Annotated in this window: 48 protein-coding genes (1 of these 48 cut by a window edge); 20 read left to right on the top strand and 28 right to left on the bottom strand. The window is 71.3% G+C overall.

All coding sequences use genetic code 11. The features are described 5' to 3' along the window. Positions 1–281: 281 nt before the first annotated feature. Positions 282–1,829: an MFS transporter gene (locus ACFYY8_RS30865; RefSeq protein ID WP_390046992.1), complete on the bottom strand. Its 1,548-nt coding sequence runs from the start codon at positions 1,827–1,829 to the stop codon at positions 282–284. A 219-nt stretch (positions 1,830–2,048) separates the two neighbouring features. Here ACFYY8_RS30865 and ACFYY8_RS30870 point away from each other — a divergent pair, with 219 nt between their 5' ends. The 7 genes from ACFYY8_RS30870 (at position 2,049) to ACFYY8_RS30900 (ending at position 13,701) form a co-directional block, all read left to right on the top strand. Next, the gene (locus ACFYY8_RS30870) at positions 2,049–3,932 is read left to right on the top strand and encodes a tetratricopeptide repeat protein (RefSeq protein WP_390046995.1); all 1,884 of its coding nucleotides are present in this window, start codon (positions 2,049–2,051) and stop codon (positions 3,930–3,932) included. 238 nt (positions 3,933–4,170) lie between these two features. Beyond that, on the top strand, positions 4,171–6,510 hold the full coding sequence (locus ACFYY8_RS30875) for an AAA family ATPase (protein WP_390046997.1): 2,340 nt from the start codon (positions 4,171–4,173) through the stop codon (positions 6,508–6,510). Positions 6,511–6,706: 196 nt separating this feature from the next. Then, positions 6,707–7,690: an ABC transporter permease gene (locus tag ACFYY8_RS30880; RefSeq protein WP_390046999.1), complete on the top strand. Its 984-nt coding sequence runs from the start codon at positions 6,707–6,709 to the stop codon at positions 7,688–7,690. 9 nt (positions 7,691–7,699) lie between these two features. Beyond that, positions 7,700–8,626: an ABC transporter permease gene (locus ACFYY8_RS30885; RefSeq protein ID WP_390047001.1), complete on the top strand. Its 927-nt coding sequence runs from the start codon at positions 7,700–7,702 to the stop codon at positions 8,624–8,626. 71 nt (positions 8,627–8,697) lie between these two features. After that, positions 8,698–10,827: a dipeptide ABC transporter ATP-binding protein gene (locus tag ACFYY8_RS30890; protein WP_390047386.1), complete on the top strand. Its 2,130-nt coding sequence runs from the start codon at positions 8,698–8,700 to the stop codon at positions 10,825–10,827. A gap of 13 nt (positions 10,828–10,840) precedes the next feature. Beyond that, entirely contained in the window at positions 10,841–12,565 is a 1,725-nt protein-coding gene (locus ACFYY8_RS30895) for an ABC transporter family substrate-binding protein (RefSeq protein ID WP_390047003.1), read from the top strand. A gap of 47 nt (positions 12,566–12,612) precedes the next feature. Further along, complete coding sequence (locus ACFYY8_RS30900) at positions 12,613–13,701, top strand: winged helix DNA-binding domain-containing protein (protein WP_390047005.1); 1,089 nt, start codon at positions 12,613–12,615, stop codon at positions 13,699–13,701. Between the two features lie 4 nt (positions 13,702–13,705). Here the strand turns inward: ACFYY8_RS30900 and ACFYY8_RS30905 are convergent, their stop codons facing one another. From ACFYY8_RS30905 to ACFYY8_RS30925, 5 genes are all read right to left on the bottom strand, one after another. Then, positions 13,706–14,581, bottom strand: coding sequence for a biotin-dependent carboxyltransferase family protein (locus ACFYY8_RS30905; protein ID WP_390047007.1), 876 nt, complete (start codon positions 14,579–14,581; stop codon positions 13,706–13,708). Then, complete coding sequence (locus ACFYY8_RS30910; RefSeq protein ID WP_390047009.1) at positions 14,578–15,222, bottom strand: allophanate hydrolase subunit 1; 645 nt, start codon at positions 15,220–15,222, stop codon at positions 14,578–14,580. The genes ACFYY8_RS30905 and ACFYY8_RS30910 overlap by 4 nt, the downstream gene beginning before the upstream one ends. Further along, entirely contained in the window at positions 15,219–15,974 is a 756-nt protein-coding gene (locus ACFYY8_RS30915) for a LamB/YcsF family protein (protein ID WP_390047011.1), read from the bottom strand. The genes ACFYY8_RS30910 and ACFYY8_RS30915 overlap by 4 nt, the downstream gene beginning before the upstream one ends. Before the next feature lie 7 nt (positions 15,975–15,981). Continuing rightward, positions 15,982–17,493, bottom strand: a complete 1,512-nt coding sequence (locus tag ACFYY8_RS30920) for a hypothetical protein (RefSeq protein ID WP_390047388.1) — start codon at positions 17,491–17,493, stop codon at positions 15,982–15,984. 194 nt (positions 17,494–17,687) lie between these two features. Further along, on the bottom strand, positions 17,688–17,927 hold the full coding sequence (locus ACFYY8_RS30925) for a hypothetical protein (RefSeq protein WP_352015882.1): 240 nt from the start codon (positions 17,925–17,927) through the stop codon (positions 17,688–17,690). A 631-nt stretch (positions 17,928–18,558) separates the two neighbouring features. On the opposite strand from ACFYY8_RS30925, the gene ACFYY8_RS30930 reads away from it, so the two are divergent. Both ACFYY8_RS30930 and ACFYY8_RS30935 read left to right on the top strand, forming a co-directional pair. Next, positions 18,559–20,652 carry a SpoIIE family protein phosphatase gene (locus ACFYY8_RS30930; protein WP_390047013.1) on the top strand — a complete coding sequence of 698 codons (2,094 nt, stop codon included), beginning with the start codon at positions 18,559–18,561 and terminating at the stop codon, positions 20,650–20,652. Positions 20,653–20,893: 241 nt separating this feature from the next. After that, entirely contained in the window at positions 20,894–22,525 is a 1,632-nt protein-coding gene (locus tag ACFYY8_RS30935; protein WP_390047015.1) for an RNA polymerase sigma factor, read from the top strand. Positions 22,526–22,586: 61 nt separating this feature from the next. On the opposite strand, the gene ACFYY8_RS30940 is transcribed toward ACFYY8_RS30935, so the two are convergent. After that, positions 22,587–23,327, bottom strand: coding sequence for a YaaA family protein (locus tag ACFYY8_RS30940; protein ID WP_390047017.1), 741 nt, complete (start codon positions 23,325–23,327; stop codon positions 22,587–22,589). A gap of 219 nt (positions 23,328–23,546) precedes the next feature. Beyond that, positions 23,547–23,777 carry a hypothetical protein gene (locus ACFYY8_RS30945; RefSeq protein WP_390047019.1) on the bottom strand — a complete coding sequence of 77 codons (231 nt, stop codon included), beginning with the start codon at positions 23,775–23,777 and terminating at the stop codon, positions 23,547–23,549. 240 nt (positions 23,778–24,017) lie between these two features. On the opposite strand from ACFYY8_RS30945, the gene ACFYY8_RS30950 reads away from it, so the two are divergent. Further along, positions 24,018–26,090, top strand: a complete 2,073-nt coding sequence (locus ACFYY8_RS30950; RefSeq protein ID WP_390047021.1) for a type IIA DNA topoisomerase subunit B — start codon at positions 24,018–24,020, stop codon at positions 26,088–26,090. Positions 26,091–26,155: 65 nt separating this feature from the next. Here the strand turns inward: ACFYY8_RS30950 and ACFYY8_RS30955 are convergent, their stop codons facing one another. Further along, entirely contained in the window at positions 26,156–26,650 is a 495-nt protein-coding gene (locus ACFYY8_RS30955; protein ID WP_352015876.1) for a carbonic anhydrase, read from the bottom strand. Between the two features lie 165 nt (positions 26,651–26,815). Here ACFYY8_RS30955 and ACFYY8_RS30960 point away from each other — a divergent pair, with 165 nt between their 5' ends. Together ACFYY8_RS30960 and ACFYY8_RS30965 are read left to right on the top strand one after the other, a co-directional pair. Then, positions 26,816–27,133, top strand: a complete 318-nt coding sequence (locus tag ACFYY8_RS30960) for a hypothetical protein (RefSeq protein WP_390047023.1) — start codon at positions 26,816–26,818, stop codon at positions 27,131–27,133. Positions 27,134–27,307: 174 nt separating this feature from the next. Continuing rightward, the gene (locus tag ACFYY8_RS30965; RefSeq protein WP_390047025.1) at positions 27,308–27,688 is read left to right on the top strand and encodes a VOC family protein; all 381 of its coding nucleotides are present in this window, start codon (positions 27,308–27,310) and stop codon (positions 27,686–27,688) included. A gap of 201 nt (positions 27,689–27,889) precedes the next feature. On the opposite strand, the gene ACFYY8_RS30970 is transcribed toward ACFYY8_RS30965, so the two are convergent. Continuing rightward, positions 27,890–30,376 (bottom strand): DNA topoisomerase (ATP-hydrolyzing) subunit A, encoded by a 2,487-nt coding sequence (locus tag ACFYY8_RS30970; RefSeq protein WP_390047027.1) that lies wholly within the window; start codon positions 30,374–30,376, stop codon positions 27,890–27,892. A 315-nt stretch (positions 30,377–30,691) separates the two neighbouring features. After that, entirely contained in the window at positions 30,692–31,315 is a 624-nt protein-coding gene (locus ACFYY8_RS30975; protein ID WP_390047028.1) for a GNAT family N-acetyltransferase, read from the bottom strand. Positions 31,316–31,489: 174 nt separating this feature from the next. Between ACFYY8_RS30975 and ACFYY8_RS30980 the strand changes: the two genes are divergently transcribed. Beyond that, positions 31,490–33,580, top strand: coding sequence for a RecQ family ATP-dependent DNA helicase (locus ACFYY8_RS30980; RefSeq protein WP_390047390.1), 2,091 nt, complete (start codon positions 31,490–31,492; stop codon positions 33,578–33,580). Between the two features lie 48 nt (positions 33,581–33,628). Here ACFYY8_RS30980 and ACFYY8_RS30985 read toward each other — a convergent pair whose 3' ends face one another. Continuing rightward, positions 33,629–34,522 (bottom strand): sugar kinase, encoded by an 894-nt coding sequence (locus ACFYY8_RS30985; protein ID WP_352016367.1) that lies wholly within the window; start codon positions 34,520–34,522, stop codon positions 33,629–33,631. 185 nt (positions 34,523–34,707) lie between these two features. Between ACFYY8_RS30985 and ACFYY8_RS30990 the strand changes: the two genes are divergently transcribed. The 4 genes from ACFYY8_RS30990 to ACFYY8_RS31005 all read left to right on the top strand — a co-directional run bounded on the left by ACFYY8_RS30990 (position 34,708) and on the right by ACFYY8_RS31005 (position 40,063). Next, positions 34,708–37,368: a GNAT family N-acetyltransferase gene (locus ACFYY8_RS30990; RefSeq protein ID WP_390047030.1), complete on the top strand. Its 2,661-nt coding sequence runs from the start codon at positions 34,708–34,710 to the stop codon at positions 37,366–37,368. Between the two features lie 165 nt (positions 37,369–37,533). Further along, the gene (locus ACFYY8_RS30995; protein WP_390047032.1) at positions 37,534–38,124 is read left to right on the top strand and encodes a DUF5998 family protein; all 591 of its coding nucleotides are present in this window, start codon (positions 37,534–37,536) and stop codon (positions 38,122–38,124) included. Further along, entirely contained in the window at positions 38,121–39,254 is a 1,134-nt protein-coding gene (locus tag ACFYY8_RS31000) for an alkaline phosphatase family protein (protein ID WP_390047035.1), read from the top strand. The genes ACFYY8_RS30995 and ACFYY8_RS31000 overlap by 4 nt, the downstream gene beginning before the upstream one ends. Further along, positions 39,251–40,063, top strand: a complete 813-nt coding sequence (locus tag ACFYY8_RS31005; protein WP_390047037.1) for a sulfurtransferase — start codon at positions 39,251–39,253, stop codon at positions 40,061–40,063. The genes ACFYY8_RS31000 and ACFYY8_RS31005 overlap by 4 nt, the downstream gene beginning before the upstream one ends. Here ACFYY8_RS31005 and ACFYY8_RS31010 read toward each other — a convergent pair. The 4 genes from ACFYY8_RS31010 to ACFYY8_RS31025 all read right to left on the bottom strand — a co-directional run bounded on the left by ACFYY8_RS31010 (position 40,003) and on the right by ACFYY8_RS31025 (position 44,580). Next, a complete protein-coding gene (locus ACFYY8_RS31010; RefSeq protein ID WP_390047038.1) occupies positions 40,003–42,423 on the bottom strand; it encodes a CHAT domain-containing protein in 2,421 nt (806 codons plus the stop codon). The two genes, ACFYY8_RS31005 and ACFYY8_RS31010, sit on opposite strands and share 61 nt — an antisense overlap. Positions 42,424–42,426: 3 nt before the next feature. Beyond that, the gene (locus ACFYY8_RS31015) at positions 42,427–42,894 is read right to left on the bottom strand and encodes a hypothetical protein (RefSeq protein WP_390047040.1); all 468 of its coding nucleotides are present in this window, start codon (positions 42,892–42,894) and stop codon (positions 42,427–42,429) included. Next, positions 42,891–43,466, bottom strand: coding sequence for an RNA polymerase sigma factor (locus tag ACFYY8_RS31020; protein WP_390047042.1), 576 nt, complete (start codon positions 43,464–43,466; stop codon positions 42,891–42,893). Before ACFYY8_RS31020 ends, ACFYY8_RS31015 begins: the two co-directional genes overlap by 4 nt. 61 nt (positions 43,467–43,527) lie before the next feature. Further along, on the bottom strand, positions 43,528–44,580 hold the full coding sequence (locus tag ACFYY8_RS31025) for a S8 family serine peptidase (protein WP_390047044.1): 1,053 nt from the start codon (positions 44,578–44,580) through the stop codon (positions 43,528–43,530). Between the two features lie 201 nt (positions 44,581–44,781). Between ACFYY8_RS31025 and ACFYY8_RS31030 the strand changes: the two genes are divergently transcribed. Continuing rightward, the gene (locus tag ACFYY8_RS31030) at positions 44,782–45,276 is read left to right on the top strand and encodes a DUF3145 domain-containing protein (RefSeq protein WP_352016376.1); all 495 of its coding nucleotides are present in this window, start codon (positions 44,782–44,784) and stop codon (positions 45,274–45,276) included. 253 nt (positions 45,277–45,529) lie between these two features. Here ACFYY8_RS31030 and ACFYY8_RS31035 read toward each other — a convergent pair whose 3' ends face one another. From ACFYY8_RS31035 to ACFYY8_RS31075, 9 genes are all read right to left on the bottom strand, one after another. Then, positions 45,530–46,951, bottom strand: coding sequence for an acyl-CoA carboxylase subunit beta (locus ACFYY8_RS31035; RefSeq protein ID WP_390047046.1), 1,422 nt, complete (start codon positions 46,949–46,951; stop codon positions 45,530–45,532). A gap of 12 nt (positions 46,952–46,963) precedes the next feature. Next, on the bottom strand, positions 46,964–48,196 hold the full coding sequence (gene fabF, locus ACFYY8_RS31040) for a beta-ketoacyl-ACP synthase II (protein ID WP_390047048.1): 1,233 nt from the start codon (positions 48,194–48,196) through the stop codon (positions 46,964–46,966). Between the two features lie 57 nt (positions 48,197–48,253). Next, a complete protein-coding gene (locus tag ACFYY8_RS31045; protein ID WP_352016379.1) occupies positions 48,254–48,493 on the bottom strand; it encodes an acyl carrier protein in 240 nt (79 codons plus the stop codon). A gap of 75 nt (positions 48,494–48,568) precedes the next feature. Further along, positions 48,569–49,525 (bottom strand): beta-ketoacyl-ACP synthase III, encoded by a 957-nt coding sequence (locus ACFYY8_RS31050; protein WP_390047051.1) that lies wholly within the window; start codon positions 49,523–49,525, stop codon positions 48,569–48,571. Continuing rightward, positions 49,522–50,418 (bottom strand): ACP S-malonyltransferase, encoded by an 897-nt coding sequence (locus ACFYY8_RS31055; protein ID WP_390047053.1) that lies wholly within the window; start codon positions 50,416–50,418, stop codon positions 49,522–49,524. Before ACFYY8_RS31055 ends, ACFYY8_RS31050 begins: the two co-directional genes overlap by 4 nt. 117 nt (positions 50,419–50,535) lie before the next feature. Continuing rightward, positions 50,536–51,645 (bottom strand): PucR family transcriptional regulator, encoded by a 1,110-nt coding sequence (locus ACFYY8_RS31060; protein ID WP_390047392.1) that lies wholly within the window; start codon positions 51,643–51,645, stop codon positions 50,536–50,538. A 189-nt stretch (positions 51,646–51,834) separates the two neighbouring features. Continuing rightward, positions 51,835–52,311, bottom strand: a complete 477-nt coding sequence (locus ACFYY8_RS31065) for a DUF350 domain-containing protein (protein ID WP_390047055.1) — start codon at positions 52,309–52,311, stop codon at positions 51,835–51,837. Positions 52,312–52,362: 51 nt separating this feature from the next. After that, the gene (locus ACFYY8_RS31070) at positions 52,363–53,523 is read right to left on the bottom strand and encodes a glutathionylspermidine synthase family protein (RefSeq protein ID WP_390047058.1); all 1,161 of its coding nucleotides are present in this window, start codon (positions 53,521–53,523) and stop codon (positions 52,363–52,365) included. Positions 53,524–53,532: 9 nt separating this feature from the next. After that, positions 53,533–53,967, bottom strand: coding sequence for a hypothetical protein (locus tag ACFYY8_RS31075; protein WP_390047060.1), 435 nt, complete (start codon positions 53,965–53,967; stop codon positions 53,533–53,535). A 114-nt stretch (positions 53,968–54,081) separates the two neighbouring features. Here ACFYY8_RS31075 and ACFYY8_RS31080 point away from each other — a divergent pair, with 114 nt between their 5' ends. Next, positions 54,082–54,747, top strand: coding sequence for a helix-turn-helix transcriptional regulator (locus ACFYY8_RS31080; protein WP_390047062.1), 666 nt, complete (start codon positions 54,082–54,084; stop codon positions 54,745–54,747). On the opposite strand, the gene ACFYY8_RS31085 is transcribed toward ACFYY8_RS31080, so the two are convergent. After that, positions 54,733–55,266 carry a MarR family winged helix-turn-helix transcriptional regulator gene (locus ACFYY8_RS31085; protein WP_390047064.1) on the bottom strand — a complete coding sequence of 178 codons (534 nt, stop codon included), beginning with the start codon at positions 55,264–55,266 and terminating at the stop codon, positions 54,733–54,735. The genes ACFYY8_RS31080 and ACFYY8_RS31085 overlap by 15 nt on opposite strands. A 76-nt stretch (positions 55,267–55,342) precedes the next feature. Between ACFYY8_RS31085 and ACFYY8_RS31090 the strand changes: the two genes are divergently transcribed. Next, on the top strand, positions 55,343–56,605 hold the full coding sequence (locus tag ACFYY8_RS31090; RefSeq protein ID WP_390047066.1) for an amidohydrolase family protein: 1,263 nt from the start codon (positions 55,343–55,345) through the stop codon (positions 56,603–56,605). A 40-nt stretch (positions 56,606–56,645) separates the two neighbouring features. Here ACFYY8_RS31090 and ACFYY8_RS31095 read toward each other — a convergent pair whose 3' ends face one another. Both ACFYY8_RS31095 and ACFYY8_RS31100 read right to left on the bottom strand, forming a co-directional pair. Next, the gene (locus ACFYY8_RS31095; RefSeq protein ID WP_390047068.1) at positions 56,646–56,954 is read right to left on the bottom strand and encodes an ArsR/SmtB family transcription factor; all 309 of its coding nucleotides are present in this window, start codon (positions 56,952–56,954) and stop codon (positions 56,646–56,648) included. Positions 56,955–57,088: 134 nt separating this feature from the next. After that, positions 57,089–57,347, bottom strand: the final stretch of a protein-coding gene (locus ACFYY8_RS31100) for an alpha/beta hydrolase (RefSeq protein WP_390047070.1). Its footprint extends 1,328 nt past the window's final position; the window shows 259 of its 1,587 coding nt (coding positions 1,329–1,587); its start codon lies beyond the right edge, outside the window; the stop codon is at positions 57,089–57,091.

Below are 57,347 nucleotides of genomic sequence, written 5' to 3' on the forward strand. Positions count from 1 at the left end.
GCCGACAGAGCAGGGGTGATCTGGACGGTCAGGCCGTCACACGACGCCCCGTATGCCAGGTGTGGCGGTGCGATCTGGAGGGTGAGCGCCGCCACACCTCGGACCGGGTGTCGTAGACGGACGCCGTAGCCGGCCGCGGGCCGCGCTGCCGCGGGTGACGGCCGAGACCGTGGGCCGTCAGGCCGGGCTGCTCCCTCCCCGGAGAGAGCCTGGCCGGAAGGGGGGCGGTCACCGGTCCGCCGGACGGACGGGTGATCACCGGCCCGCGGTCTTGGAACCCGTCAGTGGTGACCGTGCTCGGCGGGGACGGTGCCACGGGGGAGCAGCAGGGTGACGAGCGCCGCGGTCGCGCCCAGCAGCAGCGCGCTCACCACGATCGTGGAGTGCAGACCGCCGACGAACGCGGCTCTGGCGGCGGTCAGCAGTGCGGCCCCGGTTTCGCCGCCGATCTCCTGCGCCGCGTGCGCGGCGGCGGCGAGCGACTGACGCGCGAGGGTCATCAGGCCGGAGGGAACCCCGGCGACCGGCGCCAGCGAGGGTGCGTAGACGGCCGTGGTGACCGTGCCGAGGACCGCGACCCCCAGGCCGGCCCCCAGCTCGTAGGCGGTCTCCTCGATCGCGGCGGCACCACCGGCCCGTGCCTCGGACGCCGAGGACATGATCGTGTCGGAGGCGGCGAGCAGGGTGACCTGGATGCCGAAACCGACGCCGACGAAACAGAGCGCGAGCGTCAGGGGGTGCGGCTCCGTACCCCAGGCCAGCGTGGGCAGCAGGCTGAGCGCGGTCAGCGCCAGGCCGCCGCCCATCGTCGCGCGCAGCCCGAAGCGGTGCAGCAGCCGCGCCCCGGCGAGGCCGCCGACGACCGCCGCGGCCATCAGCGGCAGCAGGCGGACCGCCGCCTGGAAGGGGCTGTCGCCGAGCACGAGCTGGAGATACTGGGCGAGCATCAGTTCGAGCCCGACCAGGGCGAAGACCGTGAGCAGCACGGCGGCGACCCCGATGGAGAACGCCCGCTGGCGGAACAGGCCGAGGTCGAGCATCGGGGAGGGTGAGCGCCGCTGTCTGCGCACGAACCAGGCCAGCAGTCCGATCCCGGCCAGGAGGACCACCGGTCCACCGGTGCCGCCGGTCCCCGTCTCCTTGAGGCCGAAGGCCAGGGCGAGGATGCCCACGACCGACAGCAGCGCGCTGAAGGCGTCCCACGGGTGCAGCGCCCGCGCGCAGGAGTCGGGCAGAAGCCTGACGGCCGCGGGCAGCAGCACCAGCAGGATCGGGACGTTGATCAGGAAGACGGCTCCCCACCATAGGTGCTCCACGAGCAACCCGCCGATGAGCGGGCCGACCGCGGCCCCGGCGGCGGCGACCCCGCTCCACACCCCCAGGGCGACGGCGCGCTCACGCCGGTCGGTGAAGACCTGCCTGATGATGGAGAGCGTGGCGGGCATGATCATCGCGCCGCCGACGCCCAGCAGGGCCCGCGCGCCGATCAGCGCGGCGGCGCTCGGCGCGAACGCGGCGGCGGCCGAGGCGACGCCGAACACCACGTACCCCATCAGCACCAGGCGTTTCCTGCCGTAGTGGTCACCGAGCGTGCCGAAGGTCAGCAGCAGCGGAGCGACCACCAGGGAGTAGGAGTCGATGATCCACAGCAGCTGGACCGAGGTGGGTTCGAGAGCGGCGGTCAGCGCGGGAACGGCGATGTGCAGGACCGTCGCGTCCACCGCGATGAGCAGCAGACTGAAGCACAGCAGGGCCAGGACCGACCAGCGGCCGGTCCCTCGCCTTCGCGGGTCGATCCCGGTGCGGACCGCACTGTCCACGACCCCCATGGCGATCATGAGCCGCTGGAGGGGCCGCTGAAGGGAACGTCGGCCTCGACGGACATGCCAGGCAGCTTAGGCGAAGCCGGGTAGTGGGAAAGCCAGGAATCGGAGATTGGCTTACCGCTAATTGTGGATATTGTCCCCATATATCCTGCCTCTCTAGAGAGATACAGGGATATATCTCTTATCTAGGCAAACAGTGATCTCGCGCGCACGATGACGGTCGTGGGGAGCCAGCACGAGGTCCATGAACCGCCGGAGCCGGACAGTGAACCGGACAGCGACACCGGTGACCCTCGCGAACGGTGCGCCACCGCCGCGGCCCTGCTGGAACGCGACCGGCCACGGGAGGCGCTCGACGCCATAGGGCACGGTCAGGTCACCGGTGTCGCGGACTGGGCATACCGGCTGCTGAGCCTCTCCTTCGAACGCCTCGGCCGAGACGCGGAGGCCGTGGCCGCCGCCGAGGAGGCCGTACGGACCGCTCCCGGGTCGTGGACGGCGCGGCTGCGACTGGGCGCCGCCCTGCGCCGGGTGCCGGGACGCCGGTGGGAGGCGGCCGTCCAGGCGGACAGGGCCGTCCGCTACGCCCCCGAGGAGCCGGACCCCCACGTCCTCGCCGGCGACCTCGCGCTGCTGCGCGGTGAACACCACCGGGCGGAGGCCGCCTACCGAGCCGCGCTGCGCCTGGCGGACGACCACCCGATCGCACGGGTCAACCTCGGGCTCGCGCTGCTGCGCTGGCGGCCTCCGCACGGCCACCACGACCCCGCCTGGCCGGTCGACCCCCGTGAGACCGGCCGTACGAGGGACGCCGTGGAGGCCTGGTCCCGGCAGATCCGCGTACTGCTGGCCGTCGCGCTCGCCGTGGCCGTCCTGCTCGTTCTGCGGACCGGGCTCGCCGGGGCGGCCGTGGCCGGGGGCGTGGCCGTACTGGCGGGGGCGGCGGCGATCACCCTCAGGCGGGGTCGTGAGATCAGGCTCTGGCGCTACGTGCCGCGTCTGCTCGCACGCGACCCCTGGCTCGGCGTCTCGGTCTCGGCCACCGTGCTCGCCGTCGTGGCCTACACGATGGCGGTCGCCACCCTCCCGCCCGTCCCGCAGGGCGTGGCGTGGCCCCTGCTCGCGGGATTCGTCCTGTTCAACGGCATCGCCCTGCCCGCCCTGCGGGTGCCCGCGCGGGCGTGGCGCGGGCGTCCGGTCAGGGCGCTGGCCGAGTTCGCCGCCGTCCCCGGAGACCGTACGGCACGGCGCAACGCCGAGACGACGCTGTGGATGCTCACCGTCCGCGCCTGGTCGGCGCTCACGGGGCTCCTGCTGGCAGCGGGATCACTCGGCGAGCTCCGGCTGGCCCTGGCAGCCCCCGCCGTCCCCGTCGCGCTCGCCCTGGCCCGTCCGAGGGGTACGGCGGGGCACCTCGTCGACCGGGTGCTCGCCGCCGACCGCCTGCTCACGGCCACCCGGTACCTGCTGACCCTGACCTCGGTCCTGCTCACGGGCGTCGCGGTCGTGACGTCGTCCGGCCTTCTGGCCGGAGCCGGCCTGGAGCGGTGGGCCTGGTGGATCTGGTGGGCCTGCGGCGTGCCGGCCGCCGTACCCGCCGGGGCGCTGGCCCTCAGAGCGGCACGGGCGCGCGGGCACGACCTGCCGGGACCGTGGCGTTCGGGCCTGGCCATGCGGGAGGGGCATGACGTGCGCCCGCCGGCGGACACGCGGGCGTCGATCTTCCTCGGCGGCGACGTGCGGCGGGCACTGGCCCGGGCCAAGGGAGTCGTCCTGGCCTTCACGGACCGGGAGGGCCCTAGGACCCTGGCCGCCGACGTCACCGGCCAGGCGGACGGCGAACTGCTCCTGACCGCCCCCGCCGACGCCTGGGAGGTGGCCGGGCGGGACCCGAGAGTCACGGTGTTCGTCGCCGACCCGGCGGAGAGCCGGTTCTGGGCCGAGGTACGGGGTATCGCGGTCGGCGACGTGGAGACGGGCGTGCTCAGGATCACCCCGAAGCGGGTCCTCGTCTCCGAAGTGCCAGGTCTCGGCGGTGCCCGCCACCGGGACCGCCACCGGCGCCGCCGTACCAGGGAGCGGCACGGGACCACACGGACACGCTGAGGGTTCACCGTGCCGGGGACCGCCCGGAGGAAGGCCCGGGGAGGGCACACGGGAGGGCGGCGGGAGGGATCGTTTCGGCATCCGAGGGAGGGGCAGAAACCCCGCACCCGGATCGTGGGGTTCATCCGGTCTCGTCCGTTTATCTGATCGTGTCAGTGTGGCGGCGTGGCGTGGCGCCCACGCACGCGCAAACGTCTGCCCGGTGCGGTATAACCGGGGGCGAATCCGGGGAGGCGTGATGCGGGAACCCGACAGGATCCGGCCCGCGGGGCGGGCGGCGGTGCGGGATGCGTTCGAAAGGGTACGGCTGCGCTACTTCCAGCTCGCTCCCGGCACACGCCGACTGATCTACCTCCTCGCGCTGGTGCTGGCCGTCGGGCTGACCCTGGGCATGGGGTGGTCGCGCGACACCTTCCTGGCGATCCTGGTCCTGCTCGGTTTCGCGGGACTGACCCTGCGCTTCCCCCGGGCCGCCGCGACCCTGGTCGTGGTGGTCGGGTGGGTGCTGCTCATGCCCCCCTTCCAGAGTCTGTACGGCGTCGGGGTGCCCGCCTCGATGCCGTTGACGCTCCTGGCGCTGCCCGTCGCGGGGGCGGCCCACCTCATCCGCTGGGTGCCGCCGTGGCTGACCACGCTCGCCGCGCTCGTGCCCGCCGCCGCCGTGGCCGCCGCCATCTCCGTCTTCGCTCCCGGCGTCGCCCCGTGGGTCGCCTACGGCGTCGCCGCGGCCGTGCTGGTCTACCGGTTCGTCCAGGCCCGTCAGGCCAGGGCCGATCTGCGGGCCGGGGACCAGCGGGTGCGGATCAGGGCGCGTGAGAGCGGGCAGCCCGCCCACGCGCAGGGCACGTCCGCGGCCCCGCCGCCGATCTCCGTCGAGGAGGCGCTCGGCGAGCTGGACGGCATGATCGGCCTGGCCCCGGTGAAGGAACAGGTGCGCTCCATCGCCGCCTCGATCGAGGCTGCCAGGCTGCGCAAGGAGGCGGGATACTCCACCGAGCCGCCGATGCGCCACTTCGTTTTCGTCGGCCCTCCCGGCACCGGTAAGACCAGCGTCGCCAGGACCGTCGCGAAGATCTTCTACGCCTTCGGCCTGCTCGAAACCCCCTACGTGGTCGAGGTCCAGCGCGCCGACCTCGTCGGGGAGTTCCTCGGCGCGACCGCGATCAAGACCAACGAGGTGATCGACAGGGCGCTCGGCGGGGTGCTGTTCATCGACGAGGCCTACGGCCTGATCAACTCGGGGGACGGCCAGCCGGACCGGTTCGGCGCGGAGGCGGTGCAGACGCTGCTCAAACGGGCCGAGGACGACCGCGACCGGCTGATCATCATCCTGGCCGGATACGAGAAGGAGATGGCCTCCTTCCTGTCGTCGAACCCCGGCCTGTCCAGCCGCTTCTCCAGCAGGGTCCGCTTCCCCAGCTACTCCCCGGGAGAACTGCTGGAGATCACCGAGCTGCTGCAGCGGCGGCGCGGCGACCGGCTCGCCGACGACGCCGGGCCCGCGCTGCTCGACCGCTTCGAGGACGTGCACCGGCGCGCCCTCGTCGACGAGCTGGGGAACGCCAGGTTCGCCAGGAGCCTCGTCGAGGCCGCGGCCCAGGCCCGTGACGTGCGGGTGGTCGGCGCGGGCGGCTCACCGACGGCGCAGGACCTGGTGACCACGACCGCGCGGGACGTCGCCAAGGCCTTCGACGAGCTCACCGCCCGCTACCGGGGTTACCAGGCCATCCCCTCCCTGGAGGAGGCGCTGGCCGACCTGGACGGGATGGCCGGGCTCGAACCGGTCAAACAGCAGGTGCACGCGATCACCGCCCAGCTCAAGGTGGCCAGGATGCGCCAGGAGCGAGGGCTGCCGACACCCCCGCAGACCAGGCACTTCGTCTTCGCCGGCCCGCCGGGCACCGGCAAGACCACCGTGGCGCGCATCCTGGGCCGCATCTTCGCCGCCCTCGGCCTGCTCTCCCAGCCCGACGTGGTCGAGGCGCAGCGGGCCGACCTGGTCGGTCAGCACCTCGGCGCGACCGCGATCAAGACCAACGAGCTGGTCGACAGGGCGCTCGGCGGGGTGCTGTTCATCGACGAGGCCTACAGCCTGGTCAACCCCGGCTACACGGGGGGTGACGCATTCGGCGCGGAGGCGGTGCAGACGCTGCTCAAACGGGCCGAGGACGACCGCGACCGGCTGGTGATCATCCTGGCCGGATACGAACGGGAGATGGACGCCTTCCTGGCGACCAACCCGGGCCTGGCCAGCAGGTTCGGCCAGCGGGTGCAATTCCCCTCCTACTCGCCCCGGGAGCTCGCCGAGATCGCCGCGCTGCTCGCCCGCGAGGCGGGTGACCGCTTCGACGAGGCCGCGGCGCGCGACCTGGGCGAGGTCTTCACCTGGGTCTGCGCGGACGGCCTCATCGACAGCCTCGGCAACGGCAGGTTCGCGCGCTCGCTGTTCGAGCGCGCCGCGATGCGCAGGGACGTGCGCCTGGCGGCCCAGATGGGCGGCACGGCCAGCGCGGCGGACCTGACCACCATCACCAGCGCCGACCTGCGCGCCGCGGTGGACGAGCTCGCCGGACGCTGACCTCTCCCCGCCGCGGCCCCGTACGGCGTGCGGTGGCCGACATGTGCTTTTCGGTTCCACAACCAGAGAGATGGCGTGGTAAACACCGCCCTTGACCGAGATCGAACCCCCGATTGAGCACTCCCTGTAGTTGAGTGGCCGCAAGATGTAGCAGGATGGCCATCGACAACAGGGACGACGCTTAAAGGGGGGCGCTATGGCGGGGTTCCTTCTCCGCAGGCTGCTCAACTATCTGGTGCTCATCGTCGTCGCCACGAGCCTGGCCTACATGCTCGCAGCCTTCGCGCTCGACCCCCGCTCCAACTACGAGGGCCGCAACCCGCCGATCCCCGAGGCGGTCATCGACGCGCGTCTCACCGAGCTGAACCTCAACGACCAGACGCCGCTGGTCGAGCGCTACCTGACCTGGGTGGGCGGCCTCGCGCACGGCGACTTCGGCAAGACGGTCACCGGCGGGCCGGTCAACGACGACCTCGGGCGGCGCGTCGGTGTCACACTGCGCCTGATCACCGTGGGGGTGGTCCTCGGCAGCCTCACGGGTGTGCTCGTCGGCGCGTACGCGGCGGTCAGGCAGTACGGCGTGTTCGACCGCCTCGCGACCGGGGCCTCCTTCGCCGTCCTGGCCGTTCCGACGGTCGTGCTCGCCAACATCCTGATCATCGGCGCGGTCTCGTTCAACGACCTGACCGGCACCCAGGTCTTCCTGGTCAGCGGTGAGACGACGCCCGGCCTTGAGGGCGACCTCCTGGCCCACCTCACCGACCGCCTGCGGCACCTGATCCTGCCCACGCTCTCCCTGTCCCTGGGGTTGATCGCCGTCTACAGCCGTTACCAGCGCAACATGATGCTCGACGTGCTCGGCGCCGACTTCGTCCGCACCGCCATGGCCAAGGGGCTGCGGCGCCGTACCGCGCTGGTGCGGCACGCGTTGCGCACCGCGCTGATCCCGGCGGTCACCTACTTCGCCTTCACCTTCGGCGCGCTGCTGGTCGGCACGACCTTCACCGAGAAGATCTTCGGCTGGCACGGCATGGGCGAGTGGCTGGTCGACTCCATCTCGACCAACGACGTCAACACCGTCGCGGCGATCAGCTGTTTCGCGGCCTTCGCGGTGCTGGTGGCGTCCCTGGCGTCCGACGTCCTGCACGCGGTTCTCGACCCGCGCGTCCGGGTGGGGTGAGGGGAAGCGATGACCATCACGGACGAGCGGTTCGCCGAGCAGGAGGCGAGCGTCGCGGGCATCACGGCGCCCTCCAGGCTGCGGGTGGTCGCGGGCCGCTTCTTCGGCTCCTTCCAGGGCCGCGTCGGGTTCGCCCTGCTGGGGCTGCTGTTCCTGCTGGCCTTCGCCGGGCCGTACGCCGGTCGGTGGGGTTACACGGACAAGGACTTCACGGCCTTCCTGCAGCCGCCCTCGGGCGAGCACTGGTGGGGCACACTGCAGACCGGCGCCGACGTGTACGCGGTCACGCTGCGCGGCATGCAGAAGTCGCTCGTCGTCGGGCTGCTGGCCGCCGTGGTCGGCACGACCCTGGCCGCCGTGGTCGGCGCCTTCGCCGGATACTTCTCCGGCTGGGCCGACCGTGCGCTGACCTGGCTGACCGACCTGCTGCTCGTGCTTCCGGCCTTCCTGATCCTGGCGATCATGTCGCCGCTGTTCGCGGGAGGTCAGTGGCCGCTGTTCGTGCTGCTGCTGGCGATGTTCCTCTGGATGATCACCTCGAAGATCGTCCGGAGCATGACCGTCTCGCTCAAGGAGCGGGAGTTCATCCAGGCCGCCAGGTTCATGGGCGTCCCGCCGGCGAGGATCATCTTCCGGCACGTCATCCCTAACATGTCCTCGCTGCTGGTAGTGGACGCGACGCTGAACGTCAGCACCGCGATCCTCACCGAGACCTCCCTGTCCTACTTCGGCTTCGGCATCCAGCCCCCCGACGTCTCGCTGGGAAGCCTCATCGCCGACGGCGCGCAGACGGCCGTCTACGCCCCGTGGACGTTCTGGTTCTGCGCCGGGCTGCTGATCGTCACCGTGCTCGCGGTGAACCTGGTCGGCGACTCCCTGCGCGACGCCTTCGACCCCGCGACCAGAAAACCCGCGACCGGAAAAGGAGCACGGTGAGCGAACGCGACGAGCGTCGGGTGGGGGTCTTCCCCGTGGGACGGTTCCCCCTCTCGCAGTTCCACGGCCTCATGGCCAGGCAGGAGAGAGGGGGGCGTCACCGGCGTCGCGCCCTTCCTGTGCCTGAGGCGCCCACCGGCCCGGTTCTTGAGGTGACCGACCTCGACGTCACCTTCGGCACGGGGGCGGGCGCGGTGCACGCCGTACGGGGGGTCGGCTACTCGGTCAACCCGGGGGAGGTGCTCGGCATCGTCGGCGAGTCGGGGTCGGGCAAGTCGGTCGCCTCGCTGGCCGTGATGGGCCTGCTGCCGCCGCAGGCCCGTGTCACCGGCTCGGTACGGCTGCTCGGCAGGGAGATACTCGGCGCCACGGAGAAGACGCTCACCGCCTTCCGCGGCAAGGCCGTCTCCATGGTCTTCCAGGACCCGCTGTCGGCGCTGACCCCCGTCTACCGTGTGGGCGACCAGGTGGCCGAGGCCGTACGGATCCACCAGCGGGTCTCCAGGCAGCAGGCGGCCAAGCGGGCCGTCGAACTGCTCGACCTGGTCGGCATCCCCAACGCCGCGCAGCGCGCCAGGGCCTTCCCGCACGAGTTCTCCGGGGGCATGCGCCAGCGCGCGGTGATCGCGATGGCGATCGCGAACGACCCCGATGTGATCATCTGCGACGAGCCGACGACCGCCCTCGACGTCACCATCCAGGCCCAGGTGCTCGAAGTGCTCAAACGGGCGCAGCGGGAGACCGGGGCGGCGATCGTCATGATCACGCACGACCTCGGAGTCGTCGCCGGGTTCGCCGACAGGGTCATGGTCATGTACGCCGGGCGGCCCGTCGAGGTCGGCTCCGTCGACGACGTCTACTACAACTCGCGCATGCCGTACACCATGGGGCTGCTGGGGTCCGTTCCCCGGCTCGACGAGGGCGGCGACCAGCCCCTGGTGCCCATCGCGGGCAGCCCGCCCTCGCCCGCCGCACTGCCGCCGGGCTGCCCGTTCGAGCCGCGCTGCCCGATCGCGGTGCCCGTGTGCGCCGAGGCGGAGCCCGCGCTCGGCGAGGTCGGCGCGCCGGACCACCTGGCGGCCTGCGTCCGCGCGGGAGAGATCGAGGCCGAGGGCTGGTCACCCGCCGAGGTCTACCGGGTCGCGGAGCCCAAGGCCCGGCCCGAGGAGACGGCCGTCGCGGTACGGCCCCGCGACGAACGCGAGGTGGTGCTGGAGGTCGACGGGCTGACCAGGCACTACCCCCTGCTGAGAGGGGCGCTCTTCCGGCGCAGGGTCGGCACGGTGCACGCCGTCGACGGCATCAGCTTCGACATCAGGGAGGGCGAGACGCTGGGCCTGGTCGGCGAGTCGGGTTGCGGCAAGACGACCACTCTGATGGAGATCCTGGAACTGGCCAGGCCGCAGCGCGGTGCGATCGTGGTGCTGGGACACGACACCTCGGCCCTCGGCGCCCGCGAGCGGATGGCCGTCAGACGCGACATGCAGGTCGTCTTCCAGGACCCGCTGGCCTCGCTCGACCCCAGGATGACCGTCTACGACATCATCGCCGAGCCGTTGCGGGCGCACGGCGTCAAGAACCCCGGCCCGAGGATCCAGGAACTCCTCGGCCTGGTAGGGCTGGACCCCGGTCACGCCGCGCGCTACCCGCAGGACTTCTCCGGTGGCCAGCGCCAGCGGATCGGCATCGCCCGCGCGCTCGCTCTGGAGCCCAGGCTGGTGGTGCTGGACGAGCCGGTCTCCGCCCTCGACGTCTCCATCCAGGCGGGCGTGGTCAACCTGCTGGAGAGCCTGAAACGACGCCTGGGGTTGTCCTATCTGTTCGTGGCGCACGACCTGGCCGTGGTCCGGCACATCGCCGACCGGATCGCGGTCATGTATCTCGGCAGGATCGCCGAGATAGGCCGGGTCGGCGCGGTCTACGACGCCCCGATGCACCCCTACACCCAGGCGTTGCTCTCGGCGGTCCCGCTGCCCGACCCACGCAGGGAACGTTCCAGAAGGCGGGTCCTGCTGGAGGGCGACCTGCCGAGCCCGGCGGCACCTCCCTCCGGGTGCCGCTTCCGTACCCGCTGCCCCTTGTTCAGGACCCTCGACGAGACCGGCCAGAGCCGATGCGTGAACGAGGAGCCCCAGGTCCGGCCGTTCGGCGAGGACCACGGCGTCTCCTGTCACTTCGCCGAGAAGGTCGAAGTCGTATAACCCTGGAGGAACTGTGACAGCAATCCGGCGTGTGGGCGTGTGCGCCACCGCGCTGACCATGGCGAGCTCGCTGGCCCTCACCGGCTGCGGGAGTCAGGGGGGAACCAGGGGAGGCGGTCCGAACAGCGACGGCGACGAGCGCGGGACCACGATCAAGGCCTACGACATCAACCCGCTTCCCCGCGACAGGGTCAGGGACGGGGGCCTGCTCCGGGTGGGCATCAACGAGTATCCGGCCAACTGGAACCTCAACCACGTCGACGGCAATCTGGCCATGGTCAAGAAGGTCGTCGACGCGTTCATGCCCTCGGCGTTCCGCTCCAACGAGAAGGGCGAGATCTCGGCGAACACCGACTACCTGCTGGCCGGGAAGGTCACCCGGACCAAGCCGAGGCAGGTCGTCACGCTGACCCTCAACCCGCGTGCCAGATGGTCGGACGGAACCCCCATCACCTGGGAGGACTACCGGGCCCAGTGGCGCGCGATGAGCGGCTCTAACCCCGACTACCGGGTCGCGAGCACCACCGGCTACCGCGACATCGAGGACGTGACCAAGGGCAGGAACGACCACGAGGTGGTCGTCACCTTCGCCAAGCCGTTCGGTGACTGGCAGTCCCTGTTCGGCCCGCTCTACCCGAAGAGCACGAACGCGACCGCGGAGACCTTCAACACGGCCTGGCTGAACCGCGTCCCGGTCACCGCGGGGCCGTTCAGGTTCGTCTCGTTCGACCAGACGGCCAAGACCGTCACGATCGCCAGGGACGAGCGCTGGTGGGGACAGCGGGCCAAGCTCGACAGGATCATCTATCGGGCTCTGGAGAACGACGCCCTGATCGGCGCCTTCAGCAACGGCGAGCTGGACACCTTCGACATGGGGCCGTCCGCACCCGACTACGCGCGGGCCAAGAGCAGCCAGGGCGCCATCGTCCGTCAGGCGGCGGGGCCCGACTTCCGGCACTTCACGCTGAACGGCGAGAGCGCGGTGCTGTCCGACGTCAACGTCCGCAGGGCCGTGGCCATGGGCATCAACCGCCAGGCCATCGCCCAGTCCGACCTGCAGGGACTCGACTGGCCCATCGTGCTGCTGAACAACCACTTCTTCATGAACACCCAGGAGGGCTACCGCGACAACGCGGGCGAGGTCGGCGTCTACGACCCAGAACGGGCCAGGCGGTTGCTGGACGCCGCGGGCTGGCGGCTGTCCGGCCAGACCCGCGTGAAGGACGGCCGCGAGCTGAACCTGCGCTTCGTCATGCCGTCCGGCCTGCAGGTGACCAAGTCCGAGGCCGAGATCACCCAGAGCATGCTGGCCCAGATCGGCGTCAAGGTCACCCTTCAGGCGGTGCCCAGCGACGACTACTTCACCAAGTACATCATCCCCGGCAACTACGACATCACCGCGTTCGCCTACGTGGGCACGCCGTTCCCGGTCTCCAGCGCCTACGGCCAGTACGTCAACGCCGTCCGCGACTCGAAGGGCCAGCCCCAGTGGAACGCCAACCTCGGCCGCATCGGCTCTCCGGAGATCGACGCCGCGATGAACAAGGCGACCGGAGACCTTGAGGGCGCCCGGGCCATCGCGGACACCAACGCCGCGGACAAACTGATCTGGGACGCGGTCAACGTGGTGACGCTCTACCAGCGCCCGCAGAACGTGGCGGTCAACAAGAACATCGCCAACTACGGGGCTCGCGGTTTCTACGATCTGAAGTACCAGGACGTCGGTTTCGCCAGATAGGGGTCCCGGGTGGGATTCTGTCGGGGGGAGACGATAGAAGTCATTCCATGGTTCTCTCCACGACCTGGCCCCAGGTGCTCGCATGGCGGCTGAGACGGCAGTTCGTCGACCCGGTCTCGGGGCCGGACGCGGTGTCCGTCGTCCGCCGCCTGGCGGGGGTGCAGGCCCAGGTGGCCTCCTCCGCCGAGCTCGCCGTCGCCGTACGGCGCGCGGACCCGCGTCCCGGTGAGGTCGGCGAGGCCCTGTGGCTGGACCGCACGCTGGTCAAGACCTGGACGGCGCGCGGCACCCTGCACCTGGTCCCCTCCGACGAACTGCCCGCCTACACCGCGGTCCTCGGCTCCTTCCGCAACTGGGAGAAGGCGGCGTGGCAGCGCGGTCACGGGGTCACCGCAGATGAGGTCGCGGCCATCCTGGAGGCGGTCCCCAAGGCACTCGAAGGGCATGTGCTGACCCGAGACGAGCTGGTCGAGGCCGTCATCGAGGTCACCGGCGACGTCCACCTGAGACAGGCCCTCACCTCGGGCTGGGGGGCGCTGCTCAAACCGCTGAGCTTCCTCGGCGAGCTGTGCTACGGCCCGCCGCGCGAGGGCCGCGTGACCTTCGTCAGCCCCCGCGACTGGGTGCCCGGCGGGCCTTCGGCGCCGCTCTCCCGCGAAGAGGGTGGTGTCCGCCTGGTCAGGTCCTTCCTCGGCGCCCACGGCCCGGGAACCCCGGAGACCTTCAACGTCTGGCTCTACCGGGGCGTCGCTCCGAAGACCGTGCTGCGCGGCTGGTTCCGCGACCTCGCGCCGGAGCTGGCGGAGATCGAGGTGGACGGCCACCCCATGGTCGTGCTCGCCGAGCACCTCGACGACCTGATGGCGACCGTGCCCGCGACCGGCGTTCACCTGCTGCCGGGCTTCGACCAGTACATCCTCGGCGCTCCCCGCGATCTCGAGCCCCTTCTGCCCGCGGAGGCGAAGTCCAAGGTCAGCCGGGCCGCCGGGTGGATCTCCCCGGTCGTGGTCCACGAGGGCAGGGTCACCGGAGTCTGGCAGGCCAAGGACGGCGTCATCGATCTCGACCTGTTCGAGGAGACCCCCGCCGCCTCCCTGGCCCAGGAGGTCGAGCGGGTCGCCGCCCTGCTGAGATGACCCCTCACAGGGGAGGGAGGCGCTCCAGGAGGAAGCGCACCCGGTCTCCGGGGCGGAGCTGGGCCGCGACGGGCAGACAGGCCGAGGTGAGCACGGCGATCACCGGATACCCGCCGGTCGGGGGGTGGTCGGCCAGGAAGACGATCGGCAGGCCGTCCGGCGGCACCTGGACGGCCCCGGTGACCACCCCTTCACTGGGAAGCTCCCCGTGGCGGGCCCGCGGCAGCGGCGCGCCGCCGCTCAGCCGTACGCCGACCCGGTTGCTGTCCTGGCTCACCACGTACGGCTGCGCGCACAGCGCCCGCAGGGCGCCGGGGGCGAACCAGTCGTCCCTGGGCCCGGCGACGACCCGCAGGACCTCCCGGAACGCGACGGGGGGCGCGGCGTCCACGGTGAGGGCAGGCAGGTGCCCGGCCGGCCCGACCGGCAGCCTGTCGCCGACCCCGAGCGGGGCGGGGCCGAGACCGGACAGGGAGTCCGTCGAGCGGCTGCCCAGCACCACGGGCGTGTCGAGCCCGCCCCGGACCGCGACGTAGGTCCGCAGCCCGGCCCGGGGAAACGCCACCCGCAGCTCACCGAGCGGCGGAACCCAGAACGGCGCCAGCATCGCCGGCCTGACCGTCGTGCCGTCCACGACGACCTCCAGCGGGCAGTCGGCCCCGGCGACCGAGACCCACGCCCCGGCGGTGAAGCGGAGCCGGGCACCGCCGAAGGTCAGCTCGACCCCGGCCGCGTCCTCCGGATTGCCCACCAGACGGTTGGCCAGACGCAGGCTCGGCGCGTCCGCCGCCCCGGAGCACGGCACACCGAGATGACCGTAGCCCGGACGGCCGAGATCCTGCACGGTGGCGTACGGCCCCGCCGCGATGACCTCGATCATGGCGCGGCGACGGCCTCGAACCTGACCCGGGTCCCCGGCGTGAGCAGGGCGGGCGGTTCGGCGTCCACGTCCCACACCGTCACGGCGGAACGGCCGAGCAGTCGCCAGCCGCCCGGAGAGGCCGAGGGATAGACCGCCGAGTACGGTCCCGCCACCGCGACGGACCCGGCGGGCACCGAGGTCCGCGGGGTGGTGAGCCTGGGCACGTGCAAGACGGGGTCAAGCCCGGTGAGGTAGGCGAACCCGGGGGCGAACCCCAGCCAGCCGACGACGAACTCCCGCCCGGTGTGCCGTTCGACGACCTCGGCGGGGGAGAGCCCGGTCAGGGCGGCGACCTCCTCCAGGTCGGCCCCGTCGTAGATCACGGGGACCGTCACGGCGCGCGCGTCCGGGAGGTCCCTCCCGGCCTGTCCGGCGGAGGCCGTACCGAGCAGGCGGGACAGCTCGGGCAGCAGCCGGGACGGATCGGCTCCGGGCACGCTCACCAGGACGGTCTCCGGGCCGGGAACGATCTCGGCGACGCCGGGCAGGCGCCGGGCCCGCAGCAGGGCGTCAAGGCGGTGTGAGACCTCAAGAGCCCCGGTCTCGACCAGCAGCGCGTGCTCTCCGGCCCTGCGGATCGCCCCGGGCCGCCCGCTCACCCGAACGCCCTCAGGGTGACCCCCGCCGCGACCAGGCCGTCACGCACGGCCCGCGCCAGCGCCACCGCGCCGGGGGTGTCGCCGTGCACACAGATCGACCTGGCACCGACCGCGACCTCCGAACCGTCGACGGCGGTGACCGTCCCCACGGTGGCCATCCGCACGGCCCTGGCCGCGACCTCGCCGGGGTCGTGCAGCACGGCGCCGGGACTACGCCGGGAAACCAGGGTGCCCTCGGGAGTGTAGGCGCGGTCGGCGAAGGCCTCGGTGACCGTGACCACCCCCTCCCGGGCGGCGATCTCGTGGACCACGGAACCGGGCAGGCTGAGCAGGGGCAGCCGCTCGTCATGGTCGGCGACGGCCGCGACGACGGCCTCCGCCTGCTCGCGGTCACGACAGATCCGGTTGTAGAGCGCGCCGTGTGGCTTGACGTAGGAGACCCGCCCGCCCATGGCCCTGGCGATGCCGTCGACCGCGGAAAGCTGGTAGAGCACCTCGGCGCACAGCTCCTCGGGGTCCACGTCCATCTCGCGGCGCCCGAACCCGGCCAGGTCCCGGTAGGAGACCTGAGCGCCGATGAGCACCCCCCGGTCCACCGCGGCGGCGCAGGTGCGGCGGATGGTCAGCGGATCGCCCGCGTGGAACCCGCAGGCGATGTTCGCGCTGGTCACCACGTCGAGCAGGGCCTTGTCGTCACCGAGCCGCCAGACACCGAAGCCCTCTCCGAGGTCGGCGTTGAGGTCGATCACCATGGCTCACCTACACCGGAGGCTCGTCGGGAATGTCAGCGATGTCGTCGAGGGCGATGGAGAGCTCCTCCGGGTCGTCGCCGATCCGCTCGGCGATCTCGATCAGCACGTGCAGCACGTCGTGCCGGTCGTGACCCAGGTCGAGCAGCCGCTGGGCGGCCTCCCACAGCTGTGGGGGGTCGCCCTCCCAGAGCCTGCCGGCGATTTCCTCGTGCCAGGCCAGGTGTTCGTCGTAGTCGGGGCGGTCGAGCTCGCCCGCGTGGTCGATGCCCAGCAGGATCCTGCGGTCCGCCTCGTCGGAGGGGTTGAGCAGGTCGAGCTTGATCTCACCGTGCGTGCCCTGCAGGAACGGGAAGGCGAAGACCCTGCGGGCCAGCGCGGAAAGGTCGCCGTCGGGCAGCAGCCGTTCGAGCAGGTCGCGGTCGAGCCCGAAGGTGGTCGGGTCACGATAGGCCTCGGCGAACCTGGCCGTGGCCTCCCAGATGCCGTCGAGTGTGGCGCGCAGTCCCCGGTCGGCCAGCCCGCTGCGCCGCGCCGCGAACCGAGCCCACGCCCCCAGCACGTACGGTACGGCCTCCTGCTCGGCCGGGGTGAGCAGGACCTTGCGCGGCAGCCAGTCGAGCAGGAACGTCTGGCACTTGGTGGGGCTGACCCGAAGCGGCCTGCCGAAGTCCTGGTCACAGCCGTAGTCGATGATGTGGTCGGCGCAGCGCGAGGCCGCCGACGGGTCGGAAAGGTGCTCGGCGGCGTCGGAGGAGAGGAACTCCGCCGCCAGCATCGCCCTGCGGTCGCGGCTGTAGGGGGCCTCGCTGTGCAGCGGGGCGGGCCGCTTACGGCCCGGCGGCAGCGCCTTGATCCGGGCGCGGGCGAAGGCGTGGTAGGCGCTGTAGCTGTCGCTGACCGGGAGGTTCGTCCTGCGGTCGCCGTACTCGGCGGTGGCCTTCATGGCCGATTCGAGCAGCGCCCTGGCCTGTTGCGGCTCGATCTCCTCGAACCTCAGCATGGGGTTGGCCCCGGCCTCGGTCCTGGCCTGGTCGAGCAGTTTGTCCACGTGGGAGGAGACCCAGGCGTCGCGGGCGATGCCCCGCATGTTGTAGTCGACGACCATGACCAGCGCGTGGCGGTCCTCGTCGTTGTCCGCGCCCCGGTAGCCGAAGGTGCACACCACCGTGTCCTGGTCGCCGTAGGCGTCGCGGGAGACGTAGCAGCCGGTCGGTTTGACGACGCCGAGACGCTCGGCCCAGCGTGGCTTGGCCACGCCGCGTTCGATGAGCGCCAGGGCGGCGCCCTCCGCCTTCGCGGCCTGACGGGCGGTGCCGAGGTAGGCCAGAGCGATCAGCAGGGTCAACGCGGCGGGGGAGCCCGCCTTGGCGGCGTAGTCGACCAGCCCCTCGCCGAGGACCTGCTCGGCGTCCCCGCCCCGCAGGCGACGCCCCCACCAGGCCCCGACCATGTCGGAGACCATGAGCTCGGCGTCCAGCGGACTGCGTACCGCCAGCAGCTCCCTGGAGGCGAGCAGCATCTCGGCGAACACCTCGTCCGGGGACTGGTTCTCTCTCGGGTGCCGCCGGTGCCGCCGGTTCAAGCCGCCCCCTCCGTCGGCGGCATGGGACCGGTGCCGTGCCGACCGGCTCGCTCGCCCTGCTCGCTCACGTCCCAACCTTCTCGCGTCCCCGGGCCGAACGGCGCGTGGAAGACGGCCCGGTGATCCCGATGTTACCGGGGACTCCGCGGTGGCGGCGCTGAGTTGACGAGGGCGAGCAGATGCTCGCGGGCGACGCGCTCGACCACCTCGGGTGTGGCCTCGATGCCGAGGTGCTCGGCGCGGGCTCGGGCGTCGGCCACGCGGCGGTCCACGGTGCCCGGCGGGACCGTGGGGAACTCGGCGGCGAGACCCGCGCTCACCCGGTCGCGGGACGCGCGCGGGCCGTCAAGGCCTGTGGCGAGAGCGGGCATGACGTCGCCTTCCTCCGGCTTCTCCGGGAGGTGATCCCCAGGTGGACGACGGGGACGTGCGTTCCCATTCCACAACGTATCGCCTGGGTGTCAACCCTCCCGAGGCCGTGTTGGCCGATGTTTGCGAGGAAGAGGTGCGAGGTGAGGCGTGTCTTGACTGGATTTGTCGACTGGGGAGTAAACCACTGTCCCCGAAGGGGGAGCCAAATCGGGAATGAGTCAGTAGCCTGATCTTCCCTGGGACGCTCGCGGAGACGAGGTGGGCAGTTGTCGGGACGGTCCGGCTTGATCCTGCTAGGGTCCTGGCCGCAAACGTTTGAACGCGCCGGAGGCGACCGCCCCGGTGTTTCGGGAGGGCGGTGGGAGCGACATCGGGCCCCGGCCGACGCCGGCCCTTCGGAGCGGGTGACCGCGCCGCGCGCGGAACGCTCCCGGGCCGTCTCGTCCGTGGCCGTCCATGGGCAGGGCCCACCGGACGCGCCGACCGCATCATGGGCGGGGCTTCCGTCCGCCCCCGCCCATCGCCGATGATGTACTGCAGGATCCGGTCCCCCGGAGCTGCGCTACGCCAATTCGCAAGTTTGGAGATGTGCCTCGTGGGAGACCCTGGCACGCGACGGAGGTGCCGACCATGAGCGCCGAAACCTCCGTGCCCCGTCCCCGGAAGTCGGGTGTGGACATCTCGGACTCCGGCCTGCTGCAGGGCCTGCTGTCGCAGTCACCGTTCGCCTTCGCGTTCTTTGACCCCGAGGGGCGTTTCCACCGGGTCGACGAGGTCTTCGCCGATGTGGTCGGCCTGCCCGCCGAGCGTCTGGTCGGCCGGACGCCCGGCGAGATGCTCTCCGCCGACCTGACCGCGTTGATCGAGGGGTCGGTCCGGGCCATCGCGGAGGGCGCGGAGGTCGAGGGGGACCAGCGCATCCGGGTCAGGACGGCGGACGGGGAGACCCACCACTGGTCCCTGACGTTCTCGCCCGTCCATGACGACGAGGGGACGTTCAGGGCGGTCTGCCTGGTCGGGGTGAACATCACCGAGAGCCGTCAGGTCGAGGAGGACCTGCGGCGCAGCGAGGAGCGCTACCGCTCGCTCGTCGAGGCGCAGTCCCAGCTCGTGTGGATCACCGCCCCGACGGGGGCCGTGCTTGAGGACGCCCCGCAGTGGCGGGCCATCACCGGTCAGGGGCTCGAGGAGTACCTCGCCCACGGCTGGCTCGACGCCGTCCACCCCGACGACCGCCAGTACACCGAGGAGGCGTGGCACGAGGCCCTCCGCGGCCGGACCATGTTCGAGTGGAGCTACCGGGCCCGCACCAGGGCCAGCGGCTACCGCCACTTCGAGGTGCGCGCCGTCCCGATCATCCGGCACGGACGGGTGGTCGAGTGGGTCGGCGCGAACACCGACGTCACTCCGCAGCGCGAGGCCGAGGAGATGCGCGGCAGGCTCACCGACCAGCTCGGCGCCGCCGCGCTGCGTACGGCCAGGTTGCAGGGCGCCACGGCCATACTCGCCGAGGCGCTGACCGTCGAGCAGGTCGTTCAGGTCATCATCGACGTGGGCCGTACGGCGCTGGCGGCCGACCGTTCGGCCGTGGCGTTGCTCGACGTCGAGCGGGCCGCGCTGAAGCTGGTCAACAACGGCGGCATTCCCGACATCCCCGGCGCGCCCGGGGAGGAGATCCCGCTGGCGCACTCCAGCGTGATGACCATGGCGGTCAACAGCCGCCGCCCGGTCTTCGCCGAGTCACCCGAGAGCCTGCGCGCCCAGCTCGTCGACGCCGGGGCCGACGAGGAGGCCATCGGCGACTTCCTGGCCCACAGTGACGAGCGGGCGTGGGTCGGCCTGCCGTTGCTGGCCGCGGGGCGTGCCCTCGGCGCGCTGCGTTTCTCGTTCACCAGGCCTCAGAAGATATCCCAGGAGGACGGGGTCTTCCTTGAGGCGCTCGCGGGGCAGTGCGCCCTGGCCGTCGAGCGGGCGACGCTCTTCGAGCGTGAACACCGTACCGCCGAGACGCTGCAGCGCAGCCTGCTGCCCGACCGCCTGCCGGTGGTCCGGGGCCTGGTGCTGGCCCAGCGCTTCCGCTCGGGAAGCCGTCACGTGCAGGTCGGCGGCGACTGGTACGACGCGTTCGTGCTGCAGGACGGCAGGGTCGCCGCGGTGGTCGGCGACGTCATGGGCAAGGGCGTCAAGGCGGCCGCGGGCATGGGCCGCATCCGCAACGCCATGCGGGCGCTGGCGCTGACCAACCCACCGCCCGCCGCGGTTCTCACGGGCCTGGACAGGGTCTTCGAGGCGACCGAGGAGGAAGAGCAGGTCACCACCCTGGCCTACATGGTCGTGGAACCCGGGACCGGCGAGGGCACTCTGGCCCTGGCGGGGCATCCGCCACCCCTGCTGGTCTCCCCGCAGGGCGTGCCCCTGCTGTGTGAGGGCGAGCCGGGGACACCTCTCGGCTGGCCGACGAGCCGTAGGCAGTTCCGGTTCTGCGTGCCGCCGGGACACACCGCGGTCCTGTATTCAGACGGTCTCGTGGAGAATCGTAAGCGAGGTCTGGACGCCGGACTCGCCGATCTTTGCTCTGTTGTGACCGAAGCGCCGCCGGAAGTTGTTGGAAGTCCGCATATGTTGCTTGATTTCCTTGTTGACCGGATGCTGTCTGGGTATGAACAGGATGATGACGTCACGGTGCTCGCGATTCATGTCCCCCTGGCCACGAAGAGTGACTGAATGAAACAGTCATAACGGTTGCTTTCGGGTATCGGTGCCTCGCTTCCGTACGCACTACTCTCTTGGTCGGCCTAGGGTGGAGGGCAACCGCCAGGAGGCGGCCGTATGGATCACGGTGTCGTGTCACAATGCTGGACAGGTGCGTCGCGGTTCGCGCGGCCTCGTTCATCAACAACTAGAGGTTCCGCCCCTAGTGGGCACCTTGGTCCATTCTCGTCACGCTTTCCTTCGAGAGGTGTTCGTGTCGCCTGCAAGTTCGACTCGCTCGAAGCCATCCGAGCTGAACGAGCCCGTCATTCAGCAGCTGATGGAGCGGGGGCGCTCGCAGGGGTTCCTCGAGTCCGAGGATGTCCGCAAGGCCGTCGAGGAAGCGGACATTCCAATGGCGCAGGTCGCAGGGATTCTGCGCAGCCTCAGCAAAGAGGGCATCACCGTACGGCTGACTGCTGAGGACTCCGCGGCTCCCAAGAAGTCCCGGACTTCGACCAAGCGTCGTACCCCCGCCGCTCCCGCCCCGGTCAAGAAGACGAAGACCGCCGCGGCGGCCAAGGAGCAGCCCGAGACCGTCACGGCGGTCGTCAGCGGCTCCGAGCCCGCTCCGGTGGCAAAGAAGCCCGCGCCCCCGGCCAGGAAGATCGCGCCGTCGGCGAAGAAGCCGGTTCCCACCCCGCCGAGGAAGCCCGCCCCCGAGGCGGCCGCCCCCGCGCCCAAGGCCGAGCCGAAGCCCAAGCAGGTCTCCGGTGACGACGACGAGGTCATCGACCTCGAGGACGTCGAGATCGAGGACTTCGACCTCGAGGCCGAGGTCGAAGTCGACGTGGAGATCGAGGCCGAGGCCGAAACAGAAGCCGAGACGGAGGAGGAGCCCAAGGTCGAGGCCGTCAGGCAGAACGAGGACGAGGTCCTCATCCTGTCCGACGACGACGATGACGCCCCCGTGCCGCAGGTCGCGGCGGCGGGCGCCACCGCCGACCCGGTCAAGGACTACCTCAAGCAGATCGGCAAGGTTCCCCTGCTCAACGCCGAGCAGGAGGTCGAGCTGGCCAAGCGCATCGAGGCCGGCCTGTTCGCCGAGGAGCAGCTCGGCACCGACGGAGACCGGCTGCCGGTCGACGTGCGCGCCGAGCTGGAGTGGATCGCCGAGGACGGCCGCCGCGCCAAGAACCACCTGCTCGAGGCCAACCTGCGTCTGGTGGTCTCACTGGCCAAGCGCTACACCGGCAGGGGCATGCTCTTCCTGGATCTGATCCAGGAGGGCAACCTGGGCCTGATCCGCGCGGTGGAGAAGTTCGACTACACCAAGGGTTACAAGTTCTCCACCTACGCCACGTGGTGGATTCGGCAGGCGATCACCCGGGCGATGGCCGACCAGGCGCGGACGATCCGCATCCCGGTCCACATGGTCGAGGTGATCAACAAGCTGGCCCGGGTGCAGCGGCAGATGCTGCAGGACCTGGGGCGCGAGCCCACTCCCGAGGAGCTGGCCCGCGAGCTGGACATGACCCCGGAGAAGGTCGTCGAGGTCCAGAAGTACGGCCGCGAGCCGATCTCCCTGCACACCCCGCTGGGTGAGGAGGGCGACAGCGAGTTCGGTGACCTCATCGAGGACTCCGAGGCCATCGTTCCGGCGGACGCCGTCAGCTTCACCCTTCTGCAGGAGCAGCTCCACTCCGTGCTGGACACGCTGTCCGAGCGCGAGGCGGGCGTGGTCTCGATGCGGTTCGGGCTGACCGACGGGCAGCCGAAGACGCTGGACGAGATCGGCAAGGTCTACGGGGTCACCCGGGAGCGCATCCGCCAGATCGAGTCCAAGACCATGTCCAAGCTCCGTCACCCGTCCAGGTCTCAGGTCCTGCGCGACTACCTGGACTGATCGCTCACGGTGAGAGGCCGCGCCGCATGGCGCGGCCTTTTCCGTGCCCGGACCCGCGAGGTCAGGTGGTGACGTCGAGGGCCCAGGGTTTCCTGCCGCCGGGAACGGGGCCGAGCGTCACGGTGTGGCCGAGTTCGTCCAGGACCTTGGCCAGTTCCTGCGGCGTCTGCGGATCGACACCACCCTCCAGGAGCGCCCGGGCTATCACGCCCCGGGTCGCCTTGGCCATGTGGCTGACGACCTTGCCGTCCTTGAGGACCCGCACTCCGACCGCCCGCTGCCCCGGCTGCCAGGCCGCCGCGTAGGTGCTGGAACGCAGGTCGACGACCAGGCCGGGCTCGGCGTCGAGGACCGGGGTGATCGCCTTGCGCCAGTAGGGTCCGAGGGCGCCGAGCGGCGGTAGCCGTACACCCATCGACAGGCGGTAGGGAGGCACCCGGTCGGTGATCCGCAACAGGCCCCACAGGCCGGAGAAGATCAGCAGGTTTCCGGCGGCTCGTTCGGCGGCGCCTGGAGACAGTGAGGCCAGGCCGAGATTGTCGTAGAGCACGCCGGTGTACAGTTCCGCCGCCGTCAGTGTGGCGGCGGTCCTCAGCTGCCGGTTCTTGTCGAGTTCACCCACCTGCCCAGGGGACAGGCCGAGCACGTCCTGCGCCTGGCGTTTTCCGGACAGGGTGACGAGCGTGCCCAAGACCTTCCGCCTGGAGGCGGTCAGGGAAGGAAAGCTCAGCAGGGACAGGTCGAGGGCGGGGCCGTCGCCCAGCGCGGCCTTTCCCTCGGATGGCGGCAGCAGAATCAACACAGTCGCCGAGCGTAACGCGGCGGGGCACGCCGACGAGGCCCGACGCCTCCCCCGAGGGAGCCGGTGGAGAAAGACCGCGTGCTCCGCTCCGATGGCACTGGAGCGGAGCACGCGGCGGAAATATCTGAGATGGGTCAAGCCGGGCCACGGGACGGGATGTTCACGGGAACGGCCGTACCCGAGGCGTCGGTCCGGTGTCGCCACCGGACCTGCCGGTCTCTATCGTTCGTCGTTGCTGGCGGTCGAGGGGGTGTCGCTGAGGCGTGCCGACTCGTCCTGGATGTCGGCGCCCTTGTCTCTGAGCACGGCTACGTGCTGCCGCCCGTGGTGGGCGCAGAACAGCAGCTCCCCACCTGCGGGCAGGGTCGCGCGGATGTAAGCCTGGGCGCCGCACCGGTCACAGCGGTCCGTGGCCGTCAGCTGCTTGGTGGGGGCGAGTGTTCCAGTCACGTATCGCCTTTCAGGTCATCCCCTTGTGTGGAGGATCTGGCGTCAGTCACTTGAGACAACATCTAACCGGATGCGAGGCTTCCCAACCGGCCCCCGGCTACGCCGAGAGCGGAAAGTGCCGGAAGGTAACGGACTTTTCACTCGGTGTAACGCCGTGGTGCTCGCGTGAGAAGCTTGTACCCGTCGCGGCGGGAAGAACGGTAAGCTGCGCACACGTGTTCGAGCAGAGTGGGAGTGGGTGTGACCGCAGTTAGCGCGGAGAAGGGCTATACGGCGCGCCATCTGTCGGTGCTTGAAGGTCTTGAAGCCGTCCGCAAACGCCCGGGCATGTACATCGGGTCGACCGACAGCCGCGGTCTCATGCACTGTCTCTGGGAGATCGTGGACAACGGGGTCGACGAGGCCCTGGCCGGATACTGCACCCGCATCGAGGTCGAGCTGCACGCCGACGGCTCGATCGAGGTGCGTGACAACGGCCGCGGCATTCCGGTGGACATCGAGCCCAAGAGCGGCCTGGCCGGAGTCGAGCTGGTCTACACCAAGCTGCACGCCGGAGGAAAGTTCGGAGGTGGCGCCTACGCCGCCTCCGGTGGTCTGCACGGCGTCGGTGCCTCCGTGGTCAACGCCCTGTCCTCCCGTCTTGACATCGAGGTCGACCTCGACGGCCGGGTCCACGAGATCAGCTTCCGCAGGGGCGTTCCCGGCGTCTTCGACGGCGACGGGCCGAGCGCCAAGTTCAAGAAGAAGTCCGGTCTGCGCGACGGCGGCCCGCTGGCCCGCGACGTCACCGGCACCCGTGTCCGCTTCTGGGTCGACCACCAGATCTTCCTGCCCGAGGCGGAGGTCTCCCTCGACGAGATCCACGTCCGGCTCCGTCAGACGGCCTTCCTGGTCCCCGGCCTGACCCTGGCCGTGCGTGACAGCCGCGGCGAGGAGCCCGCGGAGGAGGAGTTCTGCTTCAACGGCGGCATCTCGGAGTTCACCGAGTTCCTCGCCCGCGACGAGGCCGTGTGCGAGGTGCTGCGCCTGCAGGGCTCCGGTCACTTCCACGAGACCGTGCCCGTCCTGGACGAGCTCGGGCACATGACGCCGACCCAGGTGCAGCGTGAGCTCACCGTGGACGTCGCGCTGCGCTGGGGCAAGGGCTACGACAGCACCGTCAGGTCCTTCGTCAACGTGATCGCCACCCCCAAGGGCGGCACCCACGTCAACGGCCTCGAGCGGGCCCTGGTCCGCACGCTGAACGAGTTGCTCCGTGAGACCCGGCTGCTGAAGAACGGCGACGCCCCGGTCACCAGGGAGGACATCTTCGAAGGCCTCACCGGGGTCGTCACGGTGCGGGTTCCCGAGCCCCAGTTCGAGGGGCAGACCAAGGAGGTCCTCGGCACCTCGGCCGCCTCCAGGATCGTCGCCCACGTCGTCTCCCGGGACCTCAGGGAGATCTTCACCAATCCGCCCCGCGGCGCCAAACAGCAGCTGCGCGCGGTGCTGGAGAAGATCGCCGCGGCGGCCAAGGCCAGGATCGCCGCCCGTGAGCACCGTGACAACCAGCGGCGCAAGACCGCCCTGGAGAACTCCGCGCTCCCGGCCAAACTGGTCGACTGCCGCAGTGACGACGTCGACCGCAGCGAGCTGTTCATCGTCGAGGGTGACTCGGCGCTCGGCACCGCCCGCGCGGCCCGCGACTCGGAGTTCCAGGCGCTGCTGCCGATCCGCGGCAAGATCCTCAACGTGCAGAAGGCGTCCGTCGCCGACATGCTCAAGAACGCCGAGTGCGCCGCGATCATCCAGGTGGTCGGTGCGGGGTCGGGACGCTCGTTCGACATCGAGGCGGCCCGCTACGGCAAGATCATCCTGATGGCCGACGCCGACGTCGACGGCGCGCACATCCGATGCCTGCTGCTGACCCTCTTCCACCGCTACATGAGGCCGATGGTCGAGGCGGGCCGGGTCTTCGCCGCGGTTCCGCCGCTGCACCGCATCGAGGTCACCAACCCGGGACGCGGTCAGGACAAGTACGTCTACTGCTACTCCGACGCCGAACTGCACCGGGTCCTGCGTGACCTGGAGCGCCGGGGCAAGCGCTGGAAGGACCCGGTCCAGCGCTACAAGGGCCTGGGCGAGATGGACGCCGACCAGCTGGCCGAGACCACCATGGAGCCCAGGCGCAGGACGTTGCGCAGGGTCAGGATCGAGGACGTCCAGGAGGCCGAGCGCATCTTCGACCTCCTGATGGGCAGCGACGTGGCCCCGCGCAGGGAGTTCATCGTGGGCAGCGCGGCCGAGGTCGACCGCGACCACATCGACGCCTGAGGCGCCTGGGACACATGGGTGTCTGAGATGAGAAGGGCCGGCTCCGGACGGAGCCGGCCCTCTTCTCACACCTCGACAGGCATGATCTTCCCGGTGTGCACGTCGTAGACGGCGCCACCGATGGCCAGTCCCTCGGGGAGGAACGGGCTGGTCCTGATACGCGTCAGGTCGTGACGCAGAGCGGCGCTCTGGTCGGGCACGGTGTGGAACTCCAGGCTGCGGGTGTCGACGCCGTGTTGCGCGGCGAGCTTGTGCACGTCGTCGTCGGTGGCCTTCGACATGCCGCAGTCGGTGTGCGGCATGACGAGAACCCGGTTGACGCCCAGCAGGTAGACCGCGAGCACCAGCGTCCGCAGCACGTCGTCGGTCACCCGGGCGCCCGCGTTACGCAGGATTTTCGCGTCTCCGGCTTTCAGGCCGAACAGCCCGAGCGGGTCGATTCGCGAGTCCATGCAGGTGACGACAGCGAGGCCGCGGGCTGCCGTACCGGTGAGCTCGGAGTCGGTGAACGTGGCGGAGAACTCCTCGTTCGCGGCCAGAAGATCGTCGAAGGCACCCACGCAAAAACCTTTCGGTCGGCGGAAACTATGGATTGATAATCCCTCATGCGGCTTTCCTGATGCCTTCCGGGGCGGTCTTCTTCGTTCGCTCAGGGAAGACTCCGCCATCTCCGCTCACGATGGGTGATGATGTCGTGACGCGAAGTTCGGGATTTTGGGGGGATCATGAGCAGGATCGCATCGATGGCCGAATACCTGCGTGCGCAGGCCAGGCGGAGGCTGGACCGGGTGGAGACCCACGACGAGGGCCGTAACGCGCGTTCGGCGCTGGCGCTGCTCGATGCGGCGGTCTACACCGAGTCTCTCGGCGACGACGATCCGCTGGTCGAGGTGCTCGCGGAGGCGGGGTGTTTCGGCCCCCACGGCCTCGGCGAATTTCAGCCCGGCGAGCAGGTCGCGCGGCTCATCCGCTCCTGGGAGTCGGGCGAACCCTGGCAGCTGCTGATGGCGGTCAGGTTCGCCCTGCACACCTCGTCCGTCTGAGGTCCGGAGTCCGCCGACTCCGTCTGCGCGGGGGTGCGTTTCGCCGTATGGCCGGGTGGGGGCCTGGCCGTACGGCTTCGGCGGGGCTGAGGCCCGTCGAGTGTCGGTGTGGCGCCGATGCCCAAGGGAAGGACACTGGCGTAACTTCGTCGTTGGTGTTTTCTGAGAGGGATCATGGCAATCGCGCGTATGAGGTCGGTCGTCCTCGACTGTCCGGATCCGAAGAGCCTGGCCGATTTCTACGGCGCCGTCCTGGGCTGGGAGGTGTCCTCGGTCGAGGACGACTGGGTGGTTCTGACCGACGGACGGAGCCGGCTGTGCTTCCAGCTCGCGGAGGACTACCGGCCGCCCCGCTGGCCCGGCGCGGAGATCCCTCAGCAGTTCCACCTCGATTTCACCGTGGACGACATGGACGAGGGGGAGGCCGCCGTGCTCGCGGCGGGCGCGGCCAAGCACGCCTACCAGCCGAGCCAGGACGACAGTTTTCGTGTCTTCCTCGACCCGGTGGGGCATCCGTTCTGCCTCTGCGTTGGAGAGCCCTCCCACACCGGGTGAAGGCCCGCGTCGCCGGAGCCGGGAAAACGAGGGGTGAGAACGGCCCTGACGGGCCCTCCAGGCTCGCAGAGGCGCTCGCCGGGGGCAAAGGTCATCTTCTGGGAGAACTCCCGCCCTGCGGGCCGTGAGGGCGGGAGAGGGCTCCCGGAGGACGGGCGCGGGGCCCTCCTCCGGGGGAACGACAGACCGGGATCGGAGGGCTCAGTCCCGGGTGGTCTCGTCCTCCGACGGATCGTCTGAGGCGCCGAGAGAGCCGCCGACGGCCGCCACGGTGTGCGTGAGACGCAGGCCCGATCCGTCGCGGCGGCCCAGTTCCTCGGGGAGCGGGACGGGCTTGCCGACGGTGGAGACGGCGCGCACGGGGGCGGGACCCGCCCAGGCGAGCAGCAGGACGTCCTCGCCCTTCAGGAAACGCTGGGCCCGCACGCCACCGGTCGCCCTGCCCTTGGGGGGATACTCGGCGTAGTCGGAGATCTTCGCGCCGCCGATCTGGGTCCCCGGCAGCGCGGTCGAGGAGCCCGCGATCGTCACGACCCTGGACTCACGGGCGGGGTCGACCACGCCGAACCAGATCACCCGGGCGTCCCCGTCGAGGCGGATGCCCGCCATACCGCCCGCGGGACGGCCCTGCGGGCGGACGCTCGTCGCGGGATAGCGCAGCAACTGGGCGTCGGAGGTGATGAAGACCAGGTCGTGGTCCTCCGAGGTCAGCTCGGCCGCTCCCACCACGGTGTCGCCCTCCTTCAGCCCGATGACCTCGAAGTCGTCACGGTTGGCGGGATAGTCGGGGACGACCCGTTTGACCACGCCCTGAGCCGTGCCCAGGGCCAGGCCGGGACCTTCGGGGTCGAGCGAACCGATGCCGACGACGGTCTCACCCTGCTCAAGGGTGACGTACTCGGACACGGGATGACCGCCGGACAGCGACGGCGGGCTGTTCGTCGGCGGCAGCGTCGGCAGGTCCACCACCTGGATCCGGATCATCCGGCCCTGGTTGGTGACCACGCCGACCTCACCCCTGACCGTGCTGCGCACCACGGACACCAGCACGTCGTGCGCCGCGCGTTCGCCGTCGGCGGGCAGCGGGGAGGCGTCGGCCGTACGGGCCAGCAGGCCGGTCGAGGAGAACAGCACCAGGCACGGATCGTCGGCGACCTCAAGCGGCACCGAGACGTTCCTGGCGACGCCGGAGGACTCCAGCAGAACCGTACGGCGCGGCGTGCCGAAGGTCTTGGCGACCTGCGCCAGCTCGTCGGAGACGACCTTGCGGAGTTTGGTCTCAGAGGCGAGGATCTCGCTCAGCTCGGCGATCTCCGCCTCCAGGGTCGCCTTCTCCCGGTCGAGCTCCAGCTTGTCGAAGCGCGTCAGGCGGCGCAGCGGGGTGTCCAGGATGTAGACGGCCTGGGTCTCCGACAGCGCGAAGGACTCGATCAGCCGCTGGCGGGCCTGGCCGGAGTCGTCGGAGGAACGGATGACCTGGATGACCCGGTCGATGTCGAGCAGGGCGATGATCAGGCCCTCGACGAGGTGCAGGCGCTCCTCCCGCTTGCGCCTGCGGTACAGGGAGCGGCGCCTGGTGACGTCGATGCGGTGGTCGACGTAGACCTGGAGCAGCTCGCGCAGGCCCAGCGTGCGCGGCTCGCCGTCGACCAGCGCCACGTTGTTGATGCCGAAGGTCTCCTCCATCGGCGTCAGCCGGTACAGCTCCTCAAGCACGGCCTCGGGGATGAAGCCGTTCTTGATCTCGATGACCAGGCGCAGGCCCTTGTGCCGGTCGCTGAGGTCCTTCAGATCGGAGATGCCCTGGAGCTTCTTGGCGGTGACCAGCTCCTTGATCTTGGTGACCACCCGCTCGGGGCCGACGTTGAAGGGCAGTTCGGTGACGACGATGCCCTTGCGCCTGGGGCTGACCTGCTCGACGGTGCACTTGGCGCGCATCCTGAAGGTGCCGCGGCCCTTGGCGTAGGCGTCGCGGATGCCGTCCAGGCCGATGATCGTGCCGCCGGTCGGCAGGTCGGGGCCGGGGACGAAACGCATCAGGTCGTCGAGCGTCGCGTCCGGCTTCTTGATCAGGTGGCGGGCGGCGGCGACGACCTCGACCAGGTTGTGCGGCGCCATGTTGGTCGCCATGCCGACCGCGATGCCGGTGGCGCCGTTGACCAGCAGGTTCGGGAACGCCGAGGGCATGACCGTCGGCTCGGTCTCCTGCCCGTCGTAGTTGGGCTTGAAGTCGACGGTGTCCTCGTCGATCGACTGCACCATCGACATGGCCGCGGCGGCCAGTCTCGCCTCGGTGTAACGCATCGCGGCGGGCAGGTCGTCGGGGGAGCCGAAGTTGCCGTGCCCGTCGACCAGGGGCAGTCGCATCGAGAACGGCTGCGCCATACGGACCAGCGCGTCGTAGATGGCGCTGTCGCCGTGCGGGTGCAGCTTGCCCATCACGTCACCGACGACCCGCGACGACTTCACGTGCCCGCGGTCAGGGCGCAGGCCCATCTCGCTCATGGAGTAGAGGATGCGGCGCTGGACCGGCTTGAGGCCGTCCCTGGCGTCCGGCAGCGCACGCTGGTAGATGACCGAGTAGGCGTACTCAAGGAAGCTGGTGCGCATCTCGGCGGAGACGTCGATGTCGACGATCCGCTCCTCGAAGTCACCGTCGGTCGGGGGTGTGGTCGTCCGTCGGGCCATCTGTTTTTCCTGCGCGGGCGCCTCGGTTTTCTGCCGAGGGAGAGCGCATCCTCCTTTTAGTCCTCGTGGTGTGACGGGTGGCCGGTTCAGGCCTGCGTGCCGGGGCGCGGCCGTCCTGCGCGCCCGTGACGGGCCAGCCGCCGGGCGGCACCTCGCGGAGTGCGGTGACACGCCCCTGCCGCCCGCGTGGGGGGCGAGATCATGAAGGCGCCTCCTCGGTGGTGGCGGGACCGGTCGCCGGCGGTCGCCGGCGGGCATCGGGGGCTTCGTCCCGATCGACGTGACCGTACATCGTGTGGGGTCTCGCCACCATACTCACCGTGGCCGACACTCCCGGCGGTCGCCGCCTCGCGGGCCCTCGGCCGTGGGGGAGCGGGGACCCGCTCCGGGCCAGGGACCGGGGGTGGCCCCCTCGTCCTCGTCCCCGGGAGCGCCATGTCTGACGTCGTAGACACGGAAACCCCGTGCCCGGTAGTTGGCCAGGGCGTGCGGGCCGTCGAGGGAACAGGTGTGCAGCCACACCCGCCGGGTCGGCTCGCGGTCCTCGTGACGGTCGGCGAAGTCCCAGGCGCGGGCCGTGCCGACCTCGAGGAGACGACCGCCGAGCCCTCTGCCCGCCGCCCAGGACATGAGGCCGAAACAGGTGATCTCGACTGACGCGTCCCGGCCGGGCGTGAGTTCGGCGTAGCCCGCGGGGGTGCCCCTGTGGTAGGCGACCCAGGTCTCCACGCCGCCCCCGAGCAGGTCCTCCCACTCCCGCCAGGTCCAGCGCAGCCTGTCCGTCCACTGCCAGTCGCCTCCGACGGCCGTGTAGAGGAACCTGCTGAACTCGGGGGAGACGACCTCGGCGCGCACGATGCCGACCTCGATCGCGGGCCGTCCGGCGGGGAGCAGGTCCGAGCGCGAGGTCTGTTCGAGGTACCACGTTGTGACGTCCATAGCTGAGATGCATCAAACCACGACGTGGAACCAGGTCGGCCCGTTGAACGGAGACGGAGGCCGCTCCGTGGGGAAAGGAGAAGGACGCTCCGAATGCTCGCTTCGCCGGTAAGGGCGGGCGGAGTGAAACGGTCACCCCGACCTGGTACCAATAGGCCGGTGAGCGAAGAGCAGATGCTGCGTGAAGAGGCCGAGGAGCGGCTGCGGGCCCTTGCCGGTGAGCACGCCCGGCTGCGTGAGGACCAGTGGGAGGCCATCAAGGCGCTGGTCGTGGACCGGCGCCGGGTGCTCGTGGTGCAGCGGACGGGCTGGGGCAAGTCAGCGGTCTACTTCATCGCGACCGCGCTCCTGCGTGAGCTCGGCGAGGGCCCCACGGTCATCGTCTCCCCCCTGCTGGCCCTGATGCGCAACCAGATCGCCGCCGCGGAGCGGGCCGGGATCAACGCGGTCACCGTCAACTCCGCCAACCCCGAGGAGTGGGAGCAGATCTACGGGCAGGTCGCCGAGGGCCTGGTCGACGTGCTCCTGGTCAGCCCGGAACGGCTCAACAACCCCGAGTTCCGCGACCGGGTCCTGCCCGAGCTGGCCGAGAGCGCGGGCCTGGTCGTCGTGGACGAGGCACACTGCATCTCCGACTGGGGCCACGACTTCAGGCCCGACTACCGCAGGCTGCGCACGCTGTTCCAGGAGCTGCCCGAGGGCGTGCCGGTCCTGGCGACGACGGCGACGGCCAACGCCAGGGTGACCCACGACGTCGCCGAGCAGCTCAGCGCCGACGACGCGCACTCCGGCGGCGAGACCCTCGTCCTGCGCGGCGCCCTCGAACGTGAGAGCCTCCACCTGAGCGTCGTACGGCTGCGCGGCCCGGAGCAGCGCCTGGCCTGGCTCGCCCAGACGCTGCACGAGCTGCCCGGCTCCGGCATCGTCTACACCCTCACCGTCGCCGCCGCCCAGGAGGTCGCGGCCTACCTGCGCGAGCAGGGGCACGAGGTGCTGTCCTACTCGGGACAGACCGAGCAGGCGGAACGGCTCGCCGCCGAGCAGGCCCTGCTCGACAACAAGGTCAAGGCGCTGGTCGCGACCTCGGCCCTCGGCATGGGCTACGACAAGCCCGACCTCGGCTTCGTCGTCCACGTCGGCGCGCCGCAGTCCCCGGTCGCCTACTACCAGCAGGTCGGCAGGGCCGGTCGCGGGGTCGAGCGCGCCGAGGTGATCCTGCTCCCCGGCGCCGAGGACCGGGAGATCTGGGCCTACTTCGCCTCGCTGGCCTTTCCTCCCGAGCCCGTGGTCAGGGCCGTGCTCGACGCCCTGTCGGAGGGCGGGACGCTGTCGACCGCGGCCCTGGAGAACCGGGTCGATCTCAGCCGCAGCAGGCTGGAGACGATGCTCAAGGTCCTCGACGTGGACGGCGCGGTGCGCAGGGTCAAGGGGGGCTGGGAGGCGACGGGCGAGGAGTGGGCCTACGACGCGGGCCGCTACGCCCGTGTGGCGGCCGAACGCGAGGCCGAGCAGCGGGCCATGCTCGACTACCTGGAGACCACCGAGTGCCGTGAGTGGTTCCTGAGGCGACGGCTCGACGACGAGACCGCCACGCCGTGCGGACGCTGCGACAACTGCACCGGCGCGCACCGCTCGCCCGAGGTCGACGCGCGGGCGGTCGAGCGGGCGGCGGAGAGCCTGAACCGCCCCGGAGTAGAGATCGAGGCGCGCAAGCAGTGGCCGAGCGGGCTGAGCGACCTCAAGGGGCGCATCAAACCCGAGCTGGGAGCCGAACCGGGCAGGGCGCTGGGCAGGCTGACCGACATCGGCTGGGGCAACAGGCTGCGCGGGCTGCTGGCCGACGGCGCCCCCGACGGCCCGATCCCCGACGACGTCTTCGCCGCCGTGGTCACGGTGCTGTCCCACTGGGAGTGGCGGCACCGCCCGGCCGCGGTCGTCGCGATCCCCTCCACGAGCCGCCCCCGGCTCGTCGGGAGCCTGGCCGAGCGGCTGGCCCAGGTGGGGCGCCTGCCCTACCTGGGAGAGCTGGGATACCGCCGAGGGGCTCCCGGCCGCCAGTTCAACAGCGCCCAGCGGGTCCAGGCGGTCCGTGCCACGCTGGCCATGCCCTCAGCGCTGACCGAGGCCGTCGCGCGGACGGGCGGGCCGGTGCTGCTGGTCGACGACCGTCTCGACACCGGCTGGACCCTGACCCTGGCCGCGGCCATGCTCCGCCACGCCGGGGCCCCCGCGGTGCTTCCGCTCACCCTCGCGGTCACGGCGTAGACGAACAGGGGTACGGCCCGTGCCGGGCCGTACCCCGAGAAGGAGCGGTCAGAGGCGGGGCCGGGCGCCCAGGTGGGAGATGGCCTTGGCAGCCAGGCGGCAGCCGGCGGCGAGAGACTCGGCGGGCGGCTTGTTCTCCAGCCAGGCGGGCAGGAATCCGGCGGTGAAGGCGTCACCGGCGCCGGTCCCGTCGACCACGCGCTCGACGGCCTCGGCGGGCACCTGGACAGGCTCAGCGCGGCCGTTGGTGTACCACAGCGCGCCCTCGTCGCTGAGCTTGACGACGACCTGCGGGAACCAGGCGGTCAGCACCTTGGCGGCGGCGGCGGGGTCGTCACGGCCCGTCAGGACCTTGGCCTGGTCGGCGTTGGCGAAGAGCAGCTTGACGTTCTGCGTCCATTCGAGGAACGGCTCGGCGCCGGTCCGCTCCAGCGGGGCGGAGGAGGAGCAGTCGACCGAGACCGACATCCCGGAGCGGCGGGCCATCTCCAGGGCGGCGAGACCGGCCTCACGGGAACCCTCGTTGATCAGGGTGTAACCGGACAGGTGCAGGTGAGCGCCCTGGGTGAACAGGTCGCGGGGCAGGTCCTCCGGCGAGAGGGCGGCGTTGGCACCCGGGTCGGACAGCATGGTGCGCTCGCCCTTGTGGGTGACGAGCACGACGCAGGTTCCGGTAGGCCGTTCGGGGTCCATGACAAGGCGGGCGTCGACCCCGTAGCCCATCAGTTCCATGTCGCGGTTACGGCCGGTGATGTCGGCGCCCCTGCGCCCGATGAAGGCCACCTCCGCCCCCTCGACCGCGAGCCAGGAGGCTATGTTGGCCCCGGAGCCGCCGCCGTGCATGGTGACGATCGCCGGGGTGTCGCTGGCTCGTGCCAATGGGTAGCGAGCGCGTGCGACCGCATCGGTCATCAGATCGCCCACCACGACCACCCGCGTCATGATGTCACCGCCTTGCTGCCTTCGATGCTGACGTGCCTCTAGCCGCGAAAAACTTAACAGCTTCCGGCCAGGGTATGGGGTCCGGACCGGATAGCGCGCCATAGTCGATGCACAAGCGTTGCGTGAACAGGGTACGAACCGCCCTGCTGATCCGGCTTACGCGTCTGACGTTTACTCTCAGGACTGTGGAGGCTGCTCAGTATCCCGCTCACTGGGAGGCGGACGTCGTCCTTTCCGACGGCGGTACCGCCCATGTACGACCGATCAGGCCCGCCGACGCGGACCGGCTCCGCTCGTTCTACTCCCGGCTCTCCGAGGAGTCGATCTACTTCCGTTTCTTCGGCCCCAGACCCCGTCTTTCCGAGCGTGAGGTCACCCGGTTCACCAACGTCGACTACGTCGACCGTGTCGCGCTCATCGCGACGATCGGCGCCGACATGGTGGCGGTGATCCGCTACGACCGGATCGATCCCGGGGAGGCGGAGGTCGCCTTCCTCGTCGAGGACGCCCACCAGGGACGCGGAGTGGCCTCGGTGCTGCTCGAACACCTGGCGGAGACGGCCAGGGAACGGGGCATCACCCGCTTCGTCGCCGACGTGCTGCCCGCCAACCGCAAGATGACGGCCGTGCTCCAGCAGGCCGGATACACCGCGCAGAGCCGTTTCGCCGACGGCGTCGTACGGATGATCCTCGACCTGACCCCGACCGAGACCTCCCAGGAGGTGACCGCCTCACGTGAGCACCGGGCCGAGTCCCGCTCCATCGAGCGACTGCTCTCGCCGGGGTCGATCGCGGTCGTCGGCGCGGGCAGGGAACCGGGCGGCGTGGGCCAGACCGTGCTGCGCAACCTGCTCGCCGCCGACTTCACCGGCCCCGTCTACCCGGTGCACCGCCAGGCGCGGGCGGTGGCCGGGGTGCGCGCCTACCCGAGCGTGACGGCCATCGACGGCGAGGTGGACCTCGCGGTGCTGGCCGTACCGGCGGACGGGGTGATCGAGGTGGTCAAGGAGTGCGCGGAGAAGGGGGTGCGCGGGCTGGTCGTGGTCTCCTCGGGGTTCGGCGAGACCGGCCCGGAGGGAAGGGAGCGGCAGGACGAACTGGTCCGCATCGCCCGCGCGTACGGCCTGCGCGTCGTCGGCCCCAACTGCCTGGGCATCGCCAACACCGACCCCGCGATCAGGCTGAACGCCACGCTGGCCGCGACCGTCCCCGGCCACGGCAGGGTCGGCTTCTTCAGCCAGTCCGGCGCCCTGGGCACCGCGCTGCTGCAGCGGGTCGCCCAGCGGGGCATGGGCATCTCCTCGTTCGTCTCGGCGGGCAACCGGGCCGACGTCTCCGGCAACGACCTGCTGCAGTACTGGGAGGAGGACCCCAGGACCGATGTGATCCTGCTCTACCTGGAGTCCCTGGGAAACCCCCGCAAGTTCGCCCGCCTGGCACGGCGCATCTCCAGGCGCAAGCCGATCGTGGTCGTCAAGAGCGGCGGCACCACCCAGAACGTGCCCAGGGGCCACGCGGCGCCGGTGCTCGGCCTGCCGGACACCGCGCTCAGCTCGCTGTTCGAGCAGGCCGGGGTGATCCGGGTCGACGACCTGATCCAGCAGTTCGACGTCGCGCAGCTGCTGGCCTACCAGCCGCTGCCCAAGGGGTCGAGGGTCGGCCTGGTCAGCAACTCCGACGCGCTCGCGCTGCTCGCCGCGGACGCCTGCGTGCGGGCCGGGCTCGACCCGGCGCCGCCGGTCAACCTCGGCGCCAGGGCGGGGGCGGCCGAGTTCGGCGCCGCGCTGACCTCGGTGCTCCAGGACGTGGACGCGGTCGTCGTCGTCTACATGCCGCCGATCCCCGGCCCGGCGGACGAGGTCGCGGCCGAACTGCTCAGGGTCTCCCGCGACTGCGGCAAGCCGGTGCTGGCCACCTTCGAGGGCAGGGTCGGCGTGCCGCCGGGGCTGCGGACCGGCGCGGTGCCCGAACGGGGCTCGATCCCGTCCTACGCCGCTCCCGAGGAGGCGGTCCGCGCCCTGGCCCACGCCGTACGGCACGCCCGCTGGCGCAAACGGTCCCCGGGCGTACCCGAGGAGATCGAGGGCGTCGACACCGCCGCCGCACGACGGCTGGTGCTGTCCAGGCTGGAGCGGGCCGGGAACGGCGAGGGGCCGGAGGAGGACGTCGAGATCGACCCCTTCGAACTGCTGGCCTGCTACGGGCTGACGGTGTGGCCCGCGGAGGTGGCCGACTCCCCCGAGGAGGCCGTCGAGGCGGCCGAACGGCTCGGCTGGCCGGTGGTGCTGAAGGCGGCCGATCCGGAGGCGGCCAAACGCGCGGGGACCGTACGGCTCGGCCTGACCGGTCCGGACGGGGTGCGCGAGGCCTTCGCGGGGCTGAAGGAACAACTCGGCCGGGGCGCGGTGCTCGCGGTGCAGCGGATGGTCCCGCAGCCCGCGGTGCCGACCGTGGTCAGCGTCATCGAGGACTCCGCCTTCGGCGCCGTCGTCTCCTTCGGGCTCGGCGAGGTCACCGCGCGCCTGCTGCGCGACGAGGCCTACCGCCTGGCGCCGCTGACCTCGCAGGACGCCGCGGCGCTGGTCAGGTCGCCACACGCGGCCCCGCTGCTGTTCGGCGAGTACGGCTACCCGCCGGTCGCGGTCGAGGCGCTTGAGGAGCTGTTGGTCCGGGTCGGGCGGCTGGCCGACGACCTTCCCGAGGTGTCGAGGCTCGACCTCGATCCGGTGCTGGTCGGGGAGTCGGAGGTGATCGTTCTCGGGGCGCGCGCCGTACTGAGCAGTCAGCACGGACCGCGGGTGGACGCGGGGCCGCGCCGTCTCGGCTGGGCGGGGCGTGGGTGGTGACGAAAACCCCGCCACCGCCTTACCAATGCAATTAACGCCAAAAACCGAATTAACCGCTTAGCCACTTCAGGGAAACCGCATTTCGCGGGGAGCGTCTTTTCGCCGATGGCCGAACCTCACGGGCTCCAGGTGAAAGCGCCACCCGGGACAGGGCAGGATGGACCCATGAGGGAAACCCGACTCTCGGCCGCCGGTCTGCGCGAGGCAATCGATCGCAGCGGCTATTATCCCGACCTGGTCGCCGACGCGGTCGACTCCGCCCTGGGCAAGGAGCAGGTGAGCGCCTACGTGGTGCACCACGAGGCCACCTTCGACCCGGCCATGGAGGTGCGCAGACACGTCACCGTCCTGGTGCTCACCCCCACCCGCCTGCTGGTCTGCCACACCGACGAGCACTCACCGGTCGAGGGGGTCTCGGTCTCACACGCCTCGACGACCACCGAGGCCGTGCGGCTGAGCAGGATCCAGTCGGTCGCCGTGACCAGGGTCGTCCCCGACCCGGCCTCGTACGTGCCGGGCGTGCCGCCGAACGAGGTCACCCTCACCATCGGCTGGGGGGCCATCTCCCACGTGGACCTCGAGCCCGCGACCTGCGGCGACGAGAACTGCGAGGCCGACCACGGATACACCGGCGCCATCACGGCCGACGACCTGTCCCTGAGGGTGAGCGAGGCGGCCGACGGTCCCGAGGCCGTCTCACACGTGCTGGCCTTCGCCAAGGCGCTCTCCGAGGCGACCGCCCACGTCGCCTCATGACAGCCCCGCTGCTCCCGGCGTACGGAACGGCCTCCCTGGCCGACCTGTCCCGCTCACTGCTGGCCGTGCTCGGGGTGGAGGGCCATGGCAACCCGCTGGGGCTCGAAGCCGCCCGGCACGTCCTGATATTCCTCGTCGACGGCCTGGGCGCCGAACTGCTCGACGCCCACCCCGAGGCGGCCCCGTTCCTGTCCGCGAGACGGGCCAGGGTGCTCACCGCGGGCTTCCCCGCGACCACCGCGACCAGCCTCGGCACGCTGGGCACCGGTCTGCCGCCGGGCGAGCACGGCATGCTCGGCTACCAGCTCGCCATGCCCGGCACGGGCCACCTGCTCAACTGCCTGCGCTGGACCTCGGCGGGCCCGACGGTCCCGCCCGACGAGTGGCAGCCGACCCCGACCGTCTTCGAACGCGCCGCGGCGGCCGGCGTCTCCGTGAGCTACGTCGCCCCGTCCGAGTTCGGGCCGACCGCGTTCAACCGGGCCGTCTACCGGGGCACGGACTTCTTCGGAGCCGACACGCTCGACGACCGGGTCGAGGGCGCGCGCGTGGCCCTGGCCCGCCCCCGCTCCCACGTGACGGTCTACTACGGCGACCTCGACGCCGCGGGCCACCGGTTCGGCTGGGGCTCCCCGCAGTGGCTCGACCGGCTCGCCACCGTCGACCAACTCGCCGAACGGCTCGCGGGAATCCTCCCGCAGGGGGCCGCGATGTACGTCACCGCCGACCACGGCATGGTCAACGTCACCGAGCTGATCGACCTGGACGGCCCGGAGGAACGCTGCGCCGCGCTGCGCGAGGGCGTGGCCCTGCTCGGCGGCGACACCCGGGTCAGGCACATCTACACCGTCCCAGGCGCCACACAGGCCGTGCTCAGCACCTGGCGTGAGCTCCTGGCGGGCAGGGCGTGGGTCGTCTCCCGGCAGGAAGCCGTCGAGTCAGGCTGGTTCGGGCCCCAGGTGCGGCCGGACTGGCTGCTCAGGATCGGCGACGTCCTGGCCGTGCCGTACACCGACTGCGCGATCATCGCCTCGGTCAGGGAGCCGTTCGAGTCGTCGTTCGTCGGCGTCCACGGCTCCCTGACCACCGCGGAGCAGCATGTTCCCTTGCTGGAGGTAAGCACCCGATGAGCCCGCTGATCACCCCGTCCGAGCTGTCCGCCCTGACCGGGGCGACGATCCTGGACGTCCGCTGGAAGCTGGGCGGTCCGCCGGGGGTCGACTCCTACCGCGAGGGGCACATCCCCGGCGCCGTCTTCTGTGACCTGAACGCCGACCTCGCCGCCCCCGCGGGGGAGGGGGGCCGTCACCCGCTGCCCTCCGCCGAGCACTTCCAGGAGGCCATGCGCCGCCTGGGCGTCTCCGGCTCCCGTACGGTCGTGGTCTACGACGAGGCCGACTCGACCGCCGCCGCCCGGGCCTGGTGGACGCTGCGCCACTTCGGCCACCCGGACGTCCGGGTCCTGGACGGAGGCCTGCGCGGGTGGACCGCCGAGGGGCTGCCTCTCGCCGAGGGCGACCAGGAGACAGCTCAGGGCGACTTCACCGCCGACCCCGGCGGGATGCCCGTGCTCGACGCGGACCAGGCCGCCGAGCTCGCCAAGGACGGCGTTCTGCTGGACGCCCGCGCCGCGGAGCGCTACCGGGGAGAGGTCGAGCCGATCGACCCCGTCGCGGGGCACATCCCCGGCGCGGTCAGCGCCCCCACCGGAGAGAACGTCGACCCCTCCGGGCGTTTCCACCTGCCCGACTTCCTGCGCGAGCGGTTCAACACACTCGGCGCGGTCCCCGGCGTGCGGGTCGGCGCCTACTGCGGGTCAGGCGTGACGGCCGCCCACGAGGTGCTGGCGCTCGACGTCGCGGGCATCCCGGCAGCCCTCTACGTCGGCTCCTGGTCCAACTGGGTCGCCGACCCCGCACGGCCCGTCGCCACCGGCTGATCGCCGTACCCCAGGCAGACGAAACCGGCCACCCCCGTCTTCGCATTCGCCGTGGCGAGCGCCTGGGCGGGGCAGTGGCCTGCGGCCAGCAGTTCGTGGAAGACCGTCATCAGGTCGAGGGTCTCCTCGTCGCGTACCGGTACCAGGCTGGCCACCACGCACTGCGTCCCCAGCGACAGGAAGGCACCCGCCAGCCCCAGCGGAGCTCCGTCCGCGGGGGCATGGGCCATCCCGGCGTCACACGCCGAAAGCACGACCAACCTGGGCGGAACGCGCAGCCGAAGCAGGTCGTAGGCCATCAACCTGCCGTCCTCAAGATCGATGCCGGACAGCAGCGGGCTGCGGGAGCAGAACATGCCGTGCGCGGCCAGGTGCGCGACCTCGGTCCCGGGCAGCGCCGTGACCACCTCGGGACGCAGCGCCGCGATCCGCTCGGCACCGGGATGACGGGCGGCGACCATCTCCGCCTCCGCCTCGGCGTGCCGCAGCCCCGGCCCGGCGGCCACCACGACCCTCCCCGCCCCCGTGGCCCGCACCCGCCCGCCGGCCAGCCAGGCAGCGGCCGAGGAGGCCACCGAGACCCGGCGCCCGGAGTTCGACGGCAGGACCGGCCACGGCAGGGTGTGCAGCGCCCCGGTCGGCACGACCACCAGTGCCCTGTCACCCAGGATCCCCGACAGGGGATCGAACAGCAGACGTTCGAGCAGGGCCGCCTCCCCGGCGACGCCGGCCGCCCGCCCATCGCGCAGATGAGCCCTGCGCAGGCCGTACCTGAGCCGCACAACGGCCTCCGCCACGGCGGAGAAGGAGCCGAGACGGCGTAGCGAGACCCGCTCGGGCGAGACCGCGACGGCGACCAGTTCGTCGCCGTTCCTGGCGAACTCGACCAGGACCGCGTCACCGAGCGCCGCCCGGAGCTCCCCGACGCCGGGGACCCGCGACCGTCCAGACCCACCCGCGACGGCCCGCCACCGCTCGGCCCAGGCCAGGAGCGTACGGCCCCGCCCGGTGCGCAGGGCCAGTGTGAGCCCGAATCCGGCCAGCGGTTCACCGGCCTTGGCCGCGTGGGCACGGACCCGAGGGTCCTCCGCGGTGGCCGTACGGGCGGCGACCTCGGACAGGCCGGCCCTGACCTCTGCGAACGCCCCGCGCCTGTCTCCGGCGAGCTCCCGTGTCAGCGCCGAGGCGTGCCGGGAGACCACCCCGGGACCACGGGCGAGCCGGTCGAGCTGGCCGTCGGCGACCGCGCGGTCGCCGACCAGCAGCGCGACCTCGGCGGCGGTGAGCCTCAGCTCCCCGGCGACCTCCGCGTGCCCGGCCTCGTCGAGGTCATCGGCACAGGAGAGCAACTCGGTGAGCGACTCCCGGGTCGGTGAGCCGAGAGCCAGCCGGGCCCTCAGGGCGATCTCCGTCGTGAGCGGCACCAGGGCGGCGCGTTCCTGCGCGGTCAGGGCGGCACCCGCGCGCTCGGCGGTCTGCAGGGCGCGGTGCGGCTCACCCGTGCGCAACTCGGCCCTGGCCAGCAGCAGAAGGGCCTCGGCCAGGGCGCCCTGCGCGCCCGCCGCGGTGAGTTCGGGCACCGCCAGGTCGAGCAGTACCCGCGCCTCGCCCGGCAGATGGGCGGCGACCAGTGCCTCGGCCAGGTCGCAACGCATCGTGGCCAGCCGCTCCGGATAGCCGAACAGGCTGTCCTCCGCGCGCCGGTAGGCGGCGAAGGCGGCGGGCAGATCGCCGCGCCGCGCGGCGAGGAAGGGCAGGTTCCCCTCGGCGAGGGCGACCACATGGTCAAGACCGGCCCGGCCGGCCAGCTCGGCGCAGTGGGCCAGGTCGGACTCCGCCGCCTCGAACTCTCCAAGAAAGACCCGCGCCAGTCCCCGGTTCAACAGCGCCCCCGCGAGGAACCTGGGGTCCTCCTCCAGCAGGCCGACGGCCCGGTCACACTGGTCGGCGGCCTCGGCGTAACGGCCGAGTCTGGCCAGGGCCACCGCCCGATGGACCCCGAGCTTGGCCACCTCGACCGGCCTGAGGTACGGCTCGGCCGCGGCGGCGACGGTGAGGGCCTGTGTGGGACGGCCGAGCTCGGCGTTGACGTGGACCAGGGAGAGACGGGCCTGGGCGGCCCTGTGCCGCAGCCCCGCCGCCAGCGCGATGCCGACGGCCCTGCTCAGATGGCTCTCGGCCAGCGGGAGGTCTCCCAGCTCCCTGGCGGCCAGAGCCAGAGCCCGATGGGCGATCGTGGCGGCCTCGTCGGGGACCGTCGCCGAGCGCAGCACCTCACGTGCCAGCTCTCCGGCTCGCGCGGGGTCACTGCCGGACGTCTCCAGAGCCAGCTCCGCGGCGGCGACCGCCTCGTCCGGCACCACCTAGGGACGGATCCGGGTCCAGCTGGTGACGACCGGGCCGTGGCCGGGACGCCTGCACACCACGCTGAACCAGCCGGGCGGCAGCCCGGTGACGGCGAACTGGCCCGTCGCGGACAGCTCACGCGACGCGGTGAGATGGGGGGTGCGCACCTCGACCGTCGTGCCGGCCTCGGGGAGGGGGGAGACCTGTCCCGCCAGGTCGACCAGACCGTCGACGGGGACGATCTCCAGCTCGACGACGAGACCGGCGACGCTGAAGCGCAGCAGCCGTGCCCCCTCGGCGGACCGCACGCCGGCCGGGGCGGGCGTGGACACCGGGACCGCGGTCGAGGCGCCGGGCACCCGAAGGCCGAAGGCCGCCCTGGACGCCGAGAGGACGTGTGCCGGGACGGGATCCTTGCCCGCGGCCAGGCGGAGCGCCGCGACCAGGGACTCGTCGTCGATCGCGGGGGGATGGCGGGTGGTCACGGTTGCGCCTCCTGGGCGGTGAGCATGGTGCGTAGCCGGTTCAGACAGCGCCCTCTGGTGGGGCCGTAGCTGCCGCTGGGCATGCCCAGCCGTACGGCGAGCTGGTGGACCCCCGCGTCCGGCGCGGTGGCCATCAGCAGGAGCAGCGAACGGCAGGGCTCGTGCATCGTCTCGACGGTGCGCCACAGCCGGCGGCCTTCGTCGGCGGAGAGCACGGTCAACGCCGGATCGGGATGGACGGCGTGGTCGGCCCGCGCGGGGCCGGGCTCGGCCCGCTCGGCGGCGGCGGGGTCGGCGACGAGCCGTTCGCCCCGGGTGCGCCTGCTCAGGAGAGAGGCCTCACGTCTGGCCGTGGTGAGCAGCCACGAGCCGATCCGCTCGGGGTCGCGTATGGTGTGCAGGCTCTCGACCAGCCGCAGCCACGTGCCCTGCACCACGTCCGCGGCGTCCGCCGCGCTCAGGCCGTGGGCACGGGCCACCGACCAGAGCCTGCCGGAGAAGCGGGTCACCAGCGCGTCCCACGCGGCCTGGTCGCCTGCCAGCGCGGCGTCGATCGTCTGCTGGTCACTCACCGGCGCCTCCGAGACCACGGCGAACACACTCCGTGTTCGCGTGAAGACCTTGCGTGAGACTTTACCTTGGTGTGGGCACGACAACCCCCAGATCCGGAATTTGCCGGTTGCGGGCGGGATCGAGAACGTGGGCCGCCGCCTCCTTCGGGGTGCGCTCCCCGATCGCGGCGGCGATCGCTCCACTGACCACGGCCGCGGCGAAGGAGGTCCCGCTCCATCCGGCGTAGCCGCGGAACGCTCCATGGGACAGGAAGGCGCTGCGCAGCCACTCGCCGCGTGTCCAGGCGTCCACCCACGGGCCGTGCGCGGAGAACGGCGCCCTGGCCTGCTCGGCCGCGTCGAGCGCGCCCACCGCGACCACCCCGGGCAGGGCGGCGGGCCAGAACGGGCGGGTCGAGGCCGTGTTGCCCGCGCAGGCGACGACGGCGGTCGAGGACAGCCCGGCCAGCGCGGTCTCGACCAGCGGGGAGGGCCTGTCGTCGAAGGTGTGGCAGCCGAGGGAGAGGTTGAGCACCTGCGGCGGATCGTTCGCGAGCCTGCCCAGGACGCGCAGCAGCGCCGCCTCGTCCCCCAGACCTCGGCCGTCCAGCACCCGCAGCGGGCGCACCCGTGCCCCGGGGGCCGAGCGCAGCACCAGGCCGGTGACGAAGGTGCCGTGCCCCGCCTGGGGGTCCAGCAGGCCGTCGCGGTCGGTGTCGGGGGCCTCGGTCTCCTGCCGTCCCTCCCCGAACCAGGTCCGCTCCCGCCACCAGGGATGCGGGGCGAGACCGGTGTCGGCGACCGCGACGGTCACCCCGCTCCCCGGGGTTCCTCCCGGCGCGGGGACGGGGTCGACGGGGAAGGGGCGTGAGGCGGGGCCGCCGAAGAAGAGGGGCTGGCCGACCAGCACGTGGTTGGGTGACGCACTGTGACCTTGGTCACGTAGCGTGGCCGCCAGTTCGCACACGTCCACGCCGGGCGAGAGTCGTACACGGAAGACTCCGTCGGTCTCGGCGACCGCGATCGTCCACCGCTCGGCGGCCTCCGCGCCGAGGGCGTCGGTGAGCAACTGGCCGGGCCTGATCAGGGAGATCACTCCCGCGACGGGCTCCACACGTGTGATGTCGGCGTCCATCCGGTACTCCAGGGTTGATCACCAGGTCGATGGGTGTTTTCCTTTCAGAGGATGCCGCAGACGCGTCTGCGTGTCGCAACATCTCGGTATGACCCCCCTCTGGTGCGGCGTCACAACCGACGGTAGTCTTCCTTCAGTCACTTGTGATCATCCTGGCGAGGCCGTTGGGGAAGGCGCACCTCGTACGAAACGGGAGGTCCGGTGTCTGCTCGTGGCGTGCTCTACGTCCACTCAGCTCAGCCTGCGCTGTGCCCTCATATCGAATGGGCGGTCGCGGGTGTTCTTGGCGTGCCCGTAGACCTGACCTGGACTCCACAGCCCGCCGCGCCCGGTCACGTGCGCGCCCAGGCCGAGTGGGAGGGGCGGCCGGGAACCGCGGCGGCCATCACCTCGTCCTTGATGGGCTGGCAACGGATCCGCTTCGAGATCACGGAGGACGCCACACCAGGCGCCGACGGGTCACGCAATGCCTATACCCCCTCACTCGGCGCCTTCACGGCGGTGATCGGGGCCGCGGGCGACATCCTGATCCCCGAGGACCGGCTGCGCTCGGCCATGCTGATGGCCCGCCAGGGCAGGGTGGTCCTTGAGGAGGAGCTGGATCGCATGCTCGGCAAACAGTGGGACGCCGAGCTTGAGTCCTTCCGCTACGCGGGCGAGGGCGCCCCGGTCCGCTGGCTGCACGCCGCGGTGTGACCCGGCGGCCCGTCACGGACGGTGACCGCCCCGGCGCCCCCTCCCCTTACGGCTTCGCCCCCGGAGAGCGCTTCCCCGAACGGGCGGCGGAGCACCCGCCCGCGCTCCCTCCCGGGGTGAGGTCCTGCGCGGGCGCGGCGCCGTCCGGGGCCGCCGCCGCAGGTCGTCCCGGAACCGCGGGAAAGCACGACGCCCCCGGCGGCGTGAGCCGCGCGGGGGCGTCGCAGAAGCGTGATGTGACGGCGGGATCAGGTCACAGCGGGATGTTGCCGTGGGCGCCCCGGGCCGGAGTCGCCTGGGCGAGGACCTTGGCGATGGCGCCCCGGGTCTCCTCGGGCTTGATGACCTCGTCGATGACGCCGATCTCGATGGCCCTCTGGAGCCCGCCCGCGAGGAGTTCGTGCTCCTCGGCGAGCCTGGTCTCAAGCGCGGCGCGCTCGTCCTCGGGGGCGGCGGCCAGTTCGCGCCGCTTCAGGATGCGCACCGCGGCGACCGCGCCCATGACCGCGATCTGGGCGGTCGGCCAGCCGAAGACCTTGGTCGCGCCCAGGGAGCGGGAGTTCATCGCGATGTAGGCGCCGCCGTACGCCTTGCGGGTTATCAGGGTGACGCGCGGGACCGAGGCCTCGGCGAAGGCGTGCAGGAGCTTGGCGCCGCGGCGGACCACGCCGTCGTGCTCCTGACCGACGCCGGGCAGGTAGCCGGGGACGTCGACCAGCACGACCAGCGGCACGCCGAAGGCATCGCACATACGGACGAACCGTGCGGCCTTCTCCGCCGAGGTGGCGTCGAGACAGCCGCCGAGACGCATCGGGTTGTTGGCGACGACGCCGACGGTCCGGCCGCCGAGACGGCCGAGTGTGGTGACGACGTTCGGCGCCCACTTGGCGTGGAGCTCGACTCCGGGCTCGTCCAGGAGACCCTTGACCAGCGGCTTGATGTCGTAGGCGCGGCGGGGGTTGTCCGGCAGCAGGTCGGAGAAGTCGACCTCGTCGAGGTCGGCGCGGACCCTGCCCTGGTGACCCAGCAGCACCGCCAGACGGCGGGCCTGCAGGTAGGCGTCGGTCTCGGTCTTGGTGACGATGTGGACCACGCCGCTGCGCTTGCTGTGCGGCTCGGGGCCGCCGAGGGCGGCCATGTCGATCTGCTCGCCGGTGACGCTGCGCACCACGTCGGGGCCGGTGACGAAGATGCGGCCCTCGTCGGCCAGGATCACGATGTCGGTCAGCGCGGGGCCGTAGGCGGCGCCGCCCGCCGCGGGGCCGACGACCACGGAGAGCTGCGGGACGACCCCGGAGGCCCGGGTCATGGCGGCGAAGACACGGCCGACCGCGTGCAGCGACTCGGCGCCCTCGGCGAGCCGCGCGCCGCCGGAGTGCCACACGCCGATGACCGGGACCCGCTCGCGGACCGCGACGTCGTAGGCGTGCACGATGTGCTCGCACCCCTGGCTGCCCATCGCGCCGCCCTGCATCCGGGCGTCGCTGACGAAGACCACGACGGGGACGCCCTCAACGCGGCCCATCGCCGCCAGCGCCCCGCTGCGGTCCACAGGAGAGATCAGCCTGATCGATCCCTCGTCGAGGAGGGCGGCCAGACGCACCTGGGGATCGCGGGGATCGGCGGCCTCCTTGTCGGAGGCGTCGTTCACCACCCTGTTGTCGAGCACAGTCATCACGGGCTCCTGTCAGATGCTGGTGAAGGCCACGGCGACGTCGTGTCCGCCGAACCCGAAGGAGTTGTTGATCGCGGCGATCTGGCCGTCGGGCAGCGCGCGCGGCTTGTCACGCACGATGTCCACCTCGACGCCCTCGTCGAGCTCGTCGATGTTGATCGTGGCGGGGGCGATCCGCTCGTGCAGCGCCAGGATGGTGAAGACCGACTCGATGCCACCGGCGCCGCCGAGCAGGTGCCCGGTCATCGACTTGGTGCTGGTGACCAGCGGGTGGTTGCCGATGACCTCGCTGATCGCCACCGTCTCGACCACGTCGCCCGCGGGGGTCGAGGTCGCGTGCGCGTTGACGTGCTTGATGTCGGCACCGGTCAGGCCGGAGTTCTCCAGGACGCGGCGCATGGCCAGCATGACGCCCGCGCCGAGAGGCTCGGGCTGGGCGATGTGGTGCGCGTCGGCCGAGTAACCGACGCCCGCCGCCACCGCGTAGATCTTGGCGCCACGCGCGAGGGCGTGCTCCTCGGACTCCAGCACCACGATGCCGGCGCCCTCACCGAGCACGAATCCGTCACGGCTCTTGTCCCAGGGCCGCGAGGCGAGGTGGGGCGCGTCGTTGCGGGTGGACATCGCGCGCATGGCGGCGAAGGAACCGATGTTCAGCGGGTGGATGGCCGCCTCGGTGCCGCCCGCGACCACCACGTCGGCACGTCCGGAGCGGATCATCTCGATGCCGTATCCGATCGACTCGGCACCGGTGGCGCAGGCGCTCACGGTCGCGTGCACGCCGGCGCGGGCGCCGATCTCGATGCCGATCCAGCCTGCGGCGCCGTTGGGCATCAGCATCGGCACGGTGAAGGGCGACAGCCGCTGCCAGCCCTTCTCCTTGAAGGTGTCGTAGGCGGCCAGGACCGTGGTGATGCCGCCGATGCCGCTGCCGACGACCACGCCGAGGCGCTCGGGGTCGACCTTGTCGATCGCGGCGTGCGCCCAGGCCTCACGGGCCGCGACCAGCGCGAACTGCTCCGCGCGGTCCAGCCGCCGTGCCTCCGGCCGGGGCAGAACCTCGGTCGGGTCCACGGCGGCCGCGGCTGCGAACTTCACCGGGACTGAGTCGACCCAGTCCTCGGTGAGGTTGCGAACCCCCGACTGACCGGCGAGAAGCGCCGACCAGGACGAGGCGACGTTCCCACCGAGGGGCGTGGTCGCGCCGAGCCCGGTGACGACGACGCGTACCTGGTCTGTGTTCACTGTCTTGCGCTCCTTGTGATTCGCGGGCCGAAGCCGGTAGGTGTCCAGAGACCTTTCTCAGTTCTGGATGAAACCGATGACGTCCTTGACGGTCTTGAGGTTCTTGAGCTGCTCGTCGGGGATCTCGACGCCGAACTCGTCCTGGGCGGCGACGGCGATCTCGACCATGGACAGCGAGTCGATGTCGAGGTCGTCAACGAAGCTCTTCTCCGGGCTGACCTCGGAGGCCGGAATCCCGGTGATCTCGTTGATGATCTTGCCGATACCAGCGAGGATCTCCTGCTCGGTCAGGGCCATGTCGAGTGTTCTCCTTGGGATTGGGTGGTGATGTTGGGTCTTCTTGGGTTTTGCACGGCCGGAGCCGTACAAGCTCTAGGGGATCTCGACGACCTGGCCGGCGTAGGTGAGGCCGGCGCCGAAACCGAGCAGCAGGGCGAGTCCGCCCGACTGGATCTCGCCGCGCTCGACCATCCGGGACAGGGCCAGCGGGACCGAGGCGGCGGAGGTGTTGCCCGCCAGGACGATGTCCCTGGCGATGACGGCGTTCTCCGCGCCGATCTTGCGGGCGATGGCTTCGATGATGCGCAGGTTGGCCTGGTGGGGCACGAAGGCCGCGAGGTCGGCGGGGTCGACTCCGGCGGCCTCGCAGACCTGCTTGGCCACCGGGTGCAGGGCCGTGGTGGCCCAGCGGAACACCGTCTGACCCTCCTGGGTCAGGTGGGAGGCGCGGTCCTTGATCATGATCGCCTCGGACTTGTCGCCCGCGCTGCCCCACACGACGGGGCCGATGCCCGGGGTCTGCGACGGGCCGACGACCGCGGCTCCCGCACCGTCGGCGAAGATCACCGCGGTGCTCCTGTCGGTCCAGTCGATCCACTGGGAGAGCTTCTCGGTGCCGATGACCAGGACGTTGGTCGCCGAGCCCGAGCGGATGGCGTCGTCGGCGACGGCCAGGGCGTAGCAGAAGCCGGAGCAGGCGGTGTTCACGTCGAACGCGCCCGGCGACTCGATGCCGAGGCGGGTGGCGACCCTGGCGGCGGCGTTGGGGATCTGGGTCTCGAGTGTGCAGGTGGCGACGATCACCAGGTCGATGTCGGAGGCCGAGAGCCCGCTGGTGGCCAGGGCCTTGCCGCCCGCCTGTACGGCGAGGTCGATCTCGGACTCGGAGGCGGGGGCGATCCTGCGCTCCTTGATGCCGACCCGGCTCTGGATCCACTCGTCGTTGGTCTCCATGGTCGCCGCGAGATCGTCGTTGGTGACCACGTTGGACGGCTGGTAGTGGCCCAGTGCCAGGATCTTCGCGCCCGGAGCGCCCTGCCGTACTTTCACTTGAGGGCCTCTCGTGCCGCGTCCAGGTCGTCGGGGGTCTTCAGGGGAACGGCCTTCACGCCGCGCAGGGCGCGCTTGGCCAGGCCGGTCAGGGTGCCGCCGGGGGTCAGCTCGATCATCGTGGTGACGCCCATGTCGGCCATGGTCGTCATGCAGGCGTTCCAGCGGACCGGGTTGGCGATCTGGTTGACCAGGCGCTCGACGAACTCGGCGCCGCCGGCGACCGCGGCGCCGTCGGCGTTGGACAGCAGCGTGAAGGCGGGGTCGTTCGGGGTGATGGCGGCGGCGGCCGTACGCAGACGGTCGACGGCGGGGGCCATGTGCTCGGTGTGGAAGGCGCCCGCGACCGACAGGGCGATCAGCCTGGCGCGGGCGGGCGGGTCGGCCTTGAACTCCTCGATCTGGGCCAGGGTGCCGCCCGCGACGATCTGCCCGGCGCCGTTGACGTTGGCGGGGGTGAGACCGTGCTTGTCGATGGCGGCGAGCACGTCCTCCTCCTCGCCGCCGAGGACGGCGATCATGCCGGTCTCGGTGACCGCGGCGGCCTCGGCCATGGCCAGGCCGCGCTCGCGCACGAGGGTCAGGGACTGCTCGGGGGTCAGCACCCCGGCCAGTGCGGCGGCGGTCAGCTCGCCCACGCTGTGCCCGGCGACGACGTCGGGGGAGGCCCCGAGCACCTCGGCGACGGCCAGCCCGGCGGCTACGAGCAGTGGCTGAGCCACCGCGGTGTCACGGATCTCGTCCGCTCCCGCGGTGGTCCCGTAGGAGATCAGGTCGAGACCGATCAGGTCGGACCACGCGGACAGGCGGTCCGCCAGACCCGGTAGCTCAAGCCACGGGGTCAGGAAGCCTGGAGTCTGGGCGCCTTGGCCCGGCGCGACGAGTACGAGCACGAACCCCAGCGTGCCCTGTAGAACTTCGCTACACGGATAGGGATTCTGACGAACTTTGTGTTCACTCTCTTGTAGGAAGCCTACAACGGAGGTTTCTTGGAGATTACCGGCAAACCACTACGTAACGTCCGTCTCGGACAGACGGCCGAGAATGAGCCCGACCTGCAGCGTGAAGGCCGAGCGGCCCTCGGTCGGCTGGTAGCCCGTCAGCTCGGTGATCTTCCGGAGACGGTAGCGAACCGTGTTCGGGTGCACGAACAGTAACCGGGCCGTGGCTTCGAGGGAAGTGCCCTGTTCCAGATAGGTCGCCAGGGTGTCGAGGAGGGGGGTGCCCGCGAGCGGGACGTAGACGTTCTCGATCAGCTGGCCCCTCGCGTCGGCGTCACCGTCGATGGCCCGCTCGGCCAGCAGGTCCTCCGCGTGGACGGGCCGGGGCGCGTCCGGCCAGCCGGCCGCCGCCCGCAGCCCGGCTATCGCGGCCCTGGCCGAACTGGCGGCCGCCTGCAGGTCGTTCACCTCGGGGCCGATCACGACGGGACCGGGGCCGAAACGCGGCACCACGTGCCTGGCCGCCGCGCCGACGCTGTCCGCGCCGCCGACGATCACGATCAGGCGGCCGCCCTGGACACCGGCCAGCATGTCGAGGCCGGATCTGCGGCCCCGGTCGCGCAGCCCGTCGATCACCGCCTGCGGGTCGTCGTCCGGCGTCTGCCCGGCCAGCACGACGACGGGGGAGGAGGTCCAGCCGAGCGCCGCGGCCCACGAGTGCAGGCCGTCGTCGACCTCACCCCTGACCAGGGCGTCCACGATCAACGCCTCAAGGCGCGCGTCCCAGGCGCCGCGCGCCTCCGCCTCGCGCGCGTAGACCTGCGCGGCGGCGAAGGCGACGTCACGGGTGTAGCGGAGCATCGCCTGCTGGAGCTGCGCCTCCCCGCCCGGCGCGGCCAGATCCCCGGTCTGCGCCTCGACGACCTCGACGACCATGCGGACGATGTCGACCGTCTGCTGCAGCGAGATGGAGCGCTTCAGCTCTCTCGGCGCGGTGCCGAAGAACTCGATGCTGGGGGTCAGGCGGCCCTCTCCGGCGTGCTGGAACCACTCGACGAACGCGGCGATGCCCGCCTGGGCGACCAGCCCGACCCACGACCTGTCCTCGGCGGACAGGGCGCGGAACCACATCAGCCGCTCGTCCATCCTCGACATGGCGGCCGTTCCCAGCGTTCCCATGGCCCGCTCCAGCCTGCGGGTGGTGTCCTGCCGTATCCGGTCCGAGGCGAGATCCCCCTGCCCGGCCCCTGCCACGGCGTCGCTGTGTCTGCTGGCTCTCTCGCTCCGCTCCCTCACGTGATAAGAGTGCCAGGTCGCGAGGGATGCGCCAGCCGTGGCCTGAGGCGCGGGCGCCTGTCCCGGGGGCGGTCAGATGACGGCGACGGCCGTGATCAGCCCGATGACCACGTGGGTAACCGCGAGAAGACGTGTGCCCGGCTGCAGGTCGGACTCCGTGACGAGTTCGCGGACGGAGATCCCGACCACCCTGTCGAAGGCGAGCATCGCCACCGTCTGCACGGCGATGCCGGCCAGTCCGAAGACCAGGGTGGCCAGCAGTCCCTCGTGCAGCGCCCCGCCGGAGGACCAGATGGAGGCCGCGACGATCAGCCCGACGGCGGTCAGGCCGGAGGCGGTGAGCATCGTGGCGTTGGGGTTGCGGTCGACCCTGATCAGCCTGCTGAGCTTGCCGGGGATGGCGAGGTCGATCACGTAGAAGCCGATGATCAGCAGGATCACGCCGAGCGCGGCGTAGGAGGCGATGGCGAGGGCGCCGCGGCCGAGGGTCTCGGCGAGCGAGACGGTCTCCGTGCCCGCGATGGCGAGCGGCTGAGGGGTGGGGATCATGGTTCTCTCTTTTCGGGCTCTTCTGGGCTTTCAGGCGGAGCCGAGGGGGCCTCAGAGTTCGATGCGGTGCGGGACGAAGGATGAGGTGTCGTCGGTGACGAGCCCGGAGGTCTCACGGATGCCGACCCCGGCCGCCTCGTCGTGGACGACCCAGGCGCCGAGCACAGGACGCCAGCCGTCGAAGAGCGGCAGCGCCTGGAACTCCTGGTGGACGTGCCCCTCGGCGCCGTAGTCGCCCGGGGTCTCGACGCTCGTGCCGGGGGTGACGATCCGCATGCCCGCGCCCTCCCTGCCGAGCAGTGGCTTGACGATGTAGGAGGTCATGTCGCGGGGACCGTCGAGGTAGGCGGGCAGCAGGTTGGGATGGCCGGGGTACAGCTCCCAGAGCACGGCGAGCAGCGCCTTGTTCGACAGCAGCATCTTCCACAGCGGCTCGATCCAGGTCGAGGAGACCTGCTGGCGCACCGCCCTGGCGCCGAAGGGGTCGGCGACGGCCCACTCCCAGGGGTACAGCTTGCACAGGGAGCGGATCACCCGGCGTTCCATGTCGACGAAGCGCAGGTTGAGGCCGTCCCAGCCGATGTCCTCCATGGCCACGGCGATCGTGCTCAGCCCCGCCTGCTCGGCGGTCTCCTGGAGGTAGGCGATCGTCATCGCCTCCTCGCCGGTCTCGTCCATCCTGGTCCAGGCGAAGTGCGAGGGCCCGGTCGGCAACCCCTCGGCTATCCGCCGCCACCGGTCGATCAGCCGTTCGTGGATGGAGTTCCACTGGTCGTCGTCCGGGTGGCGGTCACGCAGCCAGAACCACTGCACGACCGAGCTCTCCAGCAGGCTGGTCGGGGTGTCGGCGTTGTACTCGAGCAGCTTGGCCGGGCCGGTTCCGTCGTAGCGCAGGTCGAAGCGGCCGAACAGGTGGGGGTCGCCGCGCCGCCAGGAGGCGGCGATCTCCTGTCCCGCCCACTCGGGCACGGCGAAGTCGGCGTAGCGGCCCCGCTCGACGACGTGCTCGACGGCGTGCAGGCACATCCGGTGCAGTTCCTCCACCTGGGCCTCAAGGCTGAGCACCTCGTCCATGGAGAAGACGTAGTGCGCGCCCTCGTCCCAGTAGGGGCGCTCCAGGCCGCCGGGATGGGCCGTGCGGTGGTAGGCCAGCCCCTGGCTCTCGATGATGGCCTCCCAGCCGTCGCGGGGAGGCGAGGTCTCGCGTCTCATCCGCCCGGGTCAGCTTCCGCCGCTGCCCCAGCGGCTCCCGAAGCCGCCTCGCTGGATGACCGTTCCCTTGCGGGTCGTGATCCGCACGTCGGAGGGGCGCACCGTGGTGCCGTGGCCGACCCGGGTCCCCGTCCTCACGCCGCCGTAGTACCACCGGTAGGCGCCGTGGGAGCCGTGGTAGCCGCTCTCGTCGTCATCGTCGCAGTAGTCCTCGTCGACGACCGTGTACGAGCCGTCCGGCTGGTAGCTGTTGAGGTCGACGCACTCGGCCCCGACTTCCTCGTAGTCGTCCTGCGCCGAGCAGTAGCCGATCAGGAGCAGTGAGACGACACCGATCCCGGTGAGGGTGATGACCTTCGTCGCCTTGGACCCCGAGGGGGTGACGTCGTGCTTTCCGCCGGAGTTCCGGCCGGCGGCCAGGGGGTGTTTAGGACTTGCGGCCATCGGGCTCCAATGAGATACGTCGACACAGGGTATCGGTGCTGTTTTGTGTGTTCAACTGCCCAACTGGGGTGGGAAAAGTGGGGAGTGTCGGTATCGACGCGTAACGTGACAAGTGTGAACCGTACCGACCGGCTGCACGCTCTGCTCGGGGAACTCCGCGCCGCCTCGCCCGAGGCCCTGCCGGTGGGCGAGCTCGCCGTCAGGCTCGGGGTGAGCGCCCGTACGGTCGAGCGTGACGTCTCCGACCTGCGAAGGTCCGGTGTGCCGGTGCGGGCGCGGACGGACGGGGACGGTGGCTACCTCCTCGGTGAGGGCATGACTCTGGGCCCGCTCGGCCTCACCCGGGAGGAGGCGGCGGCGGTCGTGGCCGCGCTCTCCCGGGCGGAGGAGGGGCCCGCCAGGGACGCCCTGCGCAAGCTGGAGGCCGCGCTGCCCGCGCAGGGGGCGCGGGAGCCGGTCGTACGGCCGGGCACGGCCGCCGAGGCGGAGCCGTATCCCAGGGTTTCGGCGGTGGTCGAGCGGGCGTTGCTGCACGGGCGGGTGCTCAGGATCGAGTACGAGGACCGGCGCGGGCGGGTGAGCGTCCGCGAGGTCGAACCGACGGTCCTGGTCGGCGGGCGAGGCGGCCACTGGTATCTCGTGGGTGTGTGCAGGCTCAGGCAGGACGTCCGCGCCTTCAGGCTCGACCGGGTCGGCAGGGCCGAGGAGACCGGTGAGGCTGCGCCCGGGCACTCGACCGACTGGGCCGAGGGCCTGGGGTGGGGGTCAGCCCCGGCGTGAGGCGCCCGCCCGGTCGCCGAGCGTGAGCAGCACCTCGCGTAGCAGGTCGGCCAGGGCCCGCGCGCTCTCCTCGGAGACGCCCGCCAGGAGGTTGTCGTGCGCCTCGGTCGTGGCCAGGGCGAGCTCCTCGGCCCGCCGGACGCCCAGCGGTGTCAGGCACACCCAGGAGCTGCGGCCGTCCGCCGGGTCCGGTTCGCGTTCGACGAGTCCGGCGGCGGTCAGCCGCTGCAGGATGTTGCTCGTCCCGCCGGTGGTCAGCGAGGAACGGGAGGCGAGCATGCTGGGCTTGAGGCGATGGGGGGCGCCGGCCCGGCGCAGTGTCGCCAGCACGTCGAACTCGGCGTAGGTCAGGCCGTACTCGCCGAGCACGGTCTGGGTGACCTCCTCGACCATGGACTTCAGCCGCCCGACACGCTTGACGATCTCCAGGTGGATGGTCGCGGCCTCGGGCAGCTCCGCCCGCCACCCCTCCATCATCTCGTCGACGTGGTCCCGTCCGGTGCTGTCTCCCGGTGCCATGGATTGAGGATAGCTCTCTCCCCTGATAGCTTTCGAGAAAGCTTTTTCAATTGCTTTCTCAACAGGGAGATGTTCCATGCGCATGCTCATCGCCGGCGGAACCGTCGTCGACACCGACCCCGAGGTGCGCGTCCTGCCGGACGCGGACGTCCTCATCGAGGACGGGGTGATAGCCGCCGTCGGGACGAACCTGGAAGCGGGGGACGCCCAGGTCCTCGACGCGACGGGCATGATCGTGCTGCCCGGCCTCGTCGACACGCACCGGCACATGTGGCAGAGCGTCCTGCGCTCGATCGCGGCCGACACCACGCTGGGGGACTACCTCGACCTCGTGCTGGGCAGGCTCGGCCCCGCGTTCCTGGCCGAGGACGTCCACGCGGCCAACCTGTGGGGCGCGCTTGAGGCGCTCGACTCCGGGACCACCACGGTCTACGACTGGTCGCACATCCAGATCACCCCCGGTCACACCGACGCCGCGCTCGACGCCCTGGCCGGGTCGGGAATCCGCTGTGTCTTCGGCTACGCCCGCCCCGGCACCGAGAGCGACCCGCGCCAACGGGCGGAGGTACGGCGGATCGCCGGGCTGAGCCTGCCCGCCCTGGTGACCCCGGCCCTGGCGGCGCTCGGGCCCGTCTACGGCCCCGCGGAGGCGGCCAGGGCCGACTGGCTGCTGGCCCGTGAACTCGGCCTCCAGATCAGCGCGCACGCCACCGGGACCGGGACCGTCGAGTGGCTGCACCGCGAGGGGCTCCTCGGGCCCGACGTGATGTTCGTGCACGGAAACGGCTTCACCGACGAGGCGATGAGGCTCGTCGCGGACAGCGGCGGCGTCGCCTCCGTCGCCCCGGCCATCGAGTCCCAGATGGGGCACGGCCTGCCGGAGACGGGCAGGTTCCGCAGCTTCGGCGTCACGACCGGGCTGGGCGTCGACACGGTCACCGCCACGCCGGGCGACATGTTCGCCGTGATGCGCGCCGCGTTCGCCGCCGAGCGGGGCCGGGGCGGATCGCTCACCGCCGCCGAGGTGCTGCGGATGGCCACCGTCGAGGGGGCCGCCGTACTCGGCATGGACGACCTGATCGGCTCGCTGCGGCCGGGGAGACAGGCCGACATCGTCATGCTCCGCGCCGGGGACCCCGGTCTCGCGCCGGTCCACGACCCGGTCGGCGCCGTGGTGACCGCCGCGGGGCCGGCCAACGTGGACACCGTGCTCGTGGCGGGCCGCGTCATGAAGCGGGACGGGCGCCTGCTGCGCGCCGACACGCACGGGACACTCGACGCGGTGTCCCGTTCGGCGGCGCGGATCGCACGGGCCGCGGGCACCCCGCTCCCGGCCTGAGACGCTCCCGGCCTGAGACCCGGGGCGCCCGGCCGCCCGCTCAGCGCAGCGCGTTCAGCACCGAGTCGAGCAGGCCGGGGAAGCGCGTGTTCAGGTCGTCACGCCGCAACCTGACCAGGCGTGAACGGCCGTCCATGGTGGTCAGAGTGACCCCGGCCTCCCGCAGGACCCGATAGTGGTGGGACATCGTGGACTTGTGCACGTCGATGCCACTGCCGATCTCCCCGCAGTTCTCACCCTCGCTCCTGGCGAGTCTCGCCAGGATCTCAAGCCGCACCGGATCGGCCAGCGCGTGCATGATCTCGGCCAGCTTGATGTCATCCGCAGCGGGATGCCATGGCTCGCGCATCAGTTCACCCGCACCTTCACGGATCCATCCTAGTGCCGAGATAGCACAGTTGAGGGAATGTCAAACCATTTGTCACCTACCGAATCCTTCCGGTAACTCCGCAGGGGTTTTCCCGGTCGATGTCCCTTCTGGAATCACGAAGAGGGACAGGTGGTGCCGTTCTCGGGGACCTTCCCGTCGAGCAGGTAGCCGTCGGTGGCCCGCTTGACGCACGAGTCGCCGGACAGGTAGGCGCCGTGCCCCTCACCCTTGTAGGTGACCAGCACACCGGTCTTGAGCTGGGAGACCAGCTTCGGCGCCCACTCGTACGGCGTCGCGGGATCCCCGGTGCCGCCGATGACCACGATCGGGGCCGAGCCCGTGGCGTCCACCCGCCTGGCCTCGTCGTTGCCG

This window comes from Streptosporangium sp. NPDC001559 (assembly GCF_042893955.1).
Lineage (GTDB): Bacteria > Actinomycetota > Actinomycetes > Streptosporangiales > Streptosporangiaceae > Streptosporangium.

Excerpts from the sequence above, each read along its gene's own strand:
- ACFYY8_RS30865 (WP_390046992.1), bottom strand. The coding sequence starts at position 1,829 with ATGGGGGTCGTGGACAGTGCGGTCCGCACCGGGATCGACCCGCGAAGG.
- ACFYY8_RS30875 (WP_390046997.1), top strand. The coding sequence starts at position 4,171 with ATGCGGGAACCCGACAGGATCCGGCCCGCGGGGCGGGCGGCGGTGCGG.
- ACFYY8_RS30880 (WP_390046999.1), top strand. The coding sequence starts at position 6,707 with ATGGCGGGGTTCCTTCTCCGCAGGCTGCTCAACTATCTGGTGCTCATC.
- ACFYY8_RS30885 (WP_390047001.1), top strand. The coding sequence starts at position 7,700 with ATGACCATCACGGACGAGCGGTTCGCCGAGCAGGAGGCGAGCGTCGCG.
- ACFYY8_RS30890 (WP_390047386.1), top strand. The coding sequence starts at position 8,698 with ATGGCCAGGCAGGAGAGAGGGGGGCGTCACCGGCGTCGCGCCCTTCCT.
- ACFYY8_RS30900 (WP_390047005.1), top strand. The coding sequence starts at position 12,613 with ATGGTTCTCTCCACGACCTGGCCCCAGGTGCTCGCATGGCGGCTGAGA.
- ACFYY8_RS30905 (WP_390047007.1), bottom strand. The coding sequence starts at position 14,581 with ATGATCGAGGTCATCGCGGCGGGGCCGTACGCCACCGTGCAGGATCTC.
- ACFYY8_RS30915 (WP_390047011.1), bottom strand. The coding sequence starts at position 15,974 with ATGGTGATCGACCTCAACGCCGACCTCGGAGAGGGCTTCGGTGTCTGG.
- ACFYY8_RS30920 (WP_390047388.1), bottom strand. The coding sequence starts at position 17,493 with ATGCTGCTCGCCTCCAGGGAGCTGCTGGCGGTACGCAGTCCGCTGGAC.
- ACFYY8_RS30925 (WP_352015882.1), bottom strand. The coding sequence starts at position 17,927 with ATGCCCGCTCTCGCCACAGGCCTTGACGGCCCGCGCGCGTCCCGCGAC.
- ACFYY8_RS30930 (WP_390047013.1), top strand. The coding sequence starts at position 18,559 with ATGAGCGCCGAAACCTCCGTGCCCCGTCCCCGGAAGTCGGGTGTGGAC.
- ACFYY8_RS30960 (WP_390047023.1), top strand. The coding sequence starts at position 26,816 with ATGAGCAGGATCGCATCGATGGCCGAATACCTGCGTGCGCAGGCCAGG.
- ACFYY8_RS30965 (WP_390047025.1), top strand. The coding sequence starts at position 27,308 with ATGGCAATCGCGCGTATGAGGTCGGTCGTCCTCGACTGTCCGGATCCG.
- ACFYY8_RS30970 (WP_390047027.1), bottom strand. The coding sequence starts at position 30,376 with ATGGCCCGACGGACGACCACACCCCCGACCGACGGTGACTTCGAGGAG.
- ACFYY8_RS30975 (WP_390047028.1), bottom strand. The coding sequence starts at position 31,315 with ATGGACGTCACAACGTGGTACCTCGAACAGACCTCGCGCTCGGACCTG.
- ACFYY8_RS30980 (WP_390047390.1), top strand. The coding sequence starts at position 31,490 with ATGCTGCGTGAAGAGGCCGAGGAGCGGCTGCGGGCCCTTGCCGGTGAG.
- ACFYY8_RS30985 (WP_352016367.1), bottom strand. The coding sequence starts at position 34,522 with ATGACGCGGGTGGTCGTGGTGGGCGATCTGATGACCGATGCGGTCGCA.
- ACFYY8_RS30995 (WP_390047032.1), top strand. The coding sequence starts at position 37,534 with ATGAGGGAAACCCGACTCTCGGCCGCCGGTCTGCGCGAGGCAATCGAT.
- ACFYY8_RS31000 (WP_390047035.1), top strand. The coding sequence starts at position 38,121 with ATGACAGCCCCGCTGCTCCCGGCGTACGGAACGGCCTCCCTGGCCGAC.
- ACFYY8_RS31005 (WP_390047037.1), top strand. The coding sequence starts at position 39,251 with ATGAGCCCGCTGATCACCCCGTCCGAGCTGTCCGCCCTGACCGGGGCG.
- ACFYY8_RS31025 (WP_390047044.1), bottom strand. The coding sequence starts at position 44,580 with ATGGACGCCGACATCACACGTGTGGAGCCCGTCGCGGGAGTGATCTCC.
- ACFYY8_RS31035 (WP_390047046.1), bottom strand. The coding sequence starts at position 46,951 with ATGACTGTGCTCGACAACAGGGTGGTGAACGACGCCTCCGACAAGGAG.
- ACFYY8_RS31045 (WP_352016379.1), bottom strand. The coding sequence starts at position 48,493 with ATGGCCCTGACCGAGCAGGAGATCCTCGCTGGTATCGGCAAGATCATC.
- ACFYY8_RS31060 (WP_390047392.1), bottom strand. The coding sequence starts at position 51,645 with ATGGGAACGCTGGGAACGGCCGCCATGTCGAGGATGGACGAGCGGCTG.
- ACFYY8_RS31065 (WP_390047055.1), bottom strand. The coding sequence starts at position 52,311 with ATGATCCCCACCCCTCAGCCGCTCGCCATCGCGGGCACGGAGACCGTC.
- ACFYY8_RS31070 (WP_390047058.1), bottom strand. The coding sequence starts at position 53,523 with ATGAGACGCGAGACCTCGCCTCCCCGCGACGGCTGGGAGGCCATCATC.
- ACFYY8_RS31075 (WP_390047060.1), bottom strand. The coding sequence starts at position 53,967 with ATGGCCGCAAGTCCTAAACACCCCCTGGCCGCCGGCCGGAACTCCGGC.
- ACFYY8_RS31085 (WP_390047064.1), bottom strand. The coding sequence starts at position 55,266 with ATGGCACCGGGAGACAGCACCGGACGGGACCACGTCGACGAGATGATG.
- ACFYY8_RS31090 (WP_390047066.1), top strand. The coding sequence starts at position 55,343 with ATGCGCATGCTCATCGCCGGCGGAACCGTCGTCGACACCGACCCCGAG.
- ACFYY8_RS31095 (WP_390047068.1), bottom strand. The coding sequence starts at position 56,954 with ATGCGCGAGCCATGGCATCCCGCTGCGGATGACATCAAGCTGGCCGAG.